We start from the raw sequence: 55,910 nt of genomic DNA, 5'->3' as shown, positions 1-55,910 counted from the left end.
GTCTCATGGAACGGCAAAAGCTCTTGGAGTCGAAAATCATCACAGAATCAATCTTGTAAAAGCCCGACAGACGTTTAGGATCGGCACGTGGCTTATTATGCCCTTTGATGTTCAACACGACGTATCAGAGCCGTATGGCTTTCTATTGGCTAATGAGGACGGAGACAAGCTGCTCTTTGCCACTGACACCTATTACATCAAATATAAGTTTCCTGGACTCACGCACATCATGATTGAGTGCAATTACGCAGAGTCCATTTTGGATGCGAATATTGAAAACGGGAGCATCCATAAAAGCATGCGTAATCGGCTCATACAGTCGCATTTTAGCCTTGAGAATGTAAAGACATTCCTAGCTGCAAACGACTTGTCAAAAGTGCAGGAAATATGGTTATTGCACTTATCTGACACAAACAGTGATGAGCAACTATTCAAACGAGAAATAGCAAAACAAACAGGAAAGGTTGTCTATGTTCCGAAATGAACGAGCTTATTAAAACAGCTTATCCCTATTGTTTTATTACTTTGGCTAGATCGACTGCTCCGGAGATGCGGAAAAAGGTATTGGTTATGTATATCAGGACATATATGGCCAAGTATGAACCGCATCTCGAAGTAGTAAAAATTGAAGGTAAATACGCTATTTGTAGACTCAAATAGTTGGGAAGGAGGAAGTCATTTGCGAGGGTGGATCAAATTACATCGAAAATTACGTGAAAATCCAGTATTCAATAATCCTAACCTGCTTAGGCTTTGGCTCATCTGTCTTACTGAAGCGAGCCATAAACATCATCAGCAGATGATAGGTAATCAGGTGGTGGAATTAGAGCCTGGTCAATTTGTGACTGGCAGGTACGATATTGCTGAAATGTTTAACAAAGGGCTTAGGAAAAGTGATCAAGTAACTGGAAAAGTTACAGTGTATCGGTGGCTTGAAAAATTAGAGGAAATGAATTTTCTGAGCATCAAAAAGAGCAACAAATTTTCTGTTGTAACCATTAATAAATGGGCGCTTTACCAACAAGAAAACAACGAAGTTGATCACCAAAATGAACATCAAATGAACATCAAAAGATCATCAATTGAACATCAAATGATCACAAACAAGAATGTTAAGAATGTAAAGAATGTATATGAAGAGGAAGAAGAGAGAGCGCCAAGAGGAAATGATTCTCCTTTCCAACAAATCGAAGACAAGTATCTATCACGAAGAGGTGGAGGATTGATGATCTCTCCTAATGATGCACAGGCGATTGATAGGATCATTCAGGAACAGATACCCCTTGAAGACATAATGAAATGGATCGACGAGATATTCGATCAATACCGACCAAGACATAGAGCGGATGGCATCAAATCGTTTTCATACCTGGAGAAGGGCATTCTTGATCGATGGCATGCCAAAAACAATCAACCTAGTAACATATCTGAATTTAAACCTAAAAAACAACAAGACAACTTATCAGCATTAGAGGCTTATGCCAAAGAAAAAGGCATTAAATTTGGAGGAGGATGATTAGCATGACTGAAGAACAAGCGATGAGTATCTTAACCAGGATAGCAGCTGCGTATCCGAGATTTGAACTTACTACTGACACCGTTGGAAAAGAAAGAATCAGGCTTTGGCTAGAGCATCTAACTGCACTACCATATGAACCTGTTTTAAAAAAGATCGATCAGCACATTGCTGAAAAACGTTTCCCTCCTGCTATTGCGGAGATACAAGTACATCAACCAGAATCAAACGACTTCATAGAACAGCAGAAAGAGTGGGAAAAACATGCAAAATTTGCGAAACAGCGAAGCTGAACAGTTTTTGCTCGGCTGTATCATCCTTGAAGGCGATCTAATCAAGGAAACAGCCCTAGAGTCTAAGCATTTTGCTGAAGAGCGTCACAAGCAAATTTTTGAAGCGATGAGGGAAGTGGACAAGCTAGGTAAGCCTGTTGAATTGGCCAATATCGCTGCATCTATGGGTGACACTTTAAATGCAGTTGGAGGCTTTGAATACTTAACAAATCTTGCAAGTACTGTTCCCTCAAAACATGCTTTCGAGACCTATGAAACATTAATTTACGAGGCTTTTAGACTTAGAGATGTGCAAAGTGCTGCTTTAGCATTTGCCAGTTCTCCTACTGATGAGGGCATCACTGAGCTTTATCAAAAAACAATTGAAGCCCAAGAGGTTGGTGTAAAAGAGACTCGCACGAAAATGGATGTATTAACCGAGATTTTCATGAGCATGGAAGAAGATCATGGTGATCTTACAGGAGTCGACACTGGTCTTGCGGACCTGAACGCTATGACAGGTGGTTGGCAAAAAAGCGATTTGATTATCGTAGCTGCTCGTCCATCGATGGGGAAAACAGCATTCGCTCTCAACCTTGGTTATAATAACGCGCAAAATGGTGGAGTAACCGACATATTTTCACTAGAAATGTCAGATACACAATTGACTCACCGTATGTTAAGCAGCGTAGGGAGTATTGAAGGGACAAAGTGGAGGAATCCAAGGAAATATTTTAGTGAGGATGATTATGAGAGAGCCAACAAAGCTATGGGTGAATACGAAAAATTAGACATTTATATTCATGATCACCCCACTCAAACCGTCGCAGACATTCGCTCTAAAATCCGTAAGACAAAGAAAGATCATCCTGATCAAGATCATTTAGTCATCATTGATTATCTTCAGCTTATCACGCCGATTGGTAAAGCTGAGAGCAAAAACCATGAGGTTGGTGAGATCACGAGAGAACTTAAAAATATGGCTAGAAGTTTCAACGTTCCGATCATCTTGTTATCCCAGCTTTCTCGCAGCGTAGAAAATCGAAATGATAAACGACCTATGATGTCTGATCTGCGAGATTCAGGAAGTATCGAGCAGGATGCCGATATTGTAACCTTCCTTTATCGAGATGATTACTACAACAAAAAAAGCGAAACTAAAAACATTGTAGAAATCATTTTTGCAAAACAACGGAATGGATCAACAGGAACAATAAACGCAGTATTCGTGAAAGAGTACGGGAAGTTTGTAAATCTATCGCGGCAAATGGAAGCCGCGATGTGAAAAGAGGAATGAACATGTCAATCAATAGCAATCAGCGCAAACAGTTCCTTCTCAATGAACTGAAGCGCATTGGATATAAACCAAATGAGATTGAAAGTCTCGCAAAAAAAACGCTCTATGAGATCGAAATGCTAGTCATTACAGCCAAATGTGAGCGGGGGAACGATATTGAAACTTACAATGCCAGGATGGAGATTGAGGAGGAAGCAGAGTGATTAAATTACAAATCAAAGACAGCACTACGGGTAAAGAAGTGAACTTTGAAGCAGATAATTACAAAGCTGCAGATTGTAATCGTCTGATCATTCAATTGGCTGCATACATGCATGGAGGACCACTAAATATCAATGCAAGTCAAAGTGTTGGACGAGTCGCTCCGCCCTCTGTGAAAAGGACGGAAGAACCAATTCATACCGATATCGTGACCAGTCAAATCAAACGGTTTCAAGAAAACCAAGATGTTTCTAAATCAAAGGATGAAAAGAAAGCTACTCCTGCTCCTACAAAAGCAACAGAACCAAAGAGATCAAGATCAGTTGATCTTTTGAATAATGAACGGACTTTGAATGCGAGCATCGGGGAACACATGAGCGTGATGGATCAAGTCAAAAGCATAGCTCTAGTTCAAAAGGAAGATTCAGAACCTGACCGCGTGAAATGTAAGACTAAGTTTCAATGTCCTGAGTGTGGATTGAAAGAGGACAAGCAGGTTTACAAGGGCTTTAGATATACCGCATGTGACAACTGTGAAACAAAGGTGAAAATCATGCCTGCTGATATGAAAAACGGTTGGAATCATGAAGATGAAGAGGGGTACTTGTACCATGCGAAAAGTCGTTATGTTCAAGGAGAAGAAAAACTATGAAAATAGCATTCACCATTTACGCAGAACCAGTTGCACAAGGAAGACCGAGGGCTGCACACAGAAATGGGATTACAAGGCTGTATGATCCGAAAAAATCAAGAGATTTTAAGTCTTATGTGAAGCTGGCTGCTAGTGATCATCGTCCCGAACAACTCCTTACAGGTCCTCTGGAATTGAGGGTTAAAGTTTACAAATCCCTACTAAAAAGCTTCAGCAAGAAAAAGGCCGCAGAAGCTGAAAGAGGCGAGTTGAGACCTGCTAAGAAGCCAGATGTTGATAACTACATCAAAGGAATAAAAGACGGTTTAAATAAGGTCATCTGGCAGGATGATAGTCAAATTGTTGATCTGCATGTAAGTAAGTTCTACAGCAGCACACCAAGAATTGAAGTCGAAGTATCTACTCTTACACCAACCCACGAGGAGGAACAAATATGTCTTTTATAAATTTCAATGGAAAAGTTAAAAAAATGAATCACAAGCCTAAAGGGATTACAGAATTAGTGTTGGAAGTGCCAACAAAGGAGCTTGGTAACAGAATTCAAAATCTTGCAGAAATGATTGATAAGGACGTGAAAGTAGAGATTGAAAGTGACATTGTCCGCTATAATGTGCAGATTAACGCAAACACCGAACGACCAATTGTAAATTATGAAGTAGATCAAAGCGGCGTTGTCCATATAGCAAAACCTGAGTCAGAACAACTCGAAGCTGAACTTGGTTTGCCTGAAGAAAAACCAAAAATTGAAGAAAAGCCGATGGAGATTAAGCGTGAAGTGGTGGATCAATTCATCATTGAAGGTATGGCTCCAGAACAGGAAGGTTTCCCTGAGAATATGGCAGATATCGTGAAACGACGCATTGAAGGAGAATCTTACAGTAAGTTGGCCACAGAGCTTGAGATGTCATCCGGCGCCGTCGTTGATCTGATTAATGATTACCGAGCGGCAGTGGCTCCGCTTGCTGAAAAATGGTGGGATTGGAAAGAGGATCAAGCCAACGAAGCTGAACCGATGCAAAAGGAAATTGCTGAAGAAGCAGCTGAAGACGAAAAGGGGTCAGAGGATAGCGGTCCAGATGAATACGATCTTCCTAAAGATGATCAAAAAGATGAGGAAGACGGGGCTGCATAAGATGGCACGCAAACGCTCGAAACGGTGGTTCTTGCTTTATCGCAAAGAGGGTGGACGGCACGTCCACCTCTATGAACCACTTAAAAAATATGAACTAGTCAGTAGGATTAAGAAAGGATGGAGGGTTGTCGAATGATTGAAAAAATCAAGTTTTTCTTCAAAAATAAGCACTTCTTTTGCTTCAAATGTAGAAATATAGTTTCGGTGCAGCGTGGTTATTGGTTGGAATTTAGCACGCGGGTTTTCAATGGTCCTTACTGCTCGAAGTGTGGAAGGAGCTTCAGGAAATGAGAAAGATTGTAGAAGGCGATTGGGTGGAAGCTTTGGGTGAAGTTAATCGCAGAATGTTTCATATATCTGGTTACGTCGTGAAAATCTCTGAATATGAACTTTTAGTGAAGCCGCCTAAAGGAAAGTCTACGGCTGTTCCTAAACATTGGGCTAAAAACTTAGATGTGGCAATCACTGAAGCTGGCTTAAAGGATCTGATTAATTTGTCCTTAGACATAAAGGACAAGCATCTATTTGAAATGTATGTACGTGATTTGCAAGCTCTCCAGAGCAAATAAAAGAACCAAAGCACAAGGCTCCGGCTCTAATGAATCTCGACAATTCATTATAACATGGGAGGCCTTGTGCGCATGAATAATCCTTACAAACATATAGACTCTAACATCTCAATTGATCTGCTTTTTGAAAAAGGAGAAGTTAAAGTCATTATCCTAGATGGCCATTCCAACGAAGCATTTTTAGCTGAAGCACCTATTTACGGGAAAACGGAAATCACTACACGTGACGGCCAATTCACAAATTTAAATTACTCGAGTTCACACAAAATAAAATAGCAGGAGCTTCCTCCTGCAGGGAGGCAGTCAAAATGAAAGAAATCTGGTATTCAAAATCTCCGGATGCTGAATTTTGTATCGTCAATACAGCGAGCGGATATGTTGCCTATTGGCGTTCTGATTTACTTGCAGAAGGAAAATGGAGCGAGTATGACACGTATTCTACCTATCAAGCAGCACGCCGAAATATCGGTCGAGTCGGTTGCGCCGGAAGTATGAAAAGGGTCGAGCGGTTGCCATGGGAAAGCGTGGCATGAGCTTGAAGGGAATATGTCTCACTGATGAGTTTACACCGTTAGAAAAGGGCGTAGAATACTTTCTCTTTCCTCTCGGTTCCGCTCATTATTATGTATCAAAATTTGATAGTCCTGGCTCACACTATGGAGCATTTGAAGCCAGGCATTTTTTAATAAAGGAAAAAGAACAACACCAGGAACAGCTGACACTTTTCTGAGGGAGGAACATATGGAATTTAAACCATCTGAAAACATGTCATATGAAGGGCTTTGGATGGCGCTGGGTGATATCAAATGGCGTATAGAAACATAAGAAGAATCTTCTCAATGAAGATTCTTCTCTTGTACATCTTTATTTCGTTTCATTTGAATATTCTAATGTTGTCTTTGTGTGTTCATCACTTTTTGCTTCACCATGTCCAGGCCCGAAAAGATTTAGTATTACTACACCTATAAGAATTAAAGTAATTCCAGTAAAGCTGGCCACATTTATTTTTTCTTTCCAGATTAGAACTGAAATTATAGTTGTAGCAATTATCCCTATACCAGACCAAAGTGCATATACAGTATTTAATGGAATAGTTTTCATAGCTAATGATAAAAAGAAGAATGATCCTACAAAAGAGAGTATTAAACTAATAGTGGGATATATTTTTGTAAATCCTTCAGATGCTTTAAGCATTGATGACCCAATAAGTTCACCTATTACTGCTAGAAATAAATATAAAAAAGACATTGATTTCCCTCCAGTGCTAAATTTATTTTTAGTTTACTAAAGGGTTTATTAACTTATAAGTCTTTAATTTTTTTATTTTTATGCGCAAATTTAGACTTTCGAATTTGTATAAGAGATTAGTGTTTGTTTATGTCTTTCATTGTTTATAGGAGGAGGTTGAGAAGCATGAGAGCTGAACAATTGTGTTTACTGCCAGGGATCGATGAGAAACAAGTCCGGAATGCTCTGATCAAGGAGCTGAAGGTTTATAGAGCCCTTAAGGTGAAGGAAGAAAACAGAAAGGAACAGGAGGCAAACGGCGCAACAGGCCTTTTTCCTTCTCTCAGGAACCAGGAAGCTTTAAACGAACTGAAGGTCCGGCAGATAGAAAGAGCGCTAGAAAACAGCCTAGATGAAATTGAGCAAGACATCATCCGTATGAAATACCTGACATCACGTGTGGTGAAGGATTTGGAGGTGTGTGAAGAACTGGGTCTGAAGAAAGACCGGTATTACAAATTGAAGAAGCAAGCGACGTTTAATCTTTCAACAGCACTCGGAATCATATGAGTGCTGTTTTTGTATATATGGTATTTTAGGATCATTTATAAATAGATACATATATTGTATATTGGATTTGTTGTAAATAAATTGGAAAAGGAGTATCAGAATGAAGAAATTTGCTTATTCGATTTTCTTTATGGTTTTTCTGTTGACGGCATGGTTATGGACAAGTGATGCTGAAGCTAGTCAATCAAAGGACGGTATCACAACATACAAAGAGACACATGTACTAGAAGTTGACGAAAATGGACATGCAAAAGAAATACAGAGTAAATCTGATATAATTGACCAAGCAAGACAACAATTTAAAAACCAACCTCATGAGCCACCTCAAAGAAATATGCCACAGGGTGACACCGTAGTGCTGCAACCATCCACTAAGAATAAAAATACTAAGAATAAAAATACTAATAAGACTCCAGACGCTAATACTAAAGTCGCAAATACAATTGTCATTGATACATTGTTTAAGTTAGATCAATCGAAAAAGTCAATTACTCATAGTTCCACAATTCGTAGCATTATAGGCAAAGCGAAGCCGGTTATTGTAATTGTAGGAAGCACCCTATTTGTAGGAGATGATTACGCGGGGAAATATAACGCAATTTCAACGTATACTAAAGAATTTACCGGTTCTCAGATAAAAGTTGGTGCTACAGCATCTAAAACGTATAAAATGGTGAAAACGAAATTTGTGTACAAATCTGATATACTGACAGCCGGTTGGGTCGGAAGTGCCCCAGGTACTAAACAGAGTACAACTGAAACATATTTAGTTAATAAAAATGCTTATCAATATCCGCAAATTCATAATAGTCATAGTGGTAAATCATTGCCTGCACCAACAAAAGCAAATATGAAATGGTATAAGCCTGAAGATAGAGTTAAGAGAGATAAGGATATCCGTAATAAATATATCAGATGGTATATTGGTAAATACGGCGATCCTAAATGGGATTGGTCTGGTTTAGACATTCACCATGTTATTCCTTTAGAATATGGTGGAGATAATAAAATGGGTAATTTATATGCACTCACAAGAACGCTGCATCAACAAGAGGTTTCTCCTTGGTGGAGAGGATATAGATAGAAGGTGAAAGATTGAGTAGGATCGTGCAGATATTAGAAAAACTTGAAAATCAATTAGATGAGAAGAACATCATCAAATTCTCGGTAGACGGTGAAGTCTATGAAAAGTGCTGTACCTTCAATGCCCCAGCCGATCAAGAAAATATAAAACAATTTGAAAAGAAACATCATACATTGCCTGACGATCTCAAAGAGTTTTTATGTCTACATAATGGCGCAAGAATATTTGAAGACATAGTTTTTGGGAACAAGGTTGGTGGAGGATTACACGTTTTCAGTTTAGAAGAAATCGAATCCGAGTTGTCTAATGATTTTTTTGATCAGGTTGATGGAACAGCTATTGCTGCTCTTTTTGAAGGGTGCCACTTGATACTAAATAAGGAAAATTCCAACCTTTATCTATTTGAAGATGGTTTAGAATATAGGCTGCTTGATGTAGATTTTGAAACTTTCCTTCAGAATTATATTGATTCTGAAGGAGATGCGTTTTGGGAATAATAGAACCAAAGTGTCCATGTTTATGGGCACTTTTTTTATTTGCATTGCCGAGAAAAAACCGAGAAAAAGCCGACAAAAAGGGGGATAAAAAGGGGACCTTTTTTCCTAAGTGGATCATCGTATGATAGAGACAAGCAAAACGAACGTGAATATTTGTCCAGAAGGAAGAACCTGCGGACGCTGATCATTGAGCACTTTAAGAGTGCCTTGATTGGTGTCCGCTTTTTTTATTGGGAGACGCGTCTTTCCCTTATCAATGGCGTATCTGGATACGGAACAAAGGTGTTGAGGAATGTGGTCATACGAGAGGGACATTCTGAGCCTGGATAGCAGCTGGTCTGCGGTGGCCGTATCGAGGACAGTTTTTCATTTTACTTGATGATTGACTGTACTTGGCATCCTCTCGGAGTGTAGTCATCATTGCAAAATCTAATTTAAGCGAATAGCGTAAGGTGGTGCTTATTCGGCAAGGAGCGAGTGAAATGAAGATCAGGGATTCTGTTTCTAAAGAGACATTAAAGCAATTTAAAAGCATTGCTTCTGGTTCTATTAGAAAGAAGAAGAGCGATGCTGATCCCATTACGAATAGGGATTGGGAAGAAATCATGGGAACGAGACGCGAAACTTACAAACGACATGGTGGACGCATTAGAAGAAAGTAACATAGTTATTAAGTGGATTTTTCATTTTTTATGATAAGTGCTTAGGACAACCTGACTTTTTTTTCATAGTATGTGACGTAAAGTCAAAACTGTTGAAGGAGTGTTTTATATGAGCCGCAACAGAATGGACGATTTTTTCTTTGGTTCTCGTAGGGGAAATAATGGTCAGGACGAAACAATTGTTTCTCCAACACGTAATATTGTAAGAACAACAACAAGCGAGAGCACTATCAGACGAATCCATCCGACTCACATTACAAATGTAAATAAACATATCAAAAGAATTAAGAATTTCTATCCTGTAACAGAATCTTATGAGAATAAATGCTATGTCGAAGAATACGATTGTGGAAGTGACTTGAAGAATCCTTGTTGCCGTCGTGTGGATAGATAATATTTTAAAATTAATACTTTGTACTGGCGTCCCTTGGGGCGTCTTTTTTTATGGGAACAGTCGTCTTTTGGGTGTATGGCTGCACGTGCTTTGGTGAGGGATAGGAGCGCAAAAATATAAAAAGGGAGATGAAGAGCATGGCATCAGGATTTGGAGTGTCGGCGAACCCGACAAAAGCTAATCACAAAATTGGAGAGGATAAGGTTGTACGAATTGCGGTACAAAACCACAACGACTTTAGTGCTGGTCCCAACCTTATTCCTCAACGAAAAGTTGAAGGGAAATGGGTCACAATCAAAACGAATTCACCTAACCCGCTTAATCCAGGTGAAAAACAGTACGATGAATTCGGTATCAAGGAATCACTTGATAACAAGAAAGGCACTTATCGCTTTAAAGTTGATGTGGAACGTTACGACAAAAAGGGCAATCATGTTGCAACCCTTGGAACATTCTACACTAGCGAATTTTACATCAAGTAAGCAGCTGATGCCGCCTCTAGGGCGGCATCATTTGTTTTTATAGGAGGAAACAGCGATGAATATCAAAACAATTCCCGTACATAAAATTAACCCATCACCTTATAACCCTCGAATTGATCTGCAGCCAGGAGATCCAGAATACGACTCTCTGAAAAACTCAATAAAAAAATTTGGATACATTGATCCCTTAGTATGGAATGAACGGACAGGTCACCTTGTAGGCGGTCATCAACGTTTCAAAGTATTGATGGAGGATAATCCAAGTGAAATTCTTGTATCTGTTGTATCGCTTAATGAACAAGACGAAAAAGCTTTGAATATTGCCCTTAATAAGATAGATGGTGATTGGGATGAATACAAACTCTCTGAACTAATCAAGGAACTAGAGAAATCAGGATATGATCTCAGCGCAACAGGATTCAGTGATACGGAACTAGAGGACATTCTTCAACAACTAGAGCATACAGGGCAAGGTGGGACTGTATCTGAAAGTAAAGAAATTGACTTAGATGACTTTGGGGATGATCAATTTGAACATACGTGTCCTAAATGCGGTTTTTCATACAATGAGTAGGTGAAAACATGAACTATAGATGGAAATTGAGTGATCTTAAAAACATCTCTTCCAATGGGTTGAAAGTGTTCAGTACATTCTCATGCGGTGGCGGCTCATCAATGGGCTACAAATTAGCAGGGTTTGAATTGCTGGGAAACTGTGAGATCGATCCGCAAATGATGAAAATCTATAAAAAGAATCACAAGCCGAAATATCCTTATCTCATGGACATTCGAGAGTTTAATCAGATCCCGCTCTCCGATCTTCCTGAAGAACTCATGAATCTTGATGTGTTTGACGGATCGCCGCCATGCAGTGTGTTTTCAACGGCCGGAAAAAGAGAAGAGGATTGGGGAAGAGAAAAGGCGTTCAGAGAGGGCCAAGCTGTCCAAAAACTAGACGATCTGTTCTTTCATTACCTAGATGCTGTAGAACGTTTGAAGCCTAAAATCTTTGTAGCTGAGAACGTAAGCGGCATGATCAAAGGAAAAGCTAAAGGGTATGTGAAACTTGTCATAGAGCGTGCAAAAGAAATAGGGTATGACGTTCAGCTGTTCTTGCTGAACGCTGCCACAATGGGAGTCCCGCAGAGAAGAGAGCGGGTCTTTTTCATTGGCCGCAGAAAGGACCTGAACTTACCACCATTGAAATTGGCTTTCAATGAACCACCGATCACATATGGAGAGTTTAGAAGTGGACATGGGTCAAGGCTGAATGAATCGAGTAAAACGTATAAAAGATGGATTAAGCGGCAGCCATCTGACGGCAACATTGGAGACATAACTAAACGAACAGAAGGTAAAGAGCGGAATTTCAATACAGTATTAGTGAAAAACAGTTTAGTTCCGCCAACACTTGCAAGTGGTTCGGTCTTTATTAGATACGACGAACCATATTACATCTCAACAAGGGATATTATTCTGATGCAATCTTTTCCGTTGGATTATGACTTTATGGATGCATCAACGCAGTATGTCTGTGGTATGAGCGTGCCTCCAGTGATGATGAAGCGGATCGCGGAACAGATACATTTGCAATGGTTTAAGTAAAACAACATGAAATAATACAAGAGGTGTTTCAATTGATTATAAAAGATATACCCGTCAGTCAAATAAATCCCGCTGCCTATCATCCACGTGTTGATCTGAAACCAGGAGACAAAGCATACGAAGAGTTGAAAGCGTCGATAGAGCATTTCGGATATATTGATCCGCTCATCTGGAACGAGAAGACAGGTAATTTAGTAGGTGGACATCAAAGGTTCAAAATCTTATTAGAATCGAACCCAACTGAAATCAAAGTGTCTGTGGTTTCTTTGAACGAAAAAGAAGAGAAGGCGCTCAATATTGCATTAAACAAAATTGAAGGCGATTGGGATGAGGAAAAACTAGAGGCTCTTTTATCAGAGCTGAAGGAAAACAATTTTGATACAAACATCATCGGGTATTCTCAAGAAGAATATGAGGAGCTGCTAGAAAACCTGTCTGTAGACAACGGTAATACAGTTGTAGAAGATGATGACTTCGATGTTTCTGAAGCTCTATCACAAATCAGTGAGCCTGAAACAAAGTATGGAGATGTGTGGCGGCTTGGCCGCCACACCTTAGTGTGCGGTGATGCCACAAAAGCAGCTGACGTTGATCGTCTAATGTCGGGATATAAAGCCGATCTAGTTATTACTGATCCACCTTATAATGTAGCTGTAAAAAGTAATAGTAAGAAATTAAATGAGGATGGTCATGCAACAATCATGAATGATTCGATGGATGATGAACAGTTCGATACTTTTTTAAGGGATACATTCCTGAATTATTCTAGGGTCATGAATGAGAAAGCAGCCATTTATGTATTCCACTCGCCTACTTATCAATTAAACTTTGAAAAAGAAATGCTAAACGCTGGTATAAAAGTTAGGTCGCAATGCATATGGGTGAAAAATTCAGCTACATTTGGGTGGGGCCAATATCGATATATGCATGAGCCTGTTTTCTATGCATTCAAAAAGGGGTGCTCACCACATTGGTATGGTGATAAAAAGCAAGTTACAGTTTGGAGAACTGATTTAACAGAAGAAACGGGTCCAGCAACTGTATGGGAAGTTTCGCGTGGTGACGTTTCAAAATATGTTCATCCAACACAAAAACCACTTGAACTGATAAATATTCCATTAAGTAACAACAGTAAAAAAGGTGATAGAGTGGTAGATTTCTTTGGAGGTAGCGGCTCAACTCTTATGACTTGTGAGCAAACGGATAGAGAAGCTTTTCTATTAGAACTTGATCCGTATTTCTGTGACGTTATTAAGAAGCGATTCACGGAATTCACAGGCATCACTCCAGAGCTTGTTGACTCGTTGTAAATAAAAAAAGAGGGTGCTGACAACACCCTCCCTTTCAAAGGCAAAGAAAGAAACTCCCTGCCCAAGAGCGTGATCAAGACGCGGCCGCGTTTGTGGGAAAATATCACGCTCTCAAACCATATTGTAATGGAGGACAGGGAGAATGACAACAGATAATAAGAACATTTGTTCTCGTTATGATGAAGAAAGAGAAGAAATACTACTTTTATTACAGGCTGAACAAGCTGAAGACATAGAGAAAGCCACTGCGAATTTAAGAAAAATCACGCAGGCGGCTATTGCTCAATGGGTCAGAGACTTTAAAGCAGGAAACATCAAATTGTCTACTGTGGAAGACTTGAAAAAACTCATTGAGCTAGAAATGTATTTACTCAAGAACGATGAAATTTGAAAACAACTCAAACTTAATTAAGCAGTTCGGAGGTGGGTGATATGTAATGGCTAGACCGCGAAATCCCAAAAGAGATCAGGCGTTCCAATTGTGGAAAGAAAGCAACGGAACCCGTTTGCTGAAAGACATTGCTGAAGAATTAGAGTGTTCACAATCGCTTATCCGCAAATGGAAGAACCAAGACTCTTGGGATGAGAAATTGAATGGTAACGTTACTAAACCCAAAGAGAAAACCAATGGTAACGTTACTAAACGCCCTGGGGCTCCCAAAGGGAGTAAAAACGCCAAAGGGAATAAAGGTGGTAAAGCACCGCCAGGTAACCAAAATGCTAAAGGGAATACTGGTGGTGCTCCAAAAGGAAACAGAAATTCTGTGCGGACAGGTGAATATGAATCTATTTTGTTCGATTATATGGACGACACAGAAAAGGAGCTCTTTGAGCAGATTGAGACTGATCCGCTCTATCAAATTGAATTGACCATACGTGAGCTTAGTATTCGAGAGCGGCGCATGATGCACAGGATCATGAAGTATGAAAATGGTTTAACCGATAATCAGCGACGTGTTCTTCAGCAACTTAGGAAAACAAAAGATGTCGCACCTTCGACAAGCGAGAATGGTGTTGTTAAATACGTTCCAATTATCAATGAACGTCTTGTAGTCACTGAGGTGGAAGAAACTCAATTACCTGTGATTGACCGCATCCTTGAAATAGAGGAAGCATTGACGCGAGTAACAGACAAGCGTCTTAAAGCCATTAGGCAGAAACACGACATAATGAAAACTATGTCAGAGCATGAATTGAGGCTGCGTGGTCTTGATCTTGCAAACCGAACGAGAGAAGCAGAGCTGGAGCGGATCACCGCTCGACCTGTCGATGATTCGGTTCAAATTACTATAAAGAGAGCAAAGAAAAAAGGTGATGGCTGATGCAACTGATGGAAAAAGAGGTCAATCCACACTTTGAGGACTTTCTTTTTGACTGGGATCAGAAGTTTCAGTTCTTGGTGGGTGGTTATGGATCATCTAAAAGCTATCACATTGCGTTGAAACTCATCTTAAAGTTACTGGATGAAAAGAGGACAGCCCTTGTGATTCGTGAAGTCTATGACACACACAGGGATTCAACCTTTTCGCTGTTTGAAGAGATCGTGAATGATCTTGGACTCGATCATGTCATTCAGTGCCGGACATCACCGCTCATGCTTAAATTCCATAACGGCAGCCGGATCATTTTCAAAGGTTTGGACAAGCCAGCCAAGCTGAAGTCGATCAACAACATCTCGATTATTTGGATTGAGGAATGTTCAGAAGTGAAGTACGAGGGATTCAAGGAGCTGCTTGGTCGTTTGCGTCATCCAACGTTACAGCTGCACATGATTCTATCGACGAACCCTGTTGGCCAAGACAACTGGACATACCGTCACTTCTTTAAGGACGATCAAAACAACCGCTTTATCCTGGATGATGAAAGGTTATACAAAGAGCGAACGATCTCCATCAACGATACGTACTATCACCACTCGACGGCAGAAGATAACCTATTTCTACCTGTGAGCTATATCAAGCAGCTGGACGAACTAAAAGAATACGATCCCGACCTTTATCGCATAGCCCGAAAAGGTCATTTTGGCGTTAACGGAATTCGCGTCCTACCACAATTCGAGGTGCAGCCGCATGAAGATGTCATGCTGGCCATCTCAAATATCAATCGTCCTTTGCTTAGAGCAGGTATGGACTTTGGTTTCGTTGATTCATATAACGCTGTGGTTAGGTTGGCTGTAGATCATGAGAAGAAGTATCTATATATCTATTGGGAGTATTACGATCGTGGCAAGACTGATGATGTCACTGTCGAGGACTTGAAAGAGTTCGTTGAAACAAAAGAGCTGATCAAGGCTGATAATGAGCAGAAGACAATCGCATATTTCCGCAAGATGGGATACAACATGGTGGCCGCTCATAAGTTCCAAGGATCACGCTTGCAGTACACCAAGAAGATCAAGCGGTTTAAGAAAATCATTTGTTCCGATTCATGTAAAAACACGATCTATGAGCTTCAGCCACTCACGTACAAGACAGACAAGCGCGGCAATATCATAGAGGACGAGTTTCAGATTGACCCTCATACTTTTTCAGCCATCTGGTATGCGCTAGATGATTATGAGGTCACCGATCTGAAAGAGAAACCAAAAGAGCGTACACGCCCGAACAGAGAAAGGAGGTCACGCTGATGAATAAAGTGAAAGCGACTGTGATTAAATCAACTGTTTCTGAAACGACCAAACAAATTCATGAGGATGGATTTAATTATGAGGCTGATGGCATTATTGAGCCGCCATACAATATCAAGGAGCTCAAACAAATAGCCGAGTATTCTACCATTCTTCAACAATGTATAGATGCTTATAAAACCAACATTCTAGGTTTCGGCTTAGGAATTGAGTATACTTTCGATTTCAACGCAGAGAACGCACCGAAAGAAAAGAAAGATGCAGCTGAGAAAGAATGGACAAGACTCGAAGAATTCGCCAGATATATGAACTATGATGAGTCAGCCGAAGTGGTCCTTGGTTATGTGATAGAAGACCGAGAGAAAACAGGTAATGGATTTGTCGAAGTGCTTCGAGAAGGTACAGGGAAGCCTGCAGGTATTGAATATCTGGATGCACAATATATTCGTATTTGTAAGTTAGGCGATTCCGTTGAGATCGACTTTAAATATACAGATCATGGTGAAGTTAAGACCATGAAAAGAATGAAACGGTTCAGAAAGTATGTGCAGCAAGTCAACACTAAAAAAGTATTCTTCAAGGAGTACGGTGATCCAAGAACATTGAACGCTGCTACGGGAGAATACAGTGAAGAAACTCCTTCTAATCTTGTAGCAAGCGAAGTCATTCACTTCAAGATCGGCAGCGGTACATATGGTGTTCCTCGTTGGATTGGTAACATCGTCAATATGTATGGAGCGCGCAAAGCTGAAGAGCTGAACTATCTGTACTTTAAACAAGGGCGGCATGTGCCGGCTGCAATTACTGTAGAGAATGGAATGCTTTCTGAATCTTCATATCAGCAGCTGCAGGAATACATGAACGGCATCGAAGGATCAGACAATGCACATAAATTCCTGTTACTCGAAGTGGAAGGGATTCCGAAGAAGGATGAGCTATCGAACGATGAAGAGCCGGCTAATGTAAAGGTGGATATAAAATCACTGGCCGAGATTCTCCAGGAGGATGCGCTGTTCCTTGAATATGATGAGAAGACGAGAAACAAGATACGTTCCTCATTCCGTCTGCCGCCGATCTATACTGGCGAATCACAGGATTATAACAAGGCGACAGCTGACACCGCTCGAAAGACAACTGAAGAGCAGGTATTTCAGCCGGAGAGAATGCTCATCACCGGCAAGCTCAATACACTCTTCCTTCCTGATCTCGATCTCTGGCATGTGCGACTCATATTAAATGGACCTGACTTTCGTGATCCGCTCGAAATCGCAAAGGTTCTTACACCGTTTATTCAAGCAGGAGCGGTTTCACCGAATGACCTGCGTGATCTGGCTGGCCGTATTCTTGGTAAGACACTTGAAGAATGGCCAGAGGAAGAATATCACCGACCAATTGAGGCGAAGCCAAAGGCATCAACTAGCTTGCTTGATACGGTTTTTCAAAAGTCTGCGGGTTCCCAGGAAGATCTGATCCATCTCTTAAAAGATGTTAGGGATGAACTAGAGGAGATCCGCAAATGAGCAAGATTGATCAGCTGATAAAAAACATCAATACCTTTGTGCAAAAAGCGGAGGCAGATGAGGTTGAGGAACTCAAAGCGGCGGTGGCTGATTTCCCTGAACTACAAGACATTCCATCTTTAGTGGAGGAATACGAAAAAATCACCGCTAAATTGTTCAGATTGCAACACAGGACGTTTTTGAAAGCACTAAATGGTTTTATATCCAAAGACGATTCGGAGACATTAGAATCAATTCTAGCGTTTTTTCAAAATGACTTGTTTGCAGCTGATGAATTTGCGGAGCTGTTCGGAAAAGAAACGGCCATATTCTTGACTTTGACTGTCACGCAGCTGGCCGAAAAGATTATGCATTCCATCGATGCAGATATTCCATTCAAGGTGCTTTCTGAGAAAACTGAACAGTGGATTGAATCATGGTCACAGGAATTGGCGCAGCTGATGCAGCTGAATACTCATACAGCCATAGAGCAAACGCTGAAAGAGGGTATAAAAGAAGGCCGTTCTATCCAGGAGATTGAATTGGAGCTGAAGGACCTTCCTGAATTCAGCCGCAAGCGCGCACGTGTGACAGCTGTAACTGAAGTGTTGACTGCTTCTTCCGTCGCTCAACATGAGTCATATGTACAATCACCGGCGGTTACGGCAAAGCGATGGAAGCACAGCGGCGGGAAGAAGAATCAGTCAAGAGAAAGTCATGTGCAACTGGACGGGACGATCATCCCTTTGGATGAAGAATTTGAGATACCAGGCAGCGGAGAGCGGTGCATGTTTCCGAGAGATACACAGCTCACGCCGAAAGAGAGGGTAAACTGTCATTGTGCGGTTGGTCCTGTGGTTGATCCTGTTATTCTAGGATTGTCAGCAGAGGAAAAAGAAAAAATTAGAGAAGCGGTTTTGAAAGGAGGTGAATGAATTGCCACGCGAATTGTTTAATGCGAAGATCACACACGTTTCATATGTAGACAAGGCTGCTAATCAAAAGCAGTTCTTTTTTATGAAGTCAGAAAAGCAGCCAGACTTTCAAAAAGAGATCAAGGTCATTGCGAAGGCTGATGATGCGCAGCGTCTTGTATACGGTATTGTATACGAACCAAACGTTGCGGATGCACATGGAGACTATATGACACCAGAAGAAATTGAAAAAGCCGCTCATGGGTTCCTGAAAGATGCACGTGAGATCGATAAGCAGCATGATTTCCAAGGCGGTGTCGGGGAAGTCGTTGAATCTTACATTGCTCCTTCCGATTTTGAAATGGGCGGTGAAGTTATCAAGAAAGGATCGTGGGTCCTTGTGACGAAGGCTTCCGATGAAATTTGGGAACAGATTCAAAAGGGCGAGATCACCGGATATTCAATGGCCGGAACAGCGGATATAGGAAAACAAGAGGATCACAAGCCAGCTTCTGATGAGAAGGGGCTTTTTTCTTTGCTTAAAAACTTCTTTTCTAAAGGAGAAGTGAAGAACCGATACGACAAAGGCCGCATGCGTCGGGAGTTTTGGGCGGCACAAGATGCACTGAATTCCGTTTTGTTTAAATGGGATTCTTACGACGATGAAGACTTGGAGACTGATCCTGAAAAGGTAAGGGCAGCACTGCAAGATTTTGTGGAAATCACACAAGAGATTTTGCTTACTGATGACTTAGCGGGGATCCAAACTGATCCACCTGAAGAAGTCGCAAAAGCTGGCCGAAAGTTTTCAGCTGCTAACTTAACTGAATTGAAAAATGCCAGAGCCGCTATCGACAATCTGTTGAGTCAAGCGGAAGAGAAGGAGGAGAACGAAGAAGTGAAAAAAGAAGATCTACAAAAAATGCTAGAGGATACAATTGCACCGGTCGTAAAGCGTCTGGATGACCTTGAAAAAGGAGAAGGCGAGCAGCAACCTGATCCGCAAGAAAATCAGCCGGATGAAGCTGTTGCAAAAGAAATGGCCGCAGCTGTAGAAAAGGCATTGGCTCCAGTTGTTGAAAGAGTCGAAGCGCTTGAAAAAGCACGTCCGCAAGGTAATGGAGTAGGAGATCAACAACAAGACCTACAAAAATCTGAAACGGTATGGGACGGCTTGCTTTAAGCCGAGAAAAAGGAGGAACTAGAGTGAGAAATCAAGAGGTAATTAACAAAGCGGAAGTGACGCTTGCTACTTTAAAAACAGGCGGTCTCATGAATCCGACCCAATCTAGCACATTTATTCGTATGGTGCAAAATGCACCAACACTGCTACAAGATGCACGTGTCATTCCAATGGATAGTGATGCACAAAAAATTGAAAAAATCGGTTTTGGTCAGCGGATTCTTCGTCCTGGTCAAGAAGGTGTAGGTTTAACTAATGAGCAAAAGACTGCGCCAACAACAAGCACTGTGGAGCTTAATGCAAAAGAAGTCATCGCTGAAGTAAATATCACATATGACACGCTTGAAAATAACATCGAGGGTGATAATTTACAAAATACTATCATGCAAATGCTTGCGGAACGAGCGGCAGTAGACATTGAAGAATTAATCCTTAATGGTGACACAGCGTCATCTGATGCTTACCTTGCTCAGCTAGATGGTATTCGTAAGCAAGCAACATCTCATATCGTAGATGTAGCTGGTGAACCACTTACACGCCAAGTGTTTAAACAAGGATACAAAGCAGTTCCAGCAAAATATCTGCGTATTCCGCAAGAATTCCGTTTTTATACGTCTCCTGGCCAAGAAGTCGAGTGGAAGGACAAAGTGGCAGATCGTCAAACAAATCTAGGGGATGCAGCTGTACAAGGTGGACTTTCTTCCGCATTCGGTGTTCCAGTCAAAGGTATTGCAAACATGCAGCCATATGAAATGGGAGAGGACGGCACAGATGTTTCAGACATCTTACTTACTCATCCGAAAAACATTATCCTTGGCTTCTCTCGCAATATTCGTATCGAGGTTGATAAGGACATTCGCAGACGTAAATTCATCATTGTGTTGACTGCGAAGCTCGACAGCAAATTTGAGGAAGAAGATGCTGTTGCTAAGATCGTCAAGGTCAAGGAGTGATCAACATGTATACAGCCGAATTGATCAAGGGAAAGACATACGCTGTGATGGGTCATGTCTTTCTTCTTAATCAAGTAAAGGAAATCGAGAAAAAGGTTTTTCAATATCTCGATGGCAATGAGTTTTTTGCTTGTAAGGAAGTAAAAGCTCCTGCTGATGATCCAAAAACGGATGAGCCGGTGAAAGAGGAAGAAGAACCGGCACAAGAAGTAAAAATTTACACTGAAACAGAACTGAAGGGCATGAACAAAACTGAACAAGAAGCCATTGTTATTGATCTTGGCGGCGATCCGACTCAGCTCAAAGATAAGAGTGAAAGAATTGCCTTCATCCTTGAGCATCAACAGCAACAAGAAAAAACAGGAGAGTAAGGCTGATGCTGATCTCTCCTGAAGATGTTAGGGCATATACAGTATTTGAATCTGTGAAAAACCGCTCAGATGAACTATTGGAAAGTGACATCATTGAGGCTGAAGCCGAGGTATTTAAGATTGCAGGTCATGATTTCACAAGCGGTAAATATCAGCCGCTTCCTGAAAAGGCTAAGATCGCATTAATTAAAATGGCGCAGTTCTTCGCGTTAATAAATGGCGATGAATCCATTATCAAAGGGTACAAGTCTGAAAAGATTGGCGATTATTCATATACTCTGGCAGATGGTAACGCCATATCAAAACCAGATGTGTATAACCTGTTGATAGATTTCATTGAGCCAGGAGAAGCGCCAGAAGATCCAGGTAACGTCAAGTTAAGGTTGAGATCGCTATGAGCTATCAATCATTATTAACGGATCGATGCGATATTTTCCACCTAAAGAATGAGCAGCTGTCAAAAGATCGTTTTGGCGTGCCGGTTCAGGATGCGCAGCCGATCTTTTCATATCCTGATGAGCCTGATCAAGTTGATCAAGCATGTTACTTCACAGAGAGAAATCAAAACATCACACAGCAGGAGCCAAACGCAACCATTCATCAATCGTACCTTGTTCATTTTCCTAGTAATGCTGATGTCCGAATAAATGACAAAGTAGTATGGGAAGGCATTACTTTGAAACTGCAAAAGCCTAGGAAGATTAAAAACCATCATATTGAGGTTATAGCGATGAGGAGTGAAAGCCTATGAGGATTGATGGTCTTGATCAGTTCATAGAGGATTTGAATGCAGCTGTTAATGGCGGCTTGCAAGCAGAATATGAAGAATGGCTTGAAGGAATGGGCTATGAGTTTCTTGATATTGTTCAGGATGAAGTCATTCGTACAAAAACAGTGGATGCTCGTCGTTTGCTCAACTCATTCCAAAAAGGAGACCAAGAAAACGTCTTTTCGATGAGCAGTGGCGGTCTCACCCTAGATGTAGGGACCAACTTGGAATATGCATCTTACACAAACGATGGACACTTTACGATTGATACTAGTAAAAATCAGGACAGGCGATGGGTTCCTGGCAGATGGGTTGGTGACCGGTTTGAATACGATCCAAACTCTGAAACAGGAATGCTTCTAAAGTTCCAGTGGGTTGAGGGCAGCGGCTATTGGGATAATGCAATATCTATCTTTGAGCAGATGTTTGAACAATCATTGGAACGTAAGCTGCAGCAATGGATCGATGAACGATTTGGACGGTGATTAGATGAATCAAGAAGTCGGCGCCATCATGAATTATTGTTACAAGCGGTTTCCGGTGAAAGTATATGAAAAAGAGATTCCTGAACAGTTTCAGATCCCATCGATGTACTTTCCAGCAGCATGGGTCAATACAAGGAACGATACTGTTTCAACGTTCCTTAAAACCTACACGCTGCATATTAAAGTGTTTCATAAAGATTCTGGACAGGCTCATGATGCAGCTGAGTCGATAGTGGATGCCTTGTCAGCTGATCGGAATATCATTCAGATGATTAGTGTAGAAGGTGAACCGCTTGATCAATATGTTCGCATTAAGAGGGCGGAAACTAGGATTGCAGATCAAGGTGTGGCAACGATTGTCCTCACATGGGATAGCGCCTATTGGTACAACCGAGATGAGCAACCAAGCCTTGACGACATAAATTTTTCAGACGGGGTGATCAAACGTGAGCAAAACTAAAAATGAATCACAGGTGAAAGAAGAAAAAGCCGCTCCGGTTCTTCCTAAAGAAGCAGCATTTTCATTTGAAGCCTTGAAAGAGCACAGCAAGGAATTGTTTGGCGTAAAGCCTGAAATCCTTGAGGGTGCTCTTTTTTATATCAAAGATCAACCAATTACAAAAACAGAAGCAAAGAAGCAGATTGATGCTTTTTTGTCTAAGGAGGTTTAAGCATGAATGGAGGTACTTTTACACCAGGTACAGAAAAGAAGCGCCCTGGTATCTACTTCAATTTCAAAACCACAGCACAGCAGCGTATCACGTTAGGTGATCGCGGCACCGTTGCACTCCCAATCACAATGAGTTGGGGAGAGCCTAAGACGTTCATCTCTATCTCAGGCATCGAGGACTTAAATAAAAAAGTCGGATTAAACATTGATGACAAATCACTGCTTCTTTTCCGAGAAGCGAAGAAAAAAGCACAAACGGTTCTTTTGTATCGCCTGAATGAAGGTGAGCCAGCAAAGGCTCAGATCAGCGAGAATTTCAACGTTCTTGCTAATTATGGTGGACAGAAAGGGAATGAGGTCACGATCCAAGTCACTGAAAACGTATTGGATAGCTCCAAGCGTGATGTGGTGACTTACGTTGGTACAGACATTGTTGATAAGCAGGTTGTCACTGATGTCAAAGAGCTGAAGCAAAACAAATATGTTTCGTTCTCTGGTGAAGGTGAAGTGACAATCACCGCTGGTGTAACACTAAGCGGTGGGAAAAATGGTGTTCCAAGCGTGGCAGATTACACAGCATTTCTTGAAGCAGCTGAGACAGAATACTTTGACGTGATCGCGCTGCCTAATAACACTAGTGAGCAATTAAAAGCGACATTTGTGGCTTTCGTCAAGCGGCTGCGTGATGATCAAGGACGTAAGGTGCAAGGAGTTTTGGCAAACTATCCGGCTGATCATGAAGGAATTATCAATGTCACAAGCGGTGTCTTGCTAGAAGATGGAACAGAGATCACGCCAGCAAAAGCAACAGCATGGGTTGCCGGTGCATCTGCAGGAGCCAACTTCAATCAGTCGTTAACCTTTGTTGAATATGAGGGTGCTGTGGATACGTTAGAGCGTCTTGATAATGATCAAGTGGAATACCGCTTATCACAAGGCGAATTCTTGTTCACATTTGATGCGAGAGATCGCACAGTAAGCGTTGAAAAGGACATTAACTCCTTAACGACTTACACAACCGAGAAGAACAAGACATTCGGGAAAAACAAAATTGTCCGAGTGCTCGATGCGATCAACAACGATCTAACGAGAGAATTGAAGAATCTGATTAAATTACGCAAAGCCAACGGCAATGACATTCCTGCATCTGATGATGGGCTGCAGCTGGTGAAAACACTCATCACACAATATCTCACGCAGCTCCAAGATGGATCTGGAATCACTGGCTTTGACTCTGAAACAGATATTACGATCGCTTTAAATGAAGATCGTGACGGTTTCTTGATTGATCTAGCTGTTCAACCTGTTGATGCAGCTGAAAAATTCTATTTCAATGTAGAGGTGAAATAAGATGGCTTTTAAAGCGCAGAATACCATTTCAGGTAAGGAAGGACGCTTATTCCTCGATGGTGAGGAATTGGCGTTTATTAAAACATTTGAAGCGAACGTGGAGAAAAACAAATCAGAGGTCAATGTCATGGGCCGTCGTATGACCGGTCACAAGACAACCGGTGCGAATGGTACTGGCACAGCGACTTTCTATAAAGTCACATCACGTTTCGTTCAGCTCATGCTGAACTATGTAAAGAAAGGACAAGATCCATACTTCACCATTCAAGCTGTACTGGATGACAAATCATCTGGCCGCGGCACAGAGCGTGTCACATTGTTTGATGTGAACTTTGATTCAGCTAAAATTGCTGGACTAGATGTCGATTCAGAGGCACTTGAAGAAGAGGTTCCTTTCACGTTTGAGGACTTTGATCTTCCTGAGAAGCTGAAAGATTCCTTTTAAAATTTAATCACCATAGAAAATGTAACAAAAGAACTGACTATGAGTGTTTTTAAATAAGGTATTTTCACTTTTTTGTACAAATATGATATACTTTTGATAAATGGGATACATGGGATACATGGGATAATAGTGAACCCACCATTCACCATTCGAGAAAAAACTTGTTTACATGCAAAGTGATTTGCATACAATAAAAAGAAGCCAGGATGCGTCAACATCCCGGCAATGTACAATGAGGCCCTTCAAGGGGCTGGCTTATCAATTAGATAGTTTTAAGGATAGACTTTCCCTTCAACCGTCCAAAGCTCAAGGGGAGTCTATTTTTTGTTTATATACGTCAACAAAGCAAGGATAAACATCCCGAATAAAAGCATTAGGGAAATCGCTTGGAACGTTGACATGAGCATCACCCCCTTCCTATCGGGGATGAGCCAGACACCCTTGAGCAAGCCGTTCAATTGTACGTTCTCAATTATACATGAAAAGATTGGAAAGCACATTCAAAAAATGGATGTGCTTTTTTGCATTCAAAAAAACAAATCAAAGGGAGTTTTTAAACATGAGCGAAAAACAAACAAACAACGTATATGATCTTTCATTCTTTATGCCAGGACAAACAACAGAAGCGGAAGAGGTCAAATCAATCATTTCAAAGCGTTTCGTTGATAAAGAAGGTAAAGTGATCCCATTCGTATTTAAAGCCATTACAACTGAACGTATTGACGAATTGGAGAAGGAAAACACAACGTTCAAAAATGTTAAAGGTCGTGGACGTGTAAAAGACTTGGATTCTCAACGCTTCTATGCACGTATCGCGGTTGAATCAACCATTTACCCTGATTTCAAATCAAAGGAATTGCGTGAGGCATACAGCACCCAAGATCCAGTCGAAGTGGCAAAGCGTGTCCTGTCTGTCGGCGGTGAATATGCGAACTGGTTAAACAAAGCAATTGAGGTCAATGGGTTTGAAGATGAAATTGAGGACCTTGAAACTGAAGCAAAAAACTAATAAAAGACGGGAACAAAGAGGCTGTGTATCTGTATTACTGCATGCATGAGCTTCATTACTCCCCGTCTGAACTCTTAGAGGTCTATGAAGCGCCAAGGCGATTCAAGGCCTTTTTGTTTGGGTTAATAGCCCACAAATTAGAAGTGCTTGAAAAGGAATCGAAGAAAGGAGGATAAGACATGGCTCGTTTAACCGCTCGGTTTGAATTACAAGACCGGATCACGCGTAAATTGCGTTTGATCAGAGGGGACTTAGAACGACTTGATAGATTGCGCCGCAGATCAGAGCGGCCAATCACATTGAGAGTACGGGACAATGCCACAATTGCATTAAGACGTGTGCAGCGATTCATATTGCGTGATCTTGCTAGAACTTATCAGCTGACGCTTGATGTAAATGATCTGGCCACAAAAGCATTGAGAAAGTTCAATGGCTTCTTACAACGCAAGATGCCGCGTACTCATAGCGTGTTGATGCGTATTAAAGATCAGGCAACACCAGGACTTGTCCGGCTGCGTCGTTACATCGATCGGAAATTTGGCAAAGTAGAACGGTTTGCCATAACGGTCCATGATCGGGCAACCGCAGGAATCAGACGTATTGCTTCATATGCAGCACGTCAGCTTGGTCGGGGCTACAGCTATACCATTAGAGCCGTTGATATGGTCCGGCGCACGGTAAGCCGTATAGCGTCTTATACTCGGAATACCCTCGGTACTGAATACAGGGTAGCGATCAATGCGATCGATCGTTTTACGGCTCCAGTACGTGGGGCTGTCTCATTTGCAAATACCCATTTGGGACGGACTTACACAACCACAATCAAGGTCCTTGACCTTATCACAAAGCCATTGAGGGGGATTGTGTCAGCTGTCACCAGCACACTTGGATTGCTTGGAGTCGGTGCCGGTGCAACAGGTGGTATTGTCGTGCCGCTCAAAATGGTAGCGGATCGACAGAATATGACCACTGCGTTTGAAACTTTGCTCGGAAGCAGGGGTAAAGCAGATGCACGACTGGATGAACTGACGGCATTTGCTGGTCAAACGCCATTTACTCGTGATGAAATTTTCGAGTCATCTCGCGTCCTCCAAGTATTTACGGGCAATGCCCTTTCTACGACTGAAGGCATGAAGCTAGTCGGGGATGTTGCTGCAGGTGTTCAGCGGCCATTTTCCGAAGTTGCGCTATGGATGGGGCGTTTATATGACGGCATTAAATCGGGGCGTCCTATCGGTGACGCAACGGCAGCGCTTCAGGAAATGGGGGCGATCTCTGGTGATGCCAGAGGTAAGCTCGAAAAACTTGCAAAGAGCGGAAAAGACATCAAGCAAACATGGCCGGAAGTAACGAAGGAATTTGGCAAATACAACGACATGATGATCAAAATGTCCGACAACCTAGCCAACTTATTCCTTGGTGTCAAATCATTCATCAACAACAGCATTCTTATGCCTTGGGGTAAAGGACTTGCAGCTGCGTTTCAACCCGCTCTCGAAGCGTTTAGAACATGGCGTGGGGAATACTCCTTTGTACTGACCGACCTTTCCAATAAAGCTGAAAAGGCTGGTAAAGCCTTTGCAAATAGCTTTTTAAATCCGACCAAAAGCGTATTCGGATTTATTGGTGATCAATTTAAAATTCTGTTTCCTGGAGAAAAACTCTCCAAGAAGCAAATGAAAGAGCTCAAGGTGAAATTTAAGGATAACCCCAAATTACAGAAGCACTTTGAACAGCTTGAGAAATATCGAGATATGAGCTTTGAGACAAGATGGAAGCTCGTCCTTGATAACACGAAGGATGTTTTCGGAGCGTGGTGGGAGAAGACGGGGAAACCTGGTCTTTTCAAAATGGCGGAGAATGTCGGTAAGACCTACGGTGGCATCATAAACGGTGTAATTAACGGTCTACTTGGTATTGATGACAAATCATCCGAGGACAGTTTCACTGATGCAGGAGCTAAGGCAGGAAAGATATTCATTGAATCGTTTCTTGAAGCCCTTGATCCTGTGAAATTAGGTATCCGTATTGCCAAAAAGATCGGTGAGATCAACTGGAATGCTCTTACTGGAGAATGCTCAATTGCTGGTGCTTTGATTGCCAATGCGTTTGCGCTTGCGTTCTTAGGAAAAGTGGCCACTTTATTAAAGCCGCTTAAATCCATTCTTTCTGGCGCTTTTGCTGTCTACAAATGGGGCAAAGGTTTAAGAGGAGGAATGGGAGCAGGAACCAGCGGCGGTGTAATCGGCGGAGCTGGAGGAGCAGGGCGACCGCCAAGGAACCCACGAACTCCTGAATATCGTCAGCCTTGGATCAATAGAGGAGATCCAGTAAGACCAACCACACCAAACCAAGCGCGTGGCGGTGGATTGTTAGGTAAAGTCGGTAAAGGTGCAAAGAGCATCGGGAAACGTATTCCTATTCTCGGTACAGCTATAGCAGCCACCGAGTTAATTGGCATGAATAATGACAACAAAGGCGAAAAGATCGGTGGATTCATGGGAAATCTAGGCGGCGGTATCGGTGGAGCTGCGCTTGGTACATTGATCGCCCCTGGAATCGGAACAGCTATCGGTGGAGTATTAGGGAGCATCTTTGGCGGCGATCTCGGTAATTGGATCGGCAAGATGTTCGATGACGGAACTATCAAAAAGAAATGGGATGAGCTTGTAAAAGGGGCGGAAAATGCAGTCCAATGGATTAAAGACACATGGAGCACTGTTTCCGGTTGGTTCAATGATAATGTGCTAACTCCTATTACAACGTTCTTCAGCGACACATGGACCTGGATCACAGAGAAATGGGGGCAGCTTTCTTCATGGTTCATGAATAACGTGTGGCTGCCGATTTATAACTTTGCAGTACCGATCATCAACTTTGTAGTTGGTGTTTTTGTCGTTGCGTGGGAAGTGATTAGTACCGTATGGGGAGCTGCATCAACTTGGTTCATGGACAATGTATGGACTCCGTACGGACAAGTGGCGGTTACTGCAATCACCCTGGTATGGAACAAGATCGTTGAATTGTGGAACTGGATACAAATCACCTGGTCCGTTTTCTCAGCATGGTTTATGACATATGTCTGGGAACCATTTGGATCAGTGGCGATTGAAGCCATCGTATGGGTATGGAATAAATTAACCGAGTTCTGGAATTGGATTCAGTTTGTCTGGGGTACATTTGCGGTATGGTTTGATACTTTCGTTTGGCAGCCTTTTATTAACGTTGGTCTGCCAGCCATCATGTTTATCTGGAACCTATTTAAAAACACTTGGAACTGGATTAAAACATCATGGGTGGTGCTCGCAACATGGTTTGATGAGTATGTGTGGCAACCATATAAAAAGTATGCAGAGCCAGCGATTACCTTCGTGTGGGAGAAATTTAAGGATGCATGGACAATCATCAAAGGTATTTGGAAAGTAGTGAGTGGATGGTTTGAGGAAAAAGTGTTTAATCCACTAAAAAAACATGCTGAAAACTTAAAAAAAACATGGGAAGGTATCTTTGGAGTTGTAGGAAATGTAGTCGGTAAAATTAAAGAAACCACCGGAAATGTATTTAAAATTTTTGAAAAAAAAGGTGAAGAAAAGACAGGGTATAAAAAAATCCCTACTAAGGGAAAAAAGCCAGATCAGAAAGCCACCGGTGGTTATATCACAAAGCCAACACTCTCGTGGATCGGAGAAGCAGGAAAAGAGTTTGTCATCCCAACTGAAAACAATAAAGGACGGGGGAAGATGTTGCTTGCTCAGGCTGCTTCTCACCTTGGAATGTCTGTTATGCCAAGCGGTGCTTCACCAATTTCTCAAACTGGTTCATCATCTCCTATGAGACCGGCAGCCGCTTCATCAGTTTCCACTTCTACAAGTGGATCGGTATCAATTGGAGACGCGGCCAACGCATCAAAATACGGGGAACAGTTTAGCACTGACTTTGAAAAAGGGTTAAACAGCAAAGTCGTTTCACTTGAACAGTGGAAACAAGCTAATATCAAGCAGCCATTTACTCAAATTCAGGCAGCGACTCCGCAGTATGGAGCACAAACTGTCACTGGCTTTGCCGCAGGTCAAAACATGACACCAACCGGTACAGGTCAATTCTTAGATCAAAATGTAAGACAACCTTTCTTATCTGCCCGACAAGAGTCACCTACATGGGGCAGTGGACTGATTGACTCATTCAACAGCGGTATGCGTTCCAAAGGAAGCGAAGTGACACAAGCAGCTAAAGAAATGGCGAAGAAAGTAGAACAGGCGTTTAGAGAAGAATTAGATATACATTCTCCTTCACGCGTCATGATGAGTCTTGGGAAATTCGCATCAATCGGTGTCGTCAAAGGTCTTGATTCAGTTGATGTAAAGAAATTCGCAGAGAATCAAGCCGGTTCCTTAATTGCTGCATTTAGCGGAATGGGTGCATCTAACCTGAGTGTTCAACAATGGCTGATGGCTGCTTTAATGGCAACCGGCACATCTATGAGCTGGCTACCTGGTTTGATGACTATCGCACAGAATGAGTCACGTGGAAACCCGAAAGCGATCAACCTATGGGATTCAAATGCCAAGAGAGGAACGCCGTCAAAAGGATTGATGCAAACCATTGATCCGACCTTTAATTCTAATAAGGCAAGCGGCATGAACGACATCTGGAACCCGATTCATAATGCTGCAGCTGCTATCAATTACATCAAAGGCAGATATGGAAGTGTCTATAATACACCTGGATTGAGAAGTATCAGAAACGGTGGACCATATAAGGGGTATGCAAACGGTGGTCTAATCACGCAAGAACAAATCGCTAGAGTCGGTGAAGGAAACAAGCGTGAATGGATTATTCCTGAAGAGCGTGGCATACGTGGTCGCTACTTGTTGGCTCAAGCTGCACAGGCTTTAGGAATGGACGTATACGATCCGGCCACCGCTACATCATCTGAGCTTTCACAAGGGCAGGTGCAAACAGTAACAGCCGGCACAGCGAATGCACCTTCTGCTTCTGGTGGATCAAAACAGATCATCATTAATTTTAATGGTGAACAGCATTATCATAATGGCCAAGATGCAGAAGGGCTTGCAGAGAAGATCAAACAGATGTTGATTGATGAGTTAGAGAATGAAATCAACACAGGAACGAAGGGAGTCGTGATCGATGGCTAAATCAAAATATCAATTGTGGATTTCGCAAGGGAAGGACAAATTACGATTCCCTGTTCTTCCTGAGAAATTGGAACTCAATAACAACGTACAAAATGAATCTATCAAAGTATCAAAATTTGGCGAGCTCACATTCTTGGATGTACCAGGGGCTCGCCAAATTTCATTTACAGCCTTTTTTCCCAAGAAGTATACACCGATCGCTGAATATAAAAGCATTCCATCACCAGAGAATGCGATAGCGAAAATTGAACGAATGATGCGTTCAAAGAAGCCTGTACGCTTTATCGTTACTGGAACCAAAATCAATATGCAATGCAGCATAGAAAGCTTCAATCACAATGAAGGTACTTATGATGTTGGTGATCGAGAATTCACGCTGCAGCTGAAAGAATACAAAACCGCATCACCTAGAAAAATTAAACGGAAAGCCAAAAAGAGCAGCAAAAAACGCAGCTCAAAAGGCGCACCAAAAGTGTACACCGTTAAAAAGGGTGATACCTTGTGGGATATTTCTGGCCGCTTCTATGGTGATAGCACAAAATGGCGCCGCATTTGGAATGCGAATAAAGCCGCGATGATCAAACGAAGTAGACGCAATATTAGACAACCAGGGCATTGGATTTTCCCTGGTCAAAAATTAAAAATACCACAATAGGGGGGCTGACATTGATTGAGCTTTTTGCCATCAGAAGCGGGACCATGTACGAGCTTGTGACAGAGAGTGTGACACTTCGGGGGCAAAGGTATCAGGCCCCCCGCTCAATTCAAGCGACTATCGTTACAAAGCAAGGAAGTCAAAAGTATTACAGCATCAAAGAGGGTGACACTGTTCTTTTCAAATGGAAAGGAAAAGAACTCTTTCGAGGAACGGTGTTTGCAAGAACGCCCAAAGATGAAAAGCTCACTTTTACTGCTTATGACATGCTTCAGTACTTGGTGAAGAACCAGGATGTCTATGTCTTTTCCAATAAGAGAGCTGATCAGATAATGAAGCGGCTTGGTCAAGATTTTCAGATCCCGATGACGTCGATCGCTAACACTGGCCATGTCATTAAATCACTTGTATTCAAAAACGATACAAGCCTATATGACATCATCTTGCAGGCTCTAAGAGAAACAAAGAAACAAACAGGACGTAACTATCAGATTTATTCTTCTAAAGGCAAAATGGGGCTGAGAGCTTGGCCTGATCCGTCCGAAGTATGGGTCATTGAATCAGGCGTGAATCTCATTGATTATCAGTACAGCACCTCGATTGAGGAAACAGCCACACGTGTGAAGATGAGAGCGACACATGTGGAAAAAATTAAGGTGCTGAAGAAGGAAAAAAAGAAATCTAAGACTACTGACAAAGATAAAGAAAAAGATAAGAAAACGACCAAACCTACGAAGCCGAAAACTGTCACGCAAAAGAAAGAGATTGAGATGCTGGCTGTGGCGAATGATAGTGCTGCTAGAAGTAAATACGGTATCCTTCAGCACGTTGAAAGAGTGTCAGGAGAGATCAACAAAGCACAGCTGCAAAAGAGAGCAGATGTCCGACTGGCTCAAAAGAAAGGCGTAAAAAAAGAGCTGAAAAGTATTCAAGCTCTAGGTATTCCTGGATTACAAAGCGGCATGCCAGTACGCATTATCATTCCTGATATCGGCATTAAAAAAACGTACTGGATCGATCAAGACAGCCATGAATTTAAAGGAACCAAACACACCATGACGATCGATGTCGTTGAAAAGAATACAATCCCAACGGGGAATCAGTCATGAAACTAAGCGATGCAATTAAGCGATTGGCCGTCAATGCGGTTGATGCACAATCGCCAACTGAATTGATACTCGGTGATGTTGTGTCTGTTTCTCCTCTAAGCATCCGATTAAATGAAAATGACAAACTCATCATTCCTGAAGATTTGCTTATATGGCCAGCCCGCTTAGATGAGGGGGAAGATGATGAGCTAGAAGAAGGCGATAGTGTCATGGTCCTTGCAATGACAGGCGGCCAGACGTTTTACATCTTAGATAAAGTAGTAGGAGGTGGTTCATGATGGCACTCTCTCCAGAAGAAGAAATCGAAGATTTCGAGGAGGATGAAGAGGATATTGTTGAACCTTCGACCACCTACCGAATCGACTTTGAGTCTGGCCGTTTAACCAATGAAAAGATTAATGGTCTCGATGCCATTCGCCAATTTGTCTATATGGCTTTGCGAACGGAACGATATTCACATGCCGTTTATAGCCATGATGTAGGATGTGAGGTTCAAGAAGCTGTGTCTGATGAAGAATCAACGGACGAATACAAGGAGATGGAGATCCCGCGGCTCATTGAAGAAGCACTTCTTGTTGATGAGAGAATCGAAAGTGTTCAAGATTTTGAGATCACTAAAGAGGGGGCAGCCTTTAAGGTGATATTTGAAGTGGTGACAGATGAGGGAACCTTGGAGATCGAGGAGGTGATTGGCGAAGATGTTTGAAGAACAATCGTATGAAGCCATCATGGAACGCATGTTGGAACGTATACCCGATGATATTGATAAACGTGAAAACAGCGTTATATGGAATGCGCTGGCTCCTGCAGCTGCGGAACTTGCTCAATCTTATATATGGCTTGATCAGGTATTCGATCTTGTCTTTGCGGATACAGCGCAGGGAGAATTTTTAGATAGACGAGCTGCTGAAGTTGGAATCACTCGTAAAGCTGCCACAAGTGCTGTATGGTCCGTTGATGTGACACCTAAAACTATCAGAATACCAACTGGATCAAGGTTCTACATTGATAGTCTATATTTTCAATTTCAATCCGATGGAACTTTGAAATGTGAAACGACTGGTGCTGTAGGCAACGGGAATTTTGCAGAGCTGCCGCTCCTATCACTCGATAACATACCAGGGCTGGAGTCTGTCATATTTGAAGAATTGAAGATACCAGGGCAAGAGGAAGAAGATGATGAAGCTCTTTATGAGCGGTACTTGATGAGGGCAAGGCGGGAGGCTGTTAGCGCTAATAAAGCACATTATAAAAAGTGGGCTGAAGAAGTAGAAGGAGTTGGCAGAGCAAAGGTTTTTCCTCTTTGGAACGGGGAAGGCACAGTGAAAGTTGTCATCACAGATGGGAATTTTGATGTTGCGACGGATTTGCTCGTCAATAAGGTCCAAGAGTACATTGATCCGGTTCCAGGGGAAGGGGAAGGTCAAGCACCGATTGGAGCGACCGCAACTGTTGAAAGTGCCAAATGGAAAGATGTAGAGGTGTCTGTATCTGTAGAGCTTAAAATGGACTATTCACTTGAAGATGCTCAACAAGAAATAGAGGAGAAGATCAAGGCTCTCCTAAAATCACTTGCTTTTGAAGAAAATGTGATCAGAATGTCAGCGATCAATGACATTTTATATCATGCGGATAGTGTATCTGATTATGCGGATGTCTTGATAAACGGCGAAGCCAAAAACTTGCCCCTCCAAGACATTGAAATCCCGCGTCTAGGGCAGGTGAACGTCATTGAGCAAGTATGATGATATGAAAGCCTATTTACCTTCCTACCTAACGGAGATCACTGAATTTGATGAATTAATGAGATCAGAGGCTCCAGAGATGGAAAGGCTAGATGATTCTATTTTTGATATGACTGATCAGCTTTTTCCGATCACAGCAACATGGGGGTTGGATCGATGGGAAAGGATGCTGAAGGTGCAGCGTGAGTCAGGTGATTCAATTGAACTGCGCAGGGCACGTATATTGAATCTCATGTCCAACATTCCACCGATTACGTATGCTTCTTTAGAGAGGGCAGTCAACCGGTTCTTGAAGAATCCTAGTGCAGTGATTCGTCTAACGGCAGGCCGTTATCATTTCTCCCTTCGTGTTAATTTGGATGACCTGCAGAACACCAGATACATTGTGGAGACGCTTGAAAACTTAAAGCCTGCACACTTGGCTTACAAATTCACAAGCGTTCATCATACTGATGTAAAAGAAATTAAAGATTATCATAACCGGCTCACACTGCGCAGCAGAGTGGGCTTTTTTGATCATATACCGATCTTGCTGAATGGAGAGTTTTTGCTGAATGGCACTTTTTATTTGAGCGGATCGCGTAACTCAACAGATATTCCAGTGCGCTTCAGGCAATCTTTAAAGCTGGCCATGAAACTCAAAAAAGAAATGAAAGTTCTTGGACGTACAAGATATGTCATGGTAGGAGCCAGAAACGAAACGGATCAACAAGCAGCTCTTACACTTCGCTCTCGTTTCAAACACGAAAATAAAGAAAAAGGGAAAGTAACATTCCGCATGGCTGCTCATGTATCAAATGATCAGAGTGGCAGTGTCATTATCAAACAGAAATATTGGACGCTTGATGGATCGGTACCGCTCGACGGTTCAAAATATCTAGCTGCTACGTCCAAAAAAATAGATTTATAAAGGAGGATCATAATGGCTGATCAATTAACCGTTACAACGCTTTATGCTCGCCAACAAATGGCGAAGGCTAGAGCGGAGGGAACTAAGCTCACGAAAGTGGTCAAGATGGCTTTTGGCAATGGAGGAACGAAGGACGGAAAGCCAATCTCCCTTGATGGAACAGAACAAGAATTAAAGAGTGAGCTTGCTCAAAAAGAAATTGATTCATATGAGTTTATGGAGCCAGCGAAAATCCGGTACACGTGCACCATCGCAGAAGGGGAGCTTGCTGGAGAAGTCATCAACGAATTGGCTCTTGTTGATGAAGATGGAAAGTTTACGGCCATCCGTACCATGACAGACAAGCAAAAAGATGGTGACATTGAATTCATCTTTGAGATTGATGACATCTATTAAGAAAGGAGCGATCATTGATGGACATTAAATCTCCTAAAGTGTTTGAAACGAGTGATAAAGCTCATGCGGATTTGTTCAATGATATGGTGAAGGTATTACTTGAAAATGATTCTGGACTGTTAGATCAGATCATTGGCCATGTTGATGACACCAAGCCACATGCATCTGTAGCAGAGAAGAAGAAATGGAATGAATCACAGCTATATAAGATCACAGCTGATGACGGCAAATACTTGATCTCTGTTCCGGCTGACGGAAGTATTTTTGATTCAATCAAGGACAAGGGAACTTGTACTTTTATCGCTTCTCCAGGTGTAGAAGATTCCCCTGCCCCTAGTAACGCCTATTTAAGAGGAATACAAACGGTGGGACAAAACAACATCGGAACTGGATTTGCAGTAGACACGTCAGGCAATGCATATTACTTCTACTATAATTCTAATCATATTTCAATTACCTGGACGCAGCTTCCAACATCAGCTGAAAAAGATAAATGGAATAGTGGACAACTCTATAAACTGACGCAAGATTCGGGAGATCGTAAGCCGCTCCCAACTGTTTTGGATGGAACGGATATCTTATCTTTACCCGCTGGGAGTTATTATGCAGCTGGACAGTATCTTACAAACAAGCCATTCACAAATGATTCATCGTGGTTCAATATTGATGTCGGAACCGCAGGAACAAGAAAAGACATTCGTTTATGGAGAAGTTTTGACAACATGTACTGGTATGGCACTGTTCACACTGATGGAGTTTTCAAAGGATGGAAACAAGTTTTAACAGTGGAGGATTTGGCAAACAGCACTTTTGTTGATACTTATGATCAAGATAATTCATCTGTTTCAGCCGCTGAAAATGTTGCAACAAAGCTTGTTTTTGGGGCATCACGAGCGGATGATTTATCAGAGTATAACCGCTCTCGTGCTGAGATCACACTGAAAAACAGTGGTCTTTATTTAATCAGGTTATATGTCACTAGTAATAATATTACAGTCGGATCAGATAATATCTTGGCCTGTTATGTCAACGGATCAGAATACCAGAGGTTCGGAAACTGGAATCCAGCGACATCATCAAGTACGTGCGTGCTTTATTTATTACAAAAATTTAAAGCTGGAGACAAGGTAACTTTCTATATAACACCAAGAGGAACCAACAAAACAGTATCAATAAACACAGCTTATGTAACGATGTCTCAATTGAGATATATGAGATAGGAGGGAAAAGATGAATAAGGCGCTAGCGATCAAATATTTATACCCGAATGCGGAATTAGGTAAGGATTATTCGGTTCGGGATGATGGAGAGGGACAATTCATAGATACATGGCTCTTAGAAGAACCGGAGCCTTCAGTTGAAGAGTTGGATGCTGCTTGGCAAGAGTATCTGAAATTAGATAATGAACAACCTATGACCCAGGTCGAAAAGCAATTACTTCTTATTGGTGAACAGTTAGCGAAAGAAAAAATTGCTCGTCAACAGGCAGAAAGAGTAAATGCAATGTTAGGACAGCAGCTGGCAGAAATGCGAATAGACATCCTTAAATTGAAGGGAGGGTTTACAGATGAATCTTAATTTTTGGGTGTTAGCGTTATTTTATAAATGGGCCACAACTGCAATGGTTAAACAAGCAATGTCGTTCAAGGATTGTTCAATTGAAGATCTAGAAGAGGGCGTTCAGGAGGAATATGTTACACATGATCAATACAAAGAAATAACCGGTGAAGTATATAAAGAAACGTCAGAAGCCTAGTAGAAAGGCTTTTTATTTTGCCTTCTTTAAGGGGGTGGACAAAGTGAGGTAGGTGAGTATGGTGGAAATGGATTTGGCTCAATATTTGATGACACAAGGACCATTTGCGGTTCTTTTTTGTTGGGTGCTGTTTTACGTATTAAACACAACAAAGGAACGAGAAAACAAGCTCAATGAACAAATCGAAGCGCAAAATGATGTGTTAGCAAAGTTTAGTGAGAAATATGACGTTGTGATCGACAAGCTCGATAAAATAGAACGGAATTTAAAATAGGAGGAATCATTTATGAAAACATTCGATAAAGGTACTGTGATTCGCACAGTGCTTCTTTTTATGGCATTGATCAACCAAGCGTTAATTCTGTTTGGCAAGCCAATCTTGCCGATCAGCGAGGACCAAGTCACATCATTAGCTGAAACATTGTATCTTGCTTGCTCAATGGTTTTTACAATTGTCACAACCCTTGTCGCATGGTTCAAAAATAACTATGTCACATCGAAAGGACAGCAGCAGAAAGAAGTCCTAAAACAAAAAGGATTAACGAAGTAAGGAGCTGCCATGAGGTGGCTCTTTTTATATTAAATAGACCAAAAAGGAGACGATGAAAGTGGTAAAAATCATTAAGGATTTTATTCCAAAGAGTAATGGAAACCGTCCACAAAACTATATGAAACCTTTATATATAACAGTCCATAACACCGCCAATACATCTAAAGGAGCAGACGCAGCAAGTCACGCAGCTTTCGTAAAACGATCAAGTACAGGTGTAAGCTGGCACTATACTGTGGATGATAAAGTCATTTATCAACATCTGCCGTTGAATGAAAATGGATGGCATGCAGGAGATGGACGCGGAACCGGAAACATGAAGTCAATTGGAATTGAGATTTGCGAAAACGCAGACGGCAATTTTGAGAAGGCAGTCGAGAACGCTCAATGGTTAATTCGTCAACTGATGACAGAGCAAGGCATTCCATTGGCCAATGTCGTGCCACATAAGAGATGGAGCGGTAAACAATGTCCACGAAAGCTACTTAATCGCTGGGACAGCTTCAAGGCGGGTATTGCAACCGCTCATACGAGTAACAAGGCAACCGCAAAGCCGACGAAAGCAACACCTGCGAACAATACACCTAAGCCACAAACAAGCACGTCCAAGAAGTCATTTAACTTACCATCTGGCATCATTAAAGTAACCAAGCCTTTGACAAAGGGCGCTGGAGTAAAAGCATTGCAGGAAGCCCTTGCTGCTGTACATTTCTACCCTGATAAAGGGGCAAAAAATAACGGCATTGATGGCTATTACGGACCAAAAACAGCGGATGCGGTCAAACGATTCCAGCTCATGCATGGACTTGTTGCTGACGGTATTTATGGGCCGAAGACGAAAGCGGCATTAGAAAAAGCGCTGAAATAAATAAAGGTGTCTTACGATTGCCATCTATTGGTAACGGGAGTTGAAAATTATGTTTTAAATTGAAAAATATTGACATTGAGTGGAAACATTCCTAGACTTAAGACATAAACTAATGGGAGTGTAGGACATGGCATATGAGAATGGCTATGATATCTTGGAGTATTTTGGAGGAAGCATCGAAAAATATAAACAAGATGGTATGATATTTTCTAAAGCGTTATCAATAATCAATACTTTTCAAAATAGAAGTGATTGGCCTCATTGTATAGATGAATTAGATAAAGTATTGAAGCCGGTTTTAGGAGATTCACTCGTTCATCTAGGATTTCAAGGCTTTTATTTAGAGGATGCAAATATGAAATGGCCTAAAGATATTCCAAATAACTACAAGCAAGATGCTGTTTCTTTCTATAAAACTGTTGAAACTTTAGTAAGTCAGTTTTACTTTAATAGAACTGAACCTTTAAAGTTATTTAGTATTGTTTCTTCAGAAAAGTCCAATAAAGAGCTCAGGGTGATACGATTCTCAAGAAATGATGGAAAATCAATAGAATTTGAAATGGACGATCTTAACCTTAAACAGGCGATAACAATTTTAAAAGACATCTTAGGGCATAATGAAGATGAAGAATGAAGCGACAGGCATTAATAGTAATATAGTTAGAATGGCACAATATAACCCTAAAAGGCCAAACTCTCTTATCAAAAGATTTGATTTAAAAGAACATAGCTTTGAAAACATTAAAAATTACGAAAATGAAGAAATATTAAGTGGTATTGTAGTACAATTAAATTCAATAATACAATCGTTAACACAAACTGCGTCTGGTAAGGAGAGTGATTACAATATGGAAAAGATAACAGAAAGAATATCCAATCTTGAGAGAGACGTTGCTGTCCTCAAGGAAAGAACAAAAAAACTTGATGATTTACCGACAAAAGCAGAAATTAAAACTTTGTTTACGGATTCCATTAATAATTCAAATATTGCAACAAGAGACCATGTAGATTCAAAAGTTGAACAAGCAACATCTAATATTATTAAATGGACTATTGCAACCACTTTAACTGTAGGTGGATTAGTTATTGCGATAATTAAATTATTCTGAAAAGAGCCTCTTTCATAATTGAGAGGCTCTTTTACTTTAATCGGTTTTTTCTAAACTTAGGAGATCTACTGTAAAGGCTTACTCCTACTCCAAACACTGCTCCTTTAAAGGAGCTTTAGCACCAAGCTATCTTTGGATGCATAGACTGGTTTATGATATGATGAATTAAAACTGAGGTGAAAAAATGTTTAAGTTTGGTCGTAATGTTATAAAGAAAGCAGTCGATCAGATTAATCTTTTAGATGGCCAACTGAATAAAACACAAAAAAATAATAGGCTTCGCATGGAGAAACGAATGAATAATTTAGATAACAAATTTGAAGAGTTTGATAAGACAAGAAAAAAAAGAAAAGATAGTTTTAAAGATTATTCAAAATAGATTGCAATTGGGCTAACAATATTATCTCCTTCAGTAATAAGTTGCATTGAACCTAATACAACATCAAGAAACAAATTCGGCATCTTATACAACTCATCAGAAGCTAATTCTTCAGTATTAAAACCATTAAATACAGTTTGTTTTGTTGATGAAAAACGACCAAACAATTTAACTTTTCTATTATTTTCTGACCTTAGCGTTAGAGAAGTGGTAGATTCTCGTAAACTTGAATTTTTAATTATCCCTGCGCTCTTTCCTACCTTAATAAAAGAATGATCCTCCAAAATATCAGATAAATAATCACTGTATGCATGAAGTTGTTTTAACACCGAAAGGGTTGGTTGTGCATTATCATGAATAGTTACAACTTTTTCAGCTAAATAAATTAATTCACGCTCTTTAGCTGTGGGTGTATTTTTAGATATGATTTTTTTTGCTTCTTTATAGGTCATTGGAGCATCAAGAATTTCTGCTAATAATAGATTTTCTGTTTTTTCAGGATTGCTAAATCTCTTCATAAGGGAAAAATCATTTAATCTTAATTCAGATTCAATGATAAAAAAATCTCCCTCGTTTAAATCATACTCTGTCCTTTTAAGCAGCTCTCTTTCATCAAGTTTATCCATTAATAATGATAAAGAATAATCGTGAAAAGACTTATTTAAAATGTCTTTTTCCCCTTCTAAAAAAGACCGCGATTCATTAAATCCTTCTTGTGCATCGGCTCCTATCTTTCCATTTACATTAAGTGTTAAGAGGCCGATTCTAGCACCAACTTCAGCATTTTTACCAACTATATAACTAGAACCATCACTTTCAGTTTTTTGTGTATCACTATGATGAGAAACATCTGTTGTAAGTCCTTGATCAATTTGTGCTAAGTTGGAGTTCATGAGTTCAGTATCTAAATAAAGTATTTCTTTCATTATAATCCCCCTCTTTGTAAGGTTAATTATACCATCTAATCCTTGCGCAGGTTTGAAATTACTACATGATAACTAAGTTATTAATCTTACCCTTTTAACCATTCATCCCAATAAGGGTACAATTGATCCTTGATATCAAAAGCAATCCAAGGAAACAGGAAGCAAAAGATAAGCATGATAACAAATATCGGTATGAACATACTCTCTGAAAATATTGTGAATGCTTTTTCACCTTCTTTTACTGTAGGTAATGCTCTTCTGGCAGTTGACACAATAATAAAGATTGTAATAAAAATAAATCCAGTACTTCGCCCAACTAAATAAAATAGAACATCTTTTCCCCAAATGCTTTTAATATACGCAGATACACTTTCTAACCAAGATGAAATAGAGTTTCCGCCTTGAAAAATTATAGATATGTTAAATTTCAAATCCTTATCGATTTCAGTCAGTTCTTTAGGGATGGGCAAAAGTATTAAACAAAAAATCAGTCCAAGTAACACAAACATATTTATAAAAGCTAATGTTAGTTTCAATTCATTAAATGGTTTATTTAGTGTTTTGATTGCTAGAGAAGATCGGATATATATAGTGGATCTGATAATAAACAGCAATATTAGAATTAAATTAAAGAAGGTTAAATAACTAAAATAAATCATTCCAAATAAAACTAAAACAATAAACAAACCAATGATCTTTAAAATTTGCATTTCAGAACTATGATTCGGAGAAGAGTTTTCCAACCTATATATTATCTTTTGAGACTGATGTACAGTAGGCTGAAATATTTTATTGCTAATCTTCGTGTTACCTGTGTTGATTTTATTGTGGTTTCCAGTTACAGATATGTTCGTTTTATTTTCACGAGCAGTTATGAATCCAACGATACTTAACGTAGAAGCAATGATAGTTAAAATAACATTTAACAGTTCTAACATGAAATTAACCCCCTGATATTATTTCAAAACTTTTCATATTATAGCATTTTTCCAGGTATTATGAGTTTTTATTTTCCATATATTAGTATAATTTCCTAACCAAGAATTGAACTGGATTGTTCTTTAGCGCATGCAAAACCAAAGTTGTTAAACAAAACCATTAAAAATGGTATACTTATGTGCATATTATACTAGGGGGTACAAACCTTGAAACAATTTTGGGAAATTGACGAAGAAGAAAACTACTACACACTAGAAAAGATAAATGAAAAGGAAATTGCTGAGGCAGAAAAGAAACTTGGAGTGACGTTACCCGATACATACAAAAAGCTCATTCTAGAACAGAATGGTGGGTATATTGTTCACAATGCATTTCCTACACCCCAGCCCAATTCGTGGTCTGAGGATCATATCCAATTTACACATCTAAGAGGAATTGCAGAAGATGACGGTATTATGGAGAGTGAATATTTAATAAAAGAGTGGGATTTGCCAAAAGGATTAATTTTAATCAATGGTGATGGCCACACATGGGTTGCAATGGATTATCGAAAGACCAAAGAGAATCCGCCAATTCATTACTTTGATTTAGAGATGGAAGAAGATTTCAAATTAGCAGATTCTTTTGATGAACTTATCAAGGGACTTTATACAGTTGAGTATATTGTCGATGAAGAAGCAGACGCAGAAGCAGAAATTGAGTATGAGATTCCAAATGAGTATTTAAGTAAAGAAGAACTTCAGGCTATATTAAAGATGGAGAACCCAGATACAGATGATATCTATAAAATTCAATACTATCCAATGAAGGAAATAGAAGAGATTGAATGGTTTTTCAATACGATAAAAAATTACATTGAGAATGTGAAAGATGAAGATGTTCTTTATGAGGTAGCTTCAACTATTAACTCACTCCTTTTAATAAATCAAAATATGCCAACTAATAGTAATATTAAAGACCTTGTTCAACAAATTGCTAAATTCTTAGAAGGAAATGAAGATTCGCTCATAGTGAATTTAGGTGAACATATTGCTTTTAAGATAAGGAATATAAATTAAGGTAATTTTAAGAAAAAAATTAAGATATTGGACTTATAATTAGTATGTGACAAAAATACTAATTATGAGGAGAAATGTTATTTTGAAGAAGTTTTTATTTTTATTATTTGCAATCACGTTACTTGTATCAAGCATTCCGATGGATTTTTTGAATGCAGCTGAAGATCCTAAGGCTAAAGCAGCGGTTGAACCAGGTAGACAACAATATATTCCTGGTCAAACGGAAGATGATTTAATTGCCGATGAAGATTTAGAAGAAATACCTGTGGAAGAGTTTGAGTCCCTACCTACAGTATACGAAGATGGGACGCTTTCTAGTAAAGATAAGGCTCAAGCAATGATAGTTAGAGGACTTACTCAAATACTAAAATTATTGCAGAAACCTACTGTAACACAAAAAACTGTTAAGGTAGGCGGTAAGACAAAAACAAAAAGGTTTGTTCAAAAGCACACACCTGATAAAATGCGCGATGTTTATGTTAGAAATGGACATTTAGCTGGGAAGAGTCATCCTGTTACAGGTGTTAAGTTTGATAGACAGGGTTTTCCAAAGTTTAATTTTAAATCGGAGATGACCCTTCCATTAAATCAATTGAAATCATCGAATGCTACACAGTTTAAAACAGCAAATGTTCAATTGAAGAAAGATGTATTTAAAGATATCACAAAGATGAAACAATTTAATAAAAAGCAACTTGATCAGATTGAAAAAGGTGTTACACCGACCGGCTATACTTGGCATCACCATCAACATGTAGGTAAGATGCAATTAGTTAACACATGGGAGCATTCAAAAACAGGCCATACTGGTGGAAGATCTATCTGGGGTAGCATGAAATAAAATGAATATCAGTTTGCCGTCCAATTGGACGGTTTTATTTATCTTTTCAATACAATCTGTTTATTGGAAAGTAATATCTGAATACGTATAGGCAAAATTAAAACAGACCCTGCATGGTCTGTTTTTTTATGGGGACGGATTGGGGACCAACCCTTTCAGTTTTGTTCAGAAATGAAAATTTTCATTCAGAAAGGCTCATCATTGAACCTTATTAAATCAGTCTTTTTCAGAGAACGTCTGTTTGCTTCGGGTAATGTCGTTCACCCTGCCAGCGTAGCGCTCTCCCAGCTGAGCTAATGCCCCGATGTGTTACGACATAACTTATTATAATCAATCCTCCTGTGAAATTCAAGCTATAAAACGAAAACACGTCGTCTATTTTTCTTTCTGAGCAATCGGAATATAGTCAAAGATTTCCCCGGAATGGACAGAGTGGGCCAATCGTCTGAGCCAGTCATAATAGGCCTTGGAGCTTTCAAGCTGTTCAAGAAGTTGCTGCGCTTCCTCTCTCACATGTTCCTCGATTTGCTCATCATAAGCTACATCTTGAAGGCGCTCTTGCGCTTCTTCAATCGCCGCTAAATTGACCTCGACCTCTCGCTCCCATTTTTGTGGAAAGAAGTTCATAAAAAACTTAAAAAAGTCTTTTTCAGCAACAAAGCTGTGTTTTCTTCGGCCTCGATGAAAGGTCTTTTTGACAATATTCATGTCTTGAAGTTTTTTCACACCCGTACTCATACTTGGCTTACTCATTTGCAGCTCTTCACGCATTTCATCGAGCGTCATTTCCTCATTTAAATACATGGTCCCATAGAGAATACCGGCACTACGTGTAATCCCATAGAGGTCCATCGTTTCAGCGATGGAATCAATGACGAGATCTTTAGCCGCTAAAATACGCTCTTCTGCTTGTGGCTGTTCCTGTTTTTTCATCTTGTCCCTGCTTTCTATTAAGAGAATTCAATACGTTCAAAAAAATCTTTATGGACTATATGTTAACGAAAGAATGCCAAATGTCAAAAAAAATGAAGCATATCTCCCTTTGACAGAAAAATTTGAACGTGTTAAGTTAATTATGTTCAAAACGTTAAATTTTTATTTAACAAACTTACCAAAGACAAGCAGAGGAGGTTCCTTCTATGAGTCAAACATTATTTATAGATGGACAATGGGTTGGCGCCAAAAGTGGCGACACGCGGGACATCATCAATCCATTCAATCAAGAAGTGATCGCGACAGTCAGTGAAGGATCAAGAAACGACACGCAGCTAGCTATTAAAGCAGCTAGAAAAGCCTTCGATCAAGGTGACTGGGCAAACCTGCCTGGGCTTGAAAGAGGTAATATTGTGTTTAAGATTGCTGAATTGATTAGACGTGATCTTGATGAGCTAGCCAAATTAGAATCGCTTGATACAGGCAAAACATTAGAAGAAAGCAAGGCAGATATGGACGATATTGCGAACGTATTTCAATATTACGCAGGTCTGGCGGATAAAGATGGCGGAGAAATCATTGCATCGCCAATTCCGAACTCGAAAAGTGAACTAGTCAGAGAGCCTGTCGGTGTATGCGGGCAAATCACTCCTTGGAACTATCCATTGCTTCAAGCGAGCTGGAAAATCGCTCCTGCGCTTGCGGCGGGTAATACGATCGTCTTAAAGCCAAGTGAAATTACACCATTAACCACCATTAAAGCATTCAAACTCATGGAAGAAGCGGGCGTTCCAGCAGGCGTTGCCAACCTCGTGCTTGGACCTGGAGCAACGGTTGGAGATGAGCTTGCTGTCAATGACCAAGTGGATTTAATTTCGTTTACAGGCGGTATTGAAACAGGGAAGAAAATTATGCAGGGAGCCAGTGGGAATGTGAAAAAAATTGCCCTTGAGCTCGGTGGGAAAAATCCGAATATTGTGTTTCAAGATGCTGATTTAGACGTAGCGGTTGACCAGGCCATGAATGCTGTGTTTTTCCATGCGGGGCAAGTGTGTTCAGCAGGTTCACGTTTGCTAGTGGAAGAATCCATTCATGATGAATTTTTAGAAGAACTGGTGAAGCGTACGAAAAAAATCAAGCTAGGCAACGGCTTTGATGAAGGGACGCAGAGTGGACCGCTCATCTCAGCTGAGCATCGAGAAAAAGTAGAAAAATACGTCAGCATCGGTCTAGAAGAAGGCGCAACATTAGAAACAGGCGGGGAACGACCTGAAGCAGAGGAACTTCAAAAAGGGTTCTTCTACTTGCCAACGATTTTCTCAGGCTGCATGTCAGATATGCGGATTGTACAGGAAGAAGTTTTTGGACCAGTACTTACTGTCGAATCCTTCCGTTCAGAGGAGGAAGTTATCGAGCTGGCAAATGACACGATTTATGGTTTAGCAGGAGCGGTGTGGTCTTCTGATATCGGCAAAGCCGAAAGAGTGGCTCGGCAATTAAGATTAGGCACTGTATGGATTAATGACTTCCATCCGTATTTTGCTCAAGCACCGTGGGGCGGATATAAGCAATCAGGCCTTGGGCGTGAGCTAGGCCGCACGGGTCTAGAAGAATATACCGAACTGAAACATTTATATCGAAATACAAAACCTGAAGCGGTTCATTGGTTTAAATAATTATCACTTATTTGGAGGAGATTCTATATGACATTAAATATGAAAATTGAAAGCATGCAAAAATTCCATACATTTGAAATCCCGACTGTTATCAAACATGGCATTGGTGCGGTGAAACATGTGGGAGAAGAAGTGAAAGCATACGGCGTCTCAAAGGTATTACTTGTAACAGACCCTGGTATTTATCAAGCAGGCGTTGTGGATCCAGTGATTGCTTCATTAAAGGAAGCGCAAATTGATGTTGTCCTATTTAATAAAGTAGAGCCAAACCCTCCAGTACGTTTAGTGAATGAAGGCTCAGCATTATATGAAAAAGAAGGCTGTAATGGGTTAGTTGCAGTCGGCGGCGGTAGCTCAATGGATACAGCGAAGGCGATCGGAGTAGAGGCGACTCATGAAGGCTCAGTTCTTGATTATGAAGCAGCAGAGGGGAAAAAACCGCTGGAAAATAGAATTCCTCCTTTAACTACCATTCCGACAACGGCTGGTACAGGTTCAGAGGTGACGCAGTGGGCGGTTATTACTGATGAAGAAAGAGAATTCAAATTCAATACGGGTGGACCTCTCATTGCAGCTCATCTAACAGTGATTGACCCAGAGCTTCATGTATCCATGCCACCTCATGTGACGGCAATGACTGGAATTGATGCGCTTGCGCACGCCATTGAATGCTATACGATGAAATTTGCTCAGCCTATTACAGATGCGGTAGCGCTCATGGCCATTGAATATGCGGCTCATTATATTCGCCGTGCCTTTAGTGATGGAGAGGATTTAGAAGCGAGATATGGAATGGCACAAGCTGCGATGCTTGCAGGACTTTCCTATGGAAGCGAATCAGCTGGAGCAGCCCATGCGATGAGTCAAACACTCGGAGGCATTATTCCTGTGGCGCATGGTCAGTGTGTAGCGGCAATGATGGGACCTGTTATGGAGTATAACTGGAAAGGGTACCCGGAAAAATTCGCTCGAATTGCTCAAGCGTTTGGTATTGATACAAGCAGAATGTCAACAGAGGAAGCAGCAAAAGCAGCTGTGAACTGGATGTATGATTTAGTGGAGGATCTAGAAGTTCCTTCATTAGAAGAACAAGGTGTATCAAAAGATATGATTGGCCGTTTATCAAAAGAAGCGATGAAAGATCCACAAACCGTTGGAAACCCAAGAGATTTAAACGAAAAAGCGTACAACTGGATTTATGCTCGCTGCTTTGATTTAACACCTAAAACGGTGTAATAATGAAAAAAGGCTCCCAAAAGAGGGAGTCTTTTTGATGTCTTATAGTTGTTCTTTTATTTCTTTGATTTGATGAATATGGCGTTTCTCGTGTGCACCGATAAAATCAAGATATTGCTTAAGGGATAGCTCTTCAAACACAGGGTGTGCAATGACGCGTTTAAAATCGTCTTCAGTAAATGTTGATAAAATTTGATTGAGCTGCTCACGTGCTGTATCGAGCTCATCCTTTAAATGTGTAGGTGTCACATGCTTGCGCTTAGGCTCAACTATACTAGGCGCAGTGGCTTTTTTTGAACGATCCTCTGCCATTTCCACCGGCTTTGGCTCATATTCTTTCATTGGCGCCTTTTTCCCCTCAGCAGCTAGATGTTTTGCTGCAACTAAGTCCATTTTCTTTAAATGATCTGCTACCTCTTGAATACTCCAAGTATCATTAGATAATTTTTGGTTTAATTGTTCTTCACTCAAACCTTGCAGCTCGTGCCACAATGCTTGTCTTGCCTCATGTAATAAACTCATTTTCATCACCCCAAGATCAAATTTTATCATACTGGTACATGACAATCATTCTTTAGCTATCCGAGAATTCCTGTGAAGAATTGTGATGAAAGATGAAACCTTTACAAAAGTGGTTCGTATTACCTGTTAGAAGGAATACATGGGAGGTGAGTATGGTCTAAATGAAATAAAGGCTGTTCATTTCATGAAGAAAGGGTGAGGAAGATGGATGTGTTTGGGCTGCCTCTTCAAACGCTGTATTTATACATATTGATGATATCAGGAATCCTGACACTTATTTTCGTCTTTTTCGGCGATGTATTTGATGGATTGTTTGAAGCGATTCCTGTTCCATTCCTTCAACCGACATTGATCCTCGCATTTCTGACCTTTTTCTCGGCTGGAGGGTTTATCTCTGAAAAAACAGCCATTGTAGGAAGTGGGCTTGGGGCAGTATTATCTGCCATCATCGCAGTGGTTCTTGTGACCTGTTTGAATGTATTTGTCTTAATCCCGCTTTCCTCTGCTGAAGAATCTCTCTCATATACGGAGGCCGATTTAAAAGGAAGAACTGGTGAGATCATTGTATCTGTTCCAAAAGACGGGTTTGGAGAAGTGCTGTTAATTAGTAATAGTGGGAAAATCTCAAAGCCAGCCGTTAGCTTCGATCAAGAGGAGATTCCGTATGGAACCCGCGTGCTTGTTGTCGAAGTGAATAAAGGTGTTTTATCTGTTATACCAAATGAAGAAATCTAGGAGGGAATGCAATGCCAGGAACAACGATTTTGATTATAATCGGAATTGTCCTTGTGATTCTTATTGCACTTATTGGCGTATTTGTTTCAAAATACCGGACAGCAGGCCCAGATGAAGCGTTAATCGTCACTGGGAGTTATCTAGGAAGTAAAAATGTTCATGTAGATGAAGGTGGAAACAAGATTAAGATTGTTAGAGGTGGCGGTACCTTCGTACTCCCTGTCTTTCAACAAGCAGAGCCGCTCAGCTTACTATCTAGCAAGCTAGATGTTTCAACGCCTGAGGTCTATACGGAGCAAGGTGTACCAGTAATGGCCGATGGAACAGCCATCATTAAAATTGGTGGATCGATTGAAGAAATTGCCACTGCGGCAGAGCAGTTTTTAGGTAAAACAAAAGAGGACCGCGAAAATGAAGCAAGAGAAGTATTAGAAGGACACCTTCGTTCCATCTTAGGATCAATGACAGTTGAAGAGATTTATAAAAACAGAGAGAAATTTTCTCAAGAAGTACAACGTGTCGCTTCTCAAGATTTAGCGAAAATGGGTCTCGTCATTGTGTCGTTTACGATTAAAGATGTCCGTGATAAAAATGGATATTTAGAATCTCTAGGTAAGCCAAGAATTGCCCAAGTGAAGCGTGATGCAGATATTGCAACAGCTGAAGCGGATAAAGAAACACGTATCAAACGCGCCGAAGCAGATAAAGATGCGAAGAAATCTGAGCTTGAGCGTGCCACTGAAATCGCTGAAGCGGAAAAGATCAATGAGCTGAAAAGAGCAGAATTCAGACGTGAGCAGGATACAGCAAAAGCAAGCGCTGACCAAGCGTATGATTTAGAAACAGCTCGAAACCGTCAGCACGTGACTGAACAAGAAATGCAAGTCAAAATCATCGAACGCCAGAAACAAATTGAATTAGAAGAAAAAGAGATTCAGCGTCGTGAACGTCAATACGATTCTGAAGTGAAAAAGAAAGCAGATGCGGACCGCTATGCTGTTGAGCAGTCGGCTGCGGCGGAAAAAGCGAAACGTCTCGCTGAAGCAGATGCGAAGAAATACAGCATTGAAGCAATGGCAAAAGCAGAAGCTGAGAAAGTCCGTATTGACGGGCTTGCCAAAGCGGAAGCGGATCGTGCGAAAGGGGAAACAGAAGCAGAAGTCATTAGACTAAAAGGACTTGCGGAAGCCGAAGCGAAAGAGAAAATTGCAGAAGCATTCGAACAGTATGGTCAAGCTGCAATTCTTGATATGATTGTGAAAATGCTTCCAGAATATGCGAAGCAAGTATCTGCGCCACTTTCTAACATTGATAAAATTACGGTTGTGGATACGGGCGGTAACGGCGAAGGCAGCGGTGCCAATAAAGTCACAGGCTATGCCACAAACCTGATGTCGAGTCTTCAAGAAAGCCTGAAAGCATCCTCTGGGATCGATGTGAAAGAAATTATTGAGAACTTTTCCGGTAAAGGCAATGTGAAGCAAAGCATTCAAGAACTAACGAATGAAATCAAACAGCCAAGAAAAAAAGAAATAGCTGATGATCAAATAGAAGAATAAAATCAATAGACACCTTCAAATCAGAAGGTGTCTATTTGGCATGAGCCTGATATTGATTTCTCTTTACATATGAAGAAAGATTCACAAGAATACCAGCAGATATCATCATGAAGCCCCCGTAGCTAATGAAAGGAAGAGGGATGCCTGTAATCGGGAGAAGACCAAAGACAGCGCCTAAATTAAAGACGGCTTGGAGCATGATTTGAAACGTAAGCCCGATCGTTAACAGTTTTCCGAAAGGATCATGTAAAGCCTGCACGATTCGCACGGAACGATTCATGATGAGAAGATACGCACCAAGCACAAACAATATCCCTAAAAGCCCCAGCTCTTCGCTAATGACGGCCATGATAAAATCCGTATGGGCTTCAGGAAGAAAACCTAGCTTTTGAATGCTCCCGCCTAAGCCATTTCCAGTCATTCCGCCTGAATCCATTGCGAAGTATGAATGAATCAGCTGATACCCGTCCCCATCTTCATACTGAAAAGGATCACGAAAAGAAGTCAGCCGTTTCAAACGATATGGAGCTCCCGTAGCAAAAAAAGTAATACCAGCTGCGGCAGTCGATCCTAGTAAAATGAGATGGCGCATTTTAAGCCCAGCGCATAGTAAGATAATGCCGCAGCTCAATAAAATAGAGACAGCTGTGCCTAAATCAGGCTGCTTTAAGATCAATAAAAAAACAAGCCCTAAAAGAACGAGTGGCGGCATCACCCCTTTTTTAAAAGAGGTGATGTAAGCTTGTTTTTTTGCATACACATAGGCAAAATAGATGACCATTACTAGTTTCACAGCTTCAGACGGTTGAAGCATGAGAGAGCCCATCTGAATCCAGCGCTGTGAATTGTTTTTGACAACACCGATTCCAGGAAGCAGGACAAGGATCAGACATAACAACGACAGCATGACAAGCCACCGAATCCATTTACGATAAATCTGATACGGAAAAAGAGCGGCAATAAAGAAAAAGAATAACCCGATGAAGAGCCATTGTGATTGTTTCATCAAGAAATAATGGCCCTGCTCATACTTTAATTCTCCTAGTGGGTAACTCGCGCTGTACACCATGAGTAAACCAAATAAACAAAGACACACAATCGTTCCAGCGAGAATGTGGTCGATTTTTTTGAGATGAGAAAGAATCAAGGGTATCACCTTCAATTCCAGTTGCGCCCAAACATGTAGGATGACGACCTAAGACTCACACTAAACACAAGTCCAATGGCGATCATGTTGGTTAAAAGCGCACTGCCGCCGTAGCTGATAAAAGGAAGCGCGAGACCCGTCACAGGCATTAAACCGACTGTCATCCCTACGTTTTGGAAGACTTGAAACACGATCAGTCCGACAACTCCCGCACATATGTACAATCCATAAAGCGTATTGGCATGCATCGCCACGTGAATAATTCGATAGACCATCATTAAGTACAAACACATCAAGAGGGAGGCACCGATAAAACCAAACTCCTCACCAATTACTGCAAATATAAAATCTGTATGTGCTTCAGGAATATTTCCTCCTTGTACCTGAATCCCCTGTGTAAAACCGCTTCCTGATAATTGACCTGATCCAATGCCGAGCATTGATTGTTTCAGCTGATACCCGTATGTTGAATCAAATTCATCTGGAGAGAGCCAGCCATAAATGCGATCAAGCTGATGAGGCTTAATGATTTTTGTGAAATGCTCAAAATGTTCATTGTGCAAGTAGGTCAAAAATGCAAGAAGGGCAAGAAAAGAACCCGTCAATGCGGCGATCATCTTGCTTGAAATCCCTGACACAAGCATGAGTGTAAAGGCGATAGATAATATGACGAGCGCAGTCCCTAAGTCTGGCTGGATTAAGATGAGGAAAAAAGGGACAACGGTCCAGCAAATGACTTTACTTGTAGGGATGATGCTTTCTTTAAATGTAAATCGCTGATGCTTATATTGGTTCAAGACAGCCGCTAGGAGGAGAATCACAAATATTTTCATGAACTCTGATGGCTGAACTTTAATTGAACCGAAGCTGATCCACCTTTGGGAGCCATTTTGAGTTGTTCCAAAAAAATGCACGAGAATAATGAGAAAAATACCACCTGCAAATAACCGAAAAGATAAACGCTCAAGCAGCTCATAATCAAAGTATGCAACTGCCGCCATAAGGCCAAAACCGACGAGATACCAGAAAATTTGTCTTTTGACGAAATAAAACATATCTTGCGTTTCATACTGTCCCGATCCGCTATATACAGCTAGCAGGCTGATCACAAATAAACAAATGATCGTGAGTAAAAGTGCGAAGTCAATGCTGTACTGTTTTTTCATGGCTTCGTGCCCTGCTATGACCTATTTGTCAGCTGGTTGAATACGACTTGCACCGCTGCAGCGTCATCAATATAGCCGATCGGAAAAATATAATCTGGTATCAAATCAACAGGCATAATGAAATAAAGTAGGGCGCCCCCCATTAGCATCAATTCACGAGGAGTACCTCGGCCGGTTATGAATAAGCTGTACATGTTTTTCAGATGTTGAAGAAATGGCCCGACGCCGCTTATCGTCTCCATCTTTTGTTCAAACTTTGCCGAGATCATTTCTTTTCCCTCGTTTGTTCCGCTATAGGTCTCGTATTCGTTTAACTTCTGTTTCAACTTTTCTTGACTAAATGTACCATCATAGATGTCATGATCTTTCAGTGTTCCTTCAATTTCTTCCACTGCTTGAATAAACGTATGATCGTGAACCCTTTCATTTTTGATTGGAAACCCAGCAGCTGCCAATAGTTGATCTAAAGAAATGTTTAGATGATTTGAAAGTCGCTGCAGATGATTCAAAGTCGGTTTTCTTTTTCCATTCATGATTCTAGACAATGTTGCTTTATCAATTTCTGTGTGTGCACTGAGTTCTCTTAAAGATAGAGAACGTAGCAGTAGTTGTTCTTTTAAAAGCTGTCCAAGATCAGTCGTCTTAAATTCCATCTTCTACGCCATCCTTTTCAATATGTATCAACTCTTCTATAGAAGAAGTCGTCCTCAATATAAAGGTGTGTTGACAAAATGTCAACGAATATCCTTTTTCGATTGAATTTTTAGAAATAGAAATTTATCATAATGAAGATAGGGTGAGAAATGGCTATAAGGAGTGGCATAGATGAAGGTGAGACACGCTGTACAAAAAGATATTCCTAAAATCGCCGAAATTCATGTGAAGAGCTGGCAAACGACTTATCGCGGCATTATTTCGCAAAAGTACTTGGATCGTTTAAATATAGAGGAGAAGGAAGAGAGCTGGAGAAGGAAATCACTAGAAGGTACGTTTGTCGTCGAAGATGACGATGGAGTATTTGGTTTTGCTTCCTTCGGAAAACAACGTGACGAGCGCTATTTGGCATATGATGGTGAGCTTTATGCCATCTATTTATTACAGCAGAAGCAAAAGGCAGGGGCGGGTATCGCTTTAATTGAAAAAGGAGTGGCTGATTTAATAGAGAATGGCTATAAGAATATGTTGCTGTGGGTGTTTGAACAAAATTCAGCAAAGCAATTTTATCAAAAGCTTCAACCTAGTTTTGTCGTCACCAGCCAGTTCGAGCTGGCTGGCGAGAACCATAATGAAATTGGGTATGGGTGGGAACTGCCAGTACTACATGACCATGTACAACGACTTAAATCGTCAGCTTCCAATAATAATGAGAGAAAAAGGTAAAGAGTGTAGCAAGCAGAATATAAGAAATAAAAGGAGAAGCTTCTACTTTTCCTTTCACGCCTGCTATTTTTAAAGCTTCATAGAAACCAGCCAAAAAATAAGCGAGACTGAGGATATAACAGCACAGCATTATGGAGTAAGGATTCATTGTCGTACCTCCAGCATGAAATCTTCTACTATTAATAGATTCCATAGAGCGGCAAATTATGCATAAAAAAATAACCAGCTGACATCAGCCGGTTATTTTTGACGAGGAAAGACCAAGCGAGAGGCACTCGGTATTAATAAACAAAGAACGATGCTGCAAATAATAAAAGATGGAACCATATATGTGCTGTTATAAATTAAAGAGTAGACCCACCCTGGTGTTCCTTTTGGTGCATATTGAGAAAAGAAAACGACGCCAGAAATAAAGAACGTCAGCAGTCTAAAGAAACTGGCGACAAATACAGATAATATAATATAGAAGAATTGTTTCTTTCGCTGTTGATCCTGAATGGCTTTTTTGATCAATCCAGAAAACAGACCGCTTAGACAAATGACAACAGATGCCACGAAATAATCGAGGAAGCCTTGTACAGGTGTAGCGATAATAGGGCTATTCATTAGCTGTAGGCCAGCAATTAACACACCGATGACAAACCCGGTAGATATCCCCCATCTAATGGACATGAGAATGACGGGAATCATGATGAGCGCAATAGACCCGCCATTTGGCATCCTTAAAAAGAGACCTGATAAGTAATCTAATACAAGTGCAAGTGAAGTCATAATCGCGATTTCCATCAGTCGTACTAATTGATTTGATTGCTGCATAAAAAAATCTCCTTTTTCATGAAATGAGCAAGGAGAGACCGTGTAAGGATGAGTATGTTATTCATAGAATAGCATATCGGTTTGAATACACCACACGTATTCAAGTGATTCCACATTCCTACTTCAGTATTAACTGACAGGTTCAAAGGGTCAGAACAACGAATCGTTCACTCTCAGCACAAAGCTCCCCCTGCGGTTATTTAGTTTCAATCTATTATAAATATACTAGAGACCTCCAGGATCAACAATAGAGAATTACTGTGACGAGTACTTTTTTAGCAATAGATAGGAAGAGATAAGGAAAAATAAATTATTTAGAAAAAATACTTGTTTCTTCTTTCAAAAGGTGTTATATTTGTATTCGCCGCTGAAACAGTGCGGTTAATAAATAACATGAAGAAAAAAGTTGTTGACTTTATCTTGATAGAATGTTATATTAATAAAGTCGCTTCTGAGCGATAACGAACATGATCTTTGAAAACTAAACAAGACAAAACGTACCTGTTAATTCGAGTTTTTATAAAAAAATCCTATGATACATCATAGGTAGTCAGTCAAACTGGCGAGGCAGGAAATGATCACATACTAAGTTCGCTACG

The 55,910-nt window shown here is 40.8% G+C and carries 71 protein-coding genes and 1 riboswitch (1 of these 72 running past the window's edge); of the genes, 61 read left to right on the top strand and 10 right to left on the bottom strand.

Annotation, left to right across the window (positions count from 1 at the left end; genetic code table 11):
* From IEE86_RS16530 to IEE86_RS16480, 11 genes are all read left to right on the top strand, one after another.
* Positions 1-484 carry the 3' portion of an MBL fold metallo-hydrolase gene (locus IEE86_RS16530; protein ID WP_191098151.1) on the top strand. The gene continues 221 nt to the left of window position 1, outside the view, so the window shows 484 of its 705 coding nt (coding positions 222-705); the start codon falls outside the window, past its left edge; its stop codon occupies positions 482-484.
* Between the two features lie 195 nt (positions 485-679).
* Positions 680-1,516, top strand: a complete 837-nt coding sequence (locus IEE86_RS16525; RefSeq protein ID WP_191098150.1) for a hypothetical protein — start codon at positions 680-682, stop codon at positions 1,514-1,516.
* A gap of 5 nt (positions 1,517-1,521) precedes the next feature.
* Positions 1,522-1,809 (top strand): replicative helicase loader/inhibitor, encoded by a 288-nt coding sequence (locus tag IEE86_RS16520; RefSeq protein ID WP_191098149.1) that lies wholly within the window; start codon positions 1,522-1,524, stop codon positions 1,807-1,809.
* Positions 1,781-3,073: a replicative DNA helicase gene (gene dnaB, locus IEE86_RS16515; RefSeq protein WP_191098148.1), complete on the top strand. Its 1,293-nt coding sequence runs from the start codon at positions 1,781-1,783 to the stop codon at positions 3,071-3,073. Before IEE86_RS16520 ends, dnaB begins: the two co-directional genes overlap by 29 nt.
* 14 nt (positions 3,074-3,087) lie before the next feature.
* Positions 3,088-3,288 (top strand): hypothetical protein, encoded by a 201-nt coding sequence (locus IEE86_RS16510; RefSeq protein ID WP_191098147.1) that lies wholly within the window; start codon positions 3,088-3,090, stop codon positions 3,286-3,288.
* Positions 3,285-3,938: a hypothetical protein gene (locus tag IEE86_RS16505; protein WP_191098146.1), complete on the top strand. Its 654-nt coding sequence runs from the start codon at positions 3,285-3,287 to the stop codon at positions 3,936-3,938. Before IEE86_RS16510 ends, IEE86_RS16505 begins: the two co-directional genes overlap by 4 nt.
* Positions 3,935-4,384, top strand: a complete 450-nt coding sequence (locus tag IEE86_RS16500; protein WP_191098145.1) for a RusA family crossover junction endodeoxyribonuclease — start codon at positions 3,935-3,937, stop codon at positions 4,382-4,384. The genes IEE86_RS16505 and IEE86_RS16500 overlap by 4 nt, the downstream gene beginning before the upstream one ends.
* Positions 4,372-5,070 (top strand): hypothetical protein, encoded by a 699-nt coding sequence (locus tag IEE86_RS16495; protein ID WP_191098144.1) that lies wholly within the window; start codon positions 4,372-4,374, stop codon positions 5,068-5,070. Before IEE86_RS16500 ends, IEE86_RS16495 begins: the two co-directional genes overlap by 13 nt.
* A gap of 287 nt (positions 5,071-5,357) precedes the next feature.
* A complete protein-coding gene (locus tag IEE86_RS16490) occupies positions 5,358-5,639 on the top strand; it encodes a hypothetical protein (RefSeq protein ID WP_191098143.1) in 282 nt (93 codons plus the stop codon).
* A gap of 72 nt (positions 5,640-5,711) precedes the next feature.
* The gene (locus IEE86_RS16485) at positions 5,712-5,915 is read left to right on the top strand and encodes an XtrA/YqaO family protein (RefSeq protein ID WP_191098142.1); all 204 of its coding nucleotides are present in this window, start codon (positions 5,712-5,714) and stop codon (positions 5,913-5,915) included.
* Positions 5,916-5,947: 32 nt separating this feature from the next.
* Entirely contained in the window at positions 5,948-6,172 is a 225-nt protein-coding gene (locus IEE86_RS16480; RefSeq protein WP_191098141.1) for a hypothetical protein, read from the top strand.
* A gap of 331 nt (positions 6,173-6,503) precedes the next feature.
* On the opposite strand, the gene IEE86_RS16475 is transcribed toward IEE86_RS16480, so the two are convergent.
* Positions 6,504-6,887 carry a DMT family transporter gene (locus IEE86_RS16475; protein ID WP_191098140.1) on the bottom strand — a complete coding sequence of 128 codons (384 nt, stop codon included), beginning with the start codon at positions 6,885-6,887 and terminating at the stop codon, positions 6,504-6,506.
* Positions 6,888-7,052: 165 nt separating this feature from the next.
* Here IEE86_RS16475 and IEE86_RS16470 point away from each other — a divergent pair, with 165 nt between their 5' ends.
* From IEE86_RS16470 to IEE86_RS16355, 24 genes are all read left to right on the top strand, one after another.
* Positions 7,053-7,436: an ArpU family phage packaging/lysis transcriptional regulator gene (locus tag IEE86_RS16470; protein WP_191098139.1), complete on the top strand. Its 384-nt coding sequence runs from the start codon at positions 7,053-7,055 to the stop codon at positions 7,434-7,436.
* 100 nt (positions 7,437-7,536) lie between these two features.
* Positions 7,537-8,520 (top strand): HNH endonuclease signature motif containing protein, encoded by a 984-nt coding sequence (locus tag IEE86_RS16465; RefSeq protein WP_191098138.1) that lies wholly within the window; start codon positions 7,537-7,539, stop codon positions 8,518-8,520.
* 11 nt (positions 8,521-8,531) lie between these two features.
* Positions 8,532-9,017, top strand: a complete 486-nt coding sequence (locus IEE86_RS16460; RefSeq protein WP_191098137.1) for an SMI1/KNR4 family protein — start codon at positions 8,532-8,534, stop codon at positions 9,015-9,017.
* 482 nt (positions 9,018-9,499) lie between these two features.
* Positions 9,500-9,679, top strand: a complete 180-nt coding sequence (locus IEE86_RS16455; protein WP_191098136.1) for a hypothetical protein — start codon at positions 9,500-9,502, stop codon at positions 9,677-9,679.
* Positions 9,680-9,788: 109 nt separating this feature from the next.
* On the top strand, positions 9,789-10,073 hold the full coding sequence (locus tag IEE86_RS16450) for a spore coat protein (protein ID WP_191098135.1): 285 nt from the start codon (positions 9,789-9,791) through the stop codon (positions 10,071-10,073).
* Between the two features lie 137 nt (positions 10,074-10,210).
* Positions 10,211-10,555 carry a structural protein gene (locus IEE86_RS16445; RefSeq protein ID WP_191098134.1) on the top strand — a complete coding sequence of 115 codons (345 nt, stop codon included), beginning with the start codon at positions 10,211-10,213 and terminating at the stop codon, positions 10,553-10,555.
* 55 nt (positions 10,556-10,610) lie between these two features.
* Positions 10,611-11,129 (top strand): ParB N-terminal domain-containing protein, encoded by a 519-nt coding sequence (locus IEE86_RS16440; protein ID WP_191098133.1) that lies wholly within the window; start codon positions 10,611-10,613, stop codon positions 11,127-11,129.
* An 8-nt stretch (positions 11,130-11,137) separates the two neighbouring features.
* Entirely contained in the window at positions 11,138-12,160 is a 1,023-nt protein-coding gene (locus IEE86_RS16435; RefSeq protein ID WP_191098132.1) for a DNA cytosine methyltransferase, read from the top strand.
* Positions 12,161-12,192: 32 nt separating this feature from the next.
* Positions 12,193-13,470, top strand: a complete 1,278-nt coding sequence (locus IEE86_RS16430; protein ID WP_191098131.1) for a site-specific DNA-methyltransferase — start codon at positions 12,193-12,195, stop codon at positions 13,468-13,470.
* 142 nt (positions 13,471-13,612) lie between these two features.
* The gene (locus IEE86_RS16425) at positions 13,613-13,861 is read left to right on the top strand and encodes a hypothetical protein (RefSeq protein ID WP_191098130.1); all 249 of its coding nucleotides are present in this window, start codon (positions 13,613-13,615) and stop codon (positions 13,859-13,861) included.
* Between the two features lie 46 nt (positions 13,862-13,907).
* Positions 13,908-14,792 (top strand): phage terminase small subunit, encoded by an 885-nt coding sequence (terS, locus tag IEE86_RS16420; protein WP_191098129.1) that lies wholly within the window; start codon positions 13,908-13,910, stop codon positions 14,790-14,792.
* An 8-nt stretch (positions 14,793-14,800) separates the two neighbouring features.
* The gene (locus IEE86_RS16415; protein WP_191098160.1) at positions 14,801-16,096 is read left to right on the top strand and encodes a PBSX family phage terminase large subunit; all 1,296 of its coding nucleotides are present in this window, start codon (positions 14,801-14,803) and stop codon (positions 16,094-16,096) included.
* Positions 16,096-17,616 (top strand): phage portal protein, encoded by a 1,521-nt coding sequence (locus IEE86_RS16410; protein WP_191098128.1) that lies wholly within the window; start codon positions 16,096-16,098, stop codon positions 17,614-17,616. The genes IEE86_RS16415 and IEE86_RS16410 overlap by 1 nt, the downstream gene beginning before the upstream one ends.
* Positions 17,613-18,530, top strand: a complete 918-nt coding sequence (locus IEE86_RS16405; protein WP_191098127.1) for a phage minor head protein — start codon at positions 17,613-17,615, stop codon at positions 18,528-18,530. The genes IEE86_RS16410 and IEE86_RS16405 overlap by 4 nt, the downstream gene beginning before the upstream one ends.
* Position 18,531: 1 nt before the next feature.
* Complete coding sequence (locus tag IEE86_RS16400; RefSeq protein WP_191098126.1) at positions 18,532-19,692, top strand: XkdF-like putative serine protease domain-containing protein; 1,161 nt, start codon at positions 18,532-18,534, stop codon at positions 19,690-19,692.
* Between the two features lie 23 nt (positions 19,693-19,715).
* Complete coding sequence (locus tag IEE86_RS16395) at positions 19,716-20,645, top strand: phage major capsid protein (protein ID WP_191098125.1); 930 nt, start codon at positions 19,716-19,718, stop codon at positions 20,643-20,645.
* A 5-nt stretch (positions 20,646-20,650) separates the two neighbouring features.
* The gene (locus tag IEE86_RS16390; RefSeq protein WP_191098124.1) at positions 20,651-21,016 is read left to right on the top strand and encodes a YqbF domain-containing protein; all 366 of its coding nucleotides are present in this window, start codon (positions 20,651-20,653) and stop codon (positions 21,014-21,016) included.
* A 5-nt stretch (positions 21,017-21,021) separates the two neighbouring features.
* Positions 21,022-21,414: a protein YqbG gene (gene yqbG, locus IEE86_RS16385; protein ID WP_191098123.1), complete on the top strand. Its 393-nt coding sequence runs from the start codon at positions 21,022-21,024 to the stop codon at positions 21,412-21,414.
* Positions 21,411-21,767 (top strand): DUF3599 family protein, encoded by a 357-nt coding sequence (locus IEE86_RS16380; RefSeq protein ID WP_191098122.1) that lies wholly within the window; start codon positions 21,411-21,413, stop codon positions 21,765-21,767. The genes yqbG and IEE86_RS16380 overlap by 4 nt, the downstream gene beginning before the upstream one ends.
* A complete protein-coding gene (locus IEE86_RS16375; protein WP_191098121.1) occupies positions 21,764-22,270 on the top strand; it encodes an HK97 gp10 family phage protein in 507 nt (168 codons plus the stop codon). Before IEE86_RS16380 ends, IEE86_RS16375 begins: the two co-directional genes overlap by 4 nt.
* A gap of 4 nt (positions 22,271-22,274) precedes the next feature.
* The gene (locus IEE86_RS16370; RefSeq protein WP_191098120.1) at positions 22,275-22,730 is read left to right on the top strand and encodes a phage tail terminator family protein; all 456 of its coding nucleotides are present in this window, start codon (positions 22,275-22,277) and stop codon (positions 22,728-22,730) included.
* Entirely contained in the window at positions 22,717-22,941 is a 225-nt protein-coding gene (locus tag IEE86_RS16365) for a YqzN/YkzM domain-containing protein (protein WP_065098989.1), read from the top strand. The genes IEE86_RS16370 and IEE86_RS16365 overlap by 14 nt, the downstream gene beginning before the upstream one ends.
* Before the next feature lie 2 nt (positions 22,942-22,943).
* Complete coding sequence (locus tag IEE86_RS16360; RefSeq protein ID WP_191098119.1) at positions 22,944-24,290, top strand: phage tail sheath family protein; 1,347 nt, start codon at positions 22,944-22,946, stop codon at positions 24,288-24,290.
* Between the two features lies 1 nt (position 24,291).
* A complete protein-coding gene (locus tag IEE86_RS16355; RefSeq protein ID WP_034282378.1) occupies positions 24,292-24,735 on the top strand; it encodes a phage tail tube protein in 444 nt (147 codons plus the stop codon).
* 317 nt (positions 24,736-25,052) lie between these two features.
* On the opposite strand, the gene IEE86_RS16350 is transcribed toward IEE86_RS16355, so the two are convergent.
* Positions 25,053-25,109 carry a putative holin-like toxin gene (locus tag IEE86_RS16350; protein WP_229200408.1) on the bottom strand — a complete coding sequence of 19 codons (57 nt, stop codon included), beginning with the start codon at positions 25,107-25,109 and terminating at the stop codon, positions 25,053-25,055.
* A gap of 185 nt (positions 25,110-25,294) precedes the next feature.
* Between IEE86_RS16350 and IEE86_RS16345 the strand changes: the two genes are divergently transcribed.
* From IEE86_RS16345 to IEE86_RS16255, 19 genes are all read left to right on the top strand, one after another.
* Positions 25,295-25,744 carry a phage tail assembly chaperone gene (locus tag IEE86_RS16345; protein ID WP_025092910.1) on the top strand — a complete coding sequence of 150 codons (450 nt, stop codon included), beginning with the start codon at positions 25,295-25,297 and terminating at the stop codon, positions 25,742-25,744.
* Between the two features lie 29 nt (positions 25,745-25,773).
* Positions 25,774-25,920, top strand: a complete 147-nt coding sequence (locus IEE86_RS16340; RefSeq protein WP_191098159.1) for a hypothetical protein — start codon at positions 25,774-25,776, stop codon at positions 25,918-25,920.
* A gap of 3 nt (positions 25,921-25,923) precedes the next feature.
* The gene (locus IEE86_RS16335) at positions 25,924-30,900 is read left to right on the top strand and encodes a transglycosylase SLT domain-containing protein (RefSeq protein WP_191098118.1); all 4,977 of its coding nucleotides are present in this window, start codon (positions 25,924-25,926) and stop codon (positions 30,898-30,900) included.
* On the top strand, positions 30,893-31,555 hold the full coding sequence (locus tag IEE86_RS16330) for a LysM peptidoglycan-binding domain-containing protein (protein WP_144491118.1): 663 nt from the start codon (positions 30,893-30,895) through the stop codon (positions 31,553-31,555). Before IEE86_RS16335 ends, IEE86_RS16330 begins: the two co-directional genes overlap by 8 nt.
* Before the next feature lie 11 nt (positions 31,556-31,566).
* Positions 31,567-32,664 (top strand): XkdQ/YqbQ family protein, encoded by a 1,098-nt coding sequence (locus IEE86_RS16325; RefSeq protein ID WP_191098117.1) that lies wholly within the window; start codon positions 31,567-31,569, stop codon positions 32,662-32,664.
* A complete protein-coding gene (locus IEE86_RS16320; RefSeq protein WP_191098116.1) occupies positions 32,661-32,942 on the top strand; it encodes a DUF2577 family protein in 282 nt (93 codons plus the stop codon). The genes IEE86_RS16325 and IEE86_RS16320 overlap by 4 nt, the downstream gene beginning before the upstream one ends.
* Positions 32,942-33,370, top strand: coding sequence for a DUF2634 domain-containing protein (locus IEE86_RS16315; protein ID WP_041506904.1), 429 nt, complete (start codon positions 32,942-32,944; stop codon positions 33,368-33,370). The genes IEE86_RS16320 and IEE86_RS16315 overlap by 1 nt, the downstream gene beginning before the upstream one ends.
* Positions 33,363-34,409 (top strand): baseplate J/gp47 family protein, encoded by a 1,047-nt coding sequence (locus IEE86_RS16310; RefSeq protein WP_191098115.1) that lies wholly within the window; start codon positions 33,363-33,365, stop codon positions 34,407-34,409. Before IEE86_RS16315 ends, IEE86_RS16310 begins: the two co-directional genes overlap by 8 nt.
* Entirely contained in the window at positions 34,396-35,319 is a 924-nt protein-coding gene (locus IEE86_RS16305) for a YmfQ family protein (RefSeq protein WP_191098114.1), read from the top strand. Before IEE86_RS16310 ends, IEE86_RS16305 begins: the two co-directional genes overlap by 14 nt.
* A 12-nt stretch (positions 35,320-35,331) precedes the next feature.
* A complete protein-coding gene (locus tag IEE86_RS16300) occupies positions 35,332-35,715 on the top strand; it encodes a phage tail-collar fiber domain-containing protein (RefSeq protein ID WP_191098113.1) in 384 nt (127 codons plus the stop codon).
* Positions 35,716-35,732: 17 nt separating this feature from the next.
* Complete coding sequence (locus IEE86_RS16295) at positions 35,733-36,935, top strand: hypothetical protein (protein WP_191098112.1); 1,203 nt, start codon at positions 35,733-35,735, stop codon at positions 36,933-36,935.
* Positions 36,936-36,945: 10 nt separating this feature from the next.
* Positions 36,946-37,293 (top strand): XkdW family protein, encoded by a 348-nt coding sequence (locus IEE86_RS16290; protein ID WP_191098111.1) that lies wholly within the window; start codon positions 36,946-36,948, stop codon positions 37,291-37,293.
* Positions 37,283-37,471 (top strand): XkdX family protein, encoded by a 189-nt coding sequence (locus IEE86_RS16285; RefSeq protein ID WP_191098110.1) that lies wholly within the window; start codon positions 37,283-37,285, stop codon positions 37,469-37,471. The genes IEE86_RS16290 and IEE86_RS16285 overlap by 11 nt, the downstream gene beginning before the upstream one ends.
* A gap of 61 nt (positions 37,472-37,532) precedes the next feature.
* The gene (locus IEE86_RS16280) at positions 37,533-37,745 is read left to right on the top strand and encodes a BhlA/UviB family holin-like peptide (RefSeq protein ID WP_034620157.1); all 213 of its coding nucleotides are present in this window, start codon (positions 37,533-37,535) and stop codon (positions 37,743-37,745) included.
* A 12-nt stretch (positions 37,746-37,757) separates the two neighbouring features.
* Positions 37,758-38,021 (top strand): phage holin, encoded by a 264-nt coding sequence (locus tag IEE86_RS16275; RefSeq protein WP_191098109.1) that lies wholly within the window; start codon positions 37,758-37,760, stop codon positions 38,019-38,021.
* A gap of 58 nt (positions 38,022-38,079) precedes the next feature.
* Positions 38,080-38,889 (top strand): peptidoglycan recognition protein family protein, encoded by an 810-nt coding sequence (locus IEE86_RS16270; RefSeq protein ID WP_191098108.1) that lies wholly within the window; start codon positions 38,080-38,082, stop codon positions 38,887-38,889.
* Between the two features lie 127 nt (positions 38,890-39,016).
* Positions 39,017-39,523 (top strand): MreC domain-containing protein, encoded by a 507-nt coding sequence (locus IEE86_RS16265; protein WP_191098107.1) that lies wholly within the window; start codon positions 39,017-39,019, stop codon positions 39,521-39,523.
* Positions 39,513-39,998: a hypothetical protein gene (locus IEE86_RS16260; protein ID WP_191098106.1), complete on the top strand. Its 486-nt coding sequence runs from the start codon at positions 39,513-39,515 to the stop codon at positions 39,996-39,998. The genes IEE86_RS16265 and IEE86_RS16260 overlap by 11 nt, the downstream gene beginning before the upstream one ends.
* Before the next feature lie 184 nt (positions 39,999-40,182).
* Complete coding sequence (locus IEE86_RS16255) at positions 40,183-40,377, top strand: hypothetical protein (protein WP_191098105.1); 195 nt, start codon at positions 40,183-40,185, stop codon at positions 40,375-40,377.
* Here IEE86_RS16255 and IEE86_RS16250 read toward each other — a convergent pair.
* Both IEE86_RS16250 and IEE86_RS16245 read right to left on the bottom strand, forming a co-directional pair.
* The gene (locus IEE86_RS16250; protein WP_191098104.1) at positions 40,365-41,303 is read right to left on the bottom strand and encodes a DUF6414 family protein; all 939 of its coding nucleotides are present in this window, start codon (positions 41,301-41,303) and stop codon (positions 40,365-40,367) included. The genes IEE86_RS16255 and IEE86_RS16250 overlap by 13 nt on opposite strands.
* An 86-nt stretch (positions 41,304-41,389) precedes the next feature.
* Positions 41,390-42,241, bottom strand: a complete 852-nt coding sequence (locus IEE86_RS16245; RefSeq protein WP_191098103.1) for a hypothetical protein — start codon at positions 42,239-42,241, stop codon at positions 41,390-41,392.
* Between the two features lie 207 nt (positions 42,242-42,448).
* Between IEE86_RS16245 and IEE86_RS16240 the strand changes: the two genes are divergently transcribed.
* Positions 42,449-43,300: an SMI1/KNR4 family protein gene (locus IEE86_RS16240; protein ID WP_191098102.1), complete on the top strand. Its 852-nt coding sequence runs from the start codon at positions 42,449-42,451 to the stop codon at positions 43,298-43,300.
* Positions 43,301-43,382: 82 nt separating this feature from the next.
* Positions 43,383-44,141: an HNH endonuclease gene (locus IEE86_RS16235; protein ID WP_191098101.1), complete on the top strand. Its 759-nt coding sequence runs from the start codon at positions 43,383-43,385 to the stop codon at positions 44,139-44,141.
* Positions 44,142-44,516: 375 nt separating this feature from the next.
* Here the strand turns inward: IEE86_RS16235 and cudC are convergent, their stop codons facing one another.
* Positions 44,517-45,074 (bottom strand): choline uptake/conversion transcriptional regulator CudC, encoded by a 558-nt coding sequence (gene cudC / locus IEE86_RS16230; RefSeq protein ID WP_191098100.1) that lies wholly within the window; start codon positions 45,072-45,074, stop codon positions 44,517-44,519.
* 206 nt (positions 45,075-45,280) lie between these two features.
* Between cudC and betB the strand changes: the two genes are divergently transcribed.
* Together betB and IEE86_RS16220 are read left to right on the top strand one after the other, a co-directional pair.
* Positions 45,281-46,750, top strand: coding sequence for a betaine-aldehyde dehydrogenase (betB, locus tag IEE86_RS16225; protein WP_191098099.1), 1,470 nt, complete (start codon positions 45,281-45,283; stop codon positions 46,748-46,750).
* Between the two features lie 27 nt (positions 46,751-46,777).
* Positions 46,778-47,986 (top strand): iron-containing alcohol dehydrogenase, encoded by a 1,209-nt coding sequence (locus tag IEE86_RS16220; protein ID WP_191098098.1) that lies wholly within the window; start codon positions 46,778-46,780, stop codon positions 47,984-47,986.
* Positions 47,987-48,028: 42 nt separating this feature from the next.
* Here IEE86_RS16220 and IEE86_RS16215 read toward each other — a convergent pair whose 3' ends face one another.
* The gene (locus IEE86_RS16215) at positions 48,029-48,508 is read right to left on the bottom strand and encodes a DinB family protein (RefSeq protein ID WP_191098097.1); all 480 of its coding nucleotides are present in this window, start codon (positions 48,506-48,508) and stop codon (positions 48,029-48,031) included.
* Positions 48,509-48,712: 204 nt separating this feature from the next.
* On the opposite strand from IEE86_RS16215, the gene IEE86_RS16210 reads away from it, so the two are divergent.
* Together IEE86_RS16210 and IEE86_RS16205 are read left to right on the top strand one after the other, a co-directional pair.
* Positions 48,713-49,243 (top strand): NfeD family membrane protein, encoded by a 531-nt coding sequence (locus IEE86_RS16210; protein WP_191098096.1) that lies wholly within the window; start codon positions 48,713-48,715, stop codon positions 49,241-49,243.
* Positions 49,244-49,254: 11 nt separating this feature from the next.
* On the top strand, positions 49,255-50,802 hold the full coding sequence (locus tag IEE86_RS16205; RefSeq protein WP_191098095.1) for a flotillin family protein: 1,548 nt from the start codon (positions 49,255-49,257) through the stop codon (positions 50,800-50,802).
* Between the two features lie 31 nt (positions 50,803-50,833).
* Here IEE86_RS16205 and ftsW read toward each other — a convergent pair whose 3' ends face one another.
* The 3 genes from ftsW to IEE86_RS16190 are packed head-to-tail and all read right to left on the bottom strand — an operon-like array spanning position 50,834 to position 53,768.
* Positions 50,834-51,964 carry a putative lipid II flippase FtsW gene (gene ftsW / locus IEE86_RS16200; RefSeq protein ID WP_191098094.1) on the bottom strand — a complete coding sequence of 377 codons (1,131 nt, stop codon included), beginning with the start codon at positions 51,962-51,964 and terminating at the stop codon, positions 50,834-50,836.
* Entirely contained in the window at positions 51,961-53,115 is a 1,155-nt protein-coding gene (rodA, locus tag IEE86_RS16195; protein WP_191098093.1) for a rod shape-determining protein RodA, read from the bottom strand. The genes ftsW and rodA overlap by 4 nt, the downstream gene beginning before the upstream one ends.
* A 14-nt stretch (positions 53,116-53,129) precedes the next feature.
* A complete protein-coding gene (locus IEE86_RS16190) occupies positions 53,130-53,768 on the bottom strand; it encodes a DUF1232 domain-containing protein (RefSeq protein WP_191098092.1) in 639 nt (212 codons plus the stop codon).
* 172 nt (positions 53,769-53,940) lie between these two features.
* Between IEE86_RS16190 and IEE86_RS16185 the strand changes: the two genes are divergently transcribed.
* Positions 53,941-54,495, top strand: a complete 555-nt coding sequence (locus IEE86_RS16185; RefSeq protein ID WP_191098091.1) for a GNAT family N-acetyltransferase — start codon at positions 53,941-53,943, stop codon at positions 54,493-54,495.
* 240 nt (positions 54,496-54,735) lie between these two features.
* Here the strand turns inward: IEE86_RS16185 and thiT are convergent, their stop codons facing one another.
* On the bottom strand, positions 54,736-55,311 hold the full coding sequence (gene thiT, locus IEE86_RS16180; RefSeq protein ID WP_191098090.1) for an energy-coupled thiamine transporter ThiT: 576 nt from the start codon (positions 55,309-55,311) through the stop codon (positions 54,736-54,738).
* 98 nt (positions 55,312-55,409) lie between these two features.
* Positions 55,410-55,512, bottom strand: a riboswitch (TPP riboswitch).
* Positions 55,513-55,910 lie beyond the last annotated feature (398 nt).

It is taken from the genome of Bacillus crepusculi (assembly GCF_014764715.1).
Classification (GTDB): Bacteria; Bacillota; Bacilli; order Bacillales; family Bacillaceae; genus Bacillus.
This window is presented reverse-complemented; position numbering and strand designations above follow the sequence as displayed.

What these genes read in the sequence shown, in the direction of transcription:
- IEE86_RS16480 (WP_191098141.1), top strand. Translation starts at nt 5,948, where the DNA reads ATGAAAGAAATCTGGTATTCAAAATCTCCGGATGCTGAATTTTGTATC.
- IEE86_RS16185 (WP_191098091.1), top strand. Translation starts at nt 53,941, where the DNA reads ATGAAGGTGAGACACGCTGTACAAAAAGATATTCCTAAAATCGCCGAA.
- IEE86_RS16295 (WP_191098112.1), top strand. Translation starts at nt 35,733, where the DNA reads ATGGACATTAAATCTCCTAAAGTGTTTGAAACGAGTGATAAAGCTCAT.
- IEE86_RS16390 (WP_191098124.1), top strand. Translation starts at nt 20,651, where the DNA reads ATGTATACAGCCGAATTGATCAAGGGAAAGACATACGCTGTGATGGGT.
- yqbG (WP_191098123.1), top strand. Translation starts at nt 21,022, where the DNA reads ATGCTGATCTCTCCTGAAGATGTTAGGGCATATACAGTATTTGAATCT.
- IEE86_RS16355 (WP_034282378.1), top strand. Translation starts at nt 24,292, where the DNA reads ATGGCTTTTAAAGCGCAGAATACCATTTCAGGTAAGGAAGGACGCTTA.
- IEE86_RS16285 (WP_191098110.1), top strand. Translation starts at nt 37,283, where the DNA reads ATGAATCTTAATTTTTGGGTGTTAGCGTTATTTTATAAATGGGCCACA.
- dnaB (WP_191098148.1), top strand. Translation starts at nt 1,781, where the DNA reads ATGCAAAATTTGCGAAACAGCGAAGCTGAACAGTTTTTGCTCGGCTGT.
- IEE86_RS16265 (WP_191098107.1), top strand. Translation starts at nt 39,017, where the DNA reads ATGGCATATGAGAATGGCTATGATATCTTGGAGTATTTTGGAGGAAGC.
- IEE86_RS16330 (WP_144491118.1), top strand. Translation starts at nt 30,893, where the DNA reads ATGGCTAAATCAAAATATCAATTGTGGATTTCGCAAGGGAAGGACAAA.
- IEE86_RS16485 (WP_191098142.1), top strand. Translation starts at nt 5,712, where the DNA reads ATGAATAATCCTTACAAACATATAGACTCTAACATCTCAATTGATCTG.
- IEE86_RS16470 (WP_191098139.1), top strand. Translation starts at nt 7,053, where the DNA reads ATGAGAGCTGAACAATTGTGTTTACTGCCAGGGATCGATGAGAAACAA.
- IEE86_RS16335 (WP_191098118.1), top strand. Translation starts at nt 25,924, where the DNA reads ATGGCTCGTTTAACCGCTCGGTTTGAATTACAAGACCGGATCACGCGT.
- IEE86_RS16380 (WP_191098122.1), top strand. Translation starts at nt 21,411, where the DNA reads ATGAGCTATCAATCATTATTAACGGATCGATGCGATATTTTCCACCTA.
- IEE86_RS16205 (WP_191098095.1), top strand. Translation starts at nt 49,255, where the DNA reads ATGCCAGGAACAACGATTTTGATTATAATCGGAATTGTCCTTGTGATT.
- IEE86_RS16520 (WP_191098149.1), top strand. Translation starts at nt 1,522, where the DNA reads ATGACTGAAGAACAAGCGATGAGTATCTTAACCAGGATAGCAGCTGCG.
- IEE86_RS16190 (WP_191098092.1), bottom strand. Translation starts at nt 53,768, where the DNA reads ATGGAATTTAAGACGACTGATCTTGGACAGCTTTTAAAAGAACAACTA.
- IEE86_RS16510 (WP_191098147.1), top strand. Translation starts at nt 3,088, where the DNA reads ATGTCAATCAATAGCAATCAGCGCAAACAGTTCCTTCTCAATGAACTG.
- IEE86_RS16250 (WP_191098104.1), bottom strand. Translation starts at nt 41,303, where the DNA reads ATGAAAGAAATACTTTATTTAGATACTGAACTCATGAACTCCAACTTA.
- IEE86_RS16475 (WP_191098140.1), bottom strand. Translation starts at nt 6,887, where the DNA reads ATGTCTTTTTTATATTTATTTCTAGCAGTAATAGGTGAACTTATTGGG.
- IEE86_RS16260 (WP_191098106.1), top strand. Translation starts at nt 39,513, where the DNA reads ATGAAGAATGAAGCGACAGGCATTAATAGTAATATAGTTAGAATGGCA.
- IEE86_RS16415 (WP_191098160.1), top strand. Translation starts at nt 14,801, where the DNA reads ATGGAAAAAGAGGTCAATCCACACTTTGAGGACTTTCTTTTTGACTGG.
- IEE86_RS16220 (WP_191098098.1), top strand. Translation starts at nt 46,778, where the DNA reads ATGACATTAAATATGAAAATTGAAAGCATGCAAAAATTCCATACATTT.
- IEE86_RS16210 (WP_191098096.1), top strand. Translation starts at nt 48,713, where the DNA reads ATGGATGTGTTTGGGCTGCCTCTTCAAACGCTGTATTTATACATATTG.
- IEE86_RS16345 (WP_025092910.1), top strand. Translation starts at nt 25,295, where the DNA reads ATGAGCGAAAAACAAACAAACAACGTATATGATCTTTCATTCTTTATG.
- IEE86_RS16315 (WP_041506904.1), top strand. Translation starts at nt 32,942, where the DNA reads ATGGCACTCTCTCCAGAAGAAGAAATCGAAGATTTCGAGGAGGATGAA.
- IEE86_RS16310 (WP_191098115.1), top strand. Translation starts at nt 33,363, where the DNA reads ATGTTTGAAGAACAATCGTATGAAGCCATCATGGAACGCATGTTGGAA.
- IEE86_RS16500 (WP_191098145.1), top strand. Translation starts at nt 3,935, where the DNA reads ATGAAAATAGCATTCACCATTTACGCAGAACCAGTTGCACAAGGAAGA.
- IEE86_RS16495 (WP_191098144.1), top strand. Translation starts at nt 4,372, where the DNA reads ATGTCTTTTATAAATTTCAATGGAAAAGTTAAAAAAATGAATCACAAG.
- IEE86_RS16320 (WP_191098116.1), top strand. Translation starts at nt 32,661, where the DNA reads ATGAAACTAAGCGATGCAATTAAGCGATTGGCCGTCAATGCGGTTGAT.
- IEE86_RS16370 (WP_191098120.1), top strand. Translation starts at nt 22,275, where the DNA reads ATGAATCAAGAAGTCGGCGCCATCATGAATTATTGTTACAAGCGGTTT.
- IEE86_RS16425 (WP_191098130.1), top strand. Translation starts at nt 13,613, where the DNA reads ATGACAACAGATAATAAGAACATTTGTTCTCGTTATGATGAAGAAAGA.
- IEE86_RS16255 (WP_191098105.1), top strand. Translation starts at nt 40,183, where the DNA reads ATGTTTAAGTTTGGTCGTAATGTTATAAAGAAAGCAGTCGATCAGATT.
- IEE86_RS16290 (WP_191098111.1), top strand. Translation starts at nt 36,946, where the DNA reads ATGAATAAGGCGCTAGCGATCAAATATTTATACCCGAATGCGGAATTA.
- IEE86_RS16245 (WP_191098103.1), bottom strand. Translation starts at nt 42,241, where the DNA reads ATGTTAGAACTGTTAAATGTTATTTTAACTATCATTGCTTCTACGTTA.
- betB (WP_191098099.1), top strand. Translation starts at nt 45,281, where the DNA reads ATGAGTCAAACATTATTTATAGATGGACAATGGGTTGGCGCCAAAAGT.
- cudC (WP_191098100.1), bottom strand. Translation starts at nt 45,074, where the DNA reads ATGAAAAAACAGGAACAGCCACAAGCAGAAGAGCGTATTTTAGCGGCT.
- IEE86_RS16465 (WP_191098138.1), top strand. Translation starts at nt 7,537, where the DNA reads ATGAAGAAATTTGCTTATTCGATTTTCTTTATGGTTTTTCTGTTGACG.
- IEE86_RS16300 (WP_191098113.1), top strand. Translation starts at nt 35,332, where the DNA reads ATGGCTGATCAATTAACCGTTACAACGCTTTATGCTCGCCAACAAATG.
- IEE86_RS16445 (WP_191098134.1), top strand. Translation starts at nt 10,211, where the DNA reads ATGGCATCAGGATTTGGAGTGTCGGCGAACCCGACAAAAGCTAATCAC.
- IEE86_RS16375 (WP_191098121.1), top strand. Translation starts at nt 21,764, where the DNA reads ATGAGGATTGATGGTCTTGATCAGTTCATAGAGGATTTGAATGCAGCT.
- IEE86_RS16435 (WP_191098132.1), top strand. Translation starts at nt 11,138, where the DNA reads ATGAACTATAGATGGAAATTGAGTGATCTTAAAAACATCTCTTCCAAT.
- IEE86_RS16405 (WP_191098127.1), top strand. Translation starts at nt 17,613, where the DNA reads ATGAGCAAGATTGATCAGCTGATAAAAAACATCAATACCTTTGTGCAA.
- terS (WP_191098129.1), top strand. Translation starts at nt 13,908, where the DNA reads ATGGCTAGACCGCGAAATCCCAAAAGAGATCAGGCGTTCCAATTGTGG.
- IEE86_RS16440 (WP_191098133.1), top strand. Translation starts at nt 10,611, where the DNA reads ATGAATATCAAAACAATTCCCGTACATAAAATTAACCCATCACCTTAT.
- thiT (WP_191098090.1), bottom strand. Translation starts at nt 55,311, where the DNA reads ATGCAGCAATCAAATCAATTAGTACGACTGATGGAAATCGCGATTATG.
- IEE86_RS16410 (WP_191098128.1), top strand. Translation starts at nt 16,096, where the DNA reads ATGAATAAAGTGAAAGCGACTGTGATTAAATCAACTGTTTCTGAAACG.
- IEE86_RS16455 (WP_191098136.1), top strand. Translation starts at nt 9,500, where the DNA reads ATGAAGATCAGGGATTCTGTTTCTAAAGAGACATTAAAGCAATTTAAA.
- rodA (WP_191098093.1), bottom strand. Translation starts at nt 53,115, where the DNA reads ATGAAAAAACAGTACAGCATTGACTTCGCACTTTTACTCACGATCATT.
- IEE86_RS16215 (WP_191098097.1), bottom strand. Translation starts at nt 48,508, where the DNA reads ATGAGTTTATTACATGAGGCAAGACAAGCATTGTGGCACGAGCTGCAA.
- IEE86_RS16450 (WP_191098135.1), top strand. Translation starts at nt 9,789, where the DNA reads ATGAGCCGCAACAGAATGGACGATTTTTTCTTTGGTTCTCGTAGGGGA.
- IEE86_RS16360 (WP_191098119.1), top strand. Translation starts at nt 22,944, where the DNA reads ATGAATGGAGGTACTTTTACACCAGGTACAGAAAAGAAGCGCCCTGGT.
- IEE86_RS16275 (WP_191098109.1), top strand. Translation starts at nt 37,758, where the DNA reads ATGAAAACATTCGATAAAGGTACTGTGATTCGCACAGTGCTTCTTTTT.
- IEE86_RS16490 (WP_191098143.1), top strand. Translation starts at nt 5,358, where the DNA reads ATGAGAAAGATTGTAGAAGGCGATTGGGTGGAAGCTTTGGGTGAAGTT.